Here is a 48,844-nt window from a genome sequence, read left to right on the forward strand (position 1 = left end):
CGATGCATCGGGCGCTGCATCGTGGTGTGCCGATGCGGCGGCGGTGGCACCGCCACCAATGACATATGGGTATAACAATAGATCTTAAATGTCCAGACATTTGAACTGGAATTTCACATTTCCCGCCCCCGCGTCCGGCTGGCGCGGAAATACGCTGCTGCGCGAAGCGCCGGCGTCCGCAAAGTGATGCGATGCACAACCGCCGTGCGCGTGCGGACGCCGCCGCGCACGGCACTTTGCGGCGCCTATTTCTTCGCCGCGAACGTCTGGTCCAGGCTGCGCTCGAACGCGTGGTAGCCGATGCGCTCGTACAGCTCCTCGCGGGTCTGCATGGTGTCCACCACGTTGCGCTGGTGGCCGTCGCGGCGGATCGCGGTGTAGACGTTCTCGGCGGCCTTGTTCATCGCGCGGAACGCCGACAGCGGGTAGATGCACATCGCCACGCCGGCCGAGGCCAGTTCCTCGGTCGAGAACAGCGGCGTCTGCCCGAACTCGGTGAGGTTGGACAGCAGCGGCACGTCGCCGACCGCCGCGGCGAAGCGCCGGTAGGTGTCCAGATCGTACGAGGCTTCGGCGAACACGCCGTCGGCGCCGGCCTCGACGCAGGCGATGGCGCGCTCGATGGCCGCGTCCACGCCTTCCATCTGGATCGCGTCGGTGCGCGCGATCAGGAAGAAGTCCGGATCGGTCTTGGCATCGGCGGCGGCCTTCACCCGGTCGACCATCTCGGCCTTGGAGACGATCTCCTTGTTCGGGCGGTGGCCGCAGCGCTTGGCGCCGACCTGGTCCTCGATGTGGCAGGCGGCGGCGCCGGCCTTGATCAGCGACTTGACCGTGCGCGCGATGTTGAACGAACTGGGGCCGAAGCCGGTGTCGATGTCCGACAGCAGCGGCAGGTCGCAGACGTCGGTGATGCGGCGGATGTCGGTGAGCACGTCGTCCAGGGTGGCGATGCCCAGGTCCGGCAGGCCCAGCGAGCCGGCCGCGACGCCGCCGCCGGACAGGTAGATGGCGCGGAAGCCGGCGCGTTTGGCCAGCAGCGCGTGGTTGGCGTTGATCGTGCCGGGAATCTGCAGCGGCCGTTCCTGCTTCAATGCGGCGCGGAAACGGGCGCCGGGACTGGCAATGCTCATCGGTGTTCCTCTGTGGTTGGGCGATGTCCGAGGGACCTCACATCGCCGGGTAGTTGGGCCCGCCGCCACCCTGCGGGGTGACCCACACGATGTTCTGGGTCGGGTCCTTGATGTCGCAGGTCTTGCAGTGCACGCAGTTCTGCGCGTTGATCTGCAGCCGGGTGTCGCTGCCCTGGCCGACGAACTCGTACACGCCTGCCGGGCAGTAGCGCGCCTCCGGCCCGGCGTATTCGGCCAGGTTGATGCGCACCGGCACCGTCGGGTCCTTCAGCGTCAGGTGGCTGGGCTGGTCTTCCTCGTGGTTGGTCGAGGACAGGAACACCGAGCTGAGCCGATCGAAGGTCAGCACGTTGTCCGGCTTGGGGTAGTCGATCTTCGTGTGCCTGCTCGCCGGTTCCAGGCATTCGTGGTCGGCCTTGGCGCGGTGGAGCGTCCACGGCGCGGTGCGCAGGCCCAGCTTGGGCAGCAACCACTGCTCGATGCCGGTCATCAGCGTGGCCAGGGTGCGGCCCTTCTTGAACCACTGCTTGAAGTTCTTGGACTGCAGCAGCTCGGCCTTCAGCCAGCTGGCCTCGAAGGCTTCCGGGTAAGCACTCAGTTCATCGCGCGAGCGCCCGGCCGCCAATGCCTCGAACGCCGCCTCGGCGGCCAGCATGCCGGTCTTGATCGCCGCATGGCTGCCCTTGATGCGGCTGACGTTGAGGTAGCCGGCCTCGCAGCCGACCAGCGCGCCGCCCGGGAACACCGTCTTGGGCAGCGACAGGATGCCGCCGGCGGTGATCGCGCGTGCGCCATAGGCGATGCGCTTGCCGCCTTCCAGGTGCCTGCGGATCGCCGGGTGGGTCTTGAAGCGCTGGAACTCCTCGAACGGGCTCAGCCACGGGTTCTTGTAGTCCAGCCCGACCACATAGCCGATGGAGACCTTGCCGCCGTCGGCGTGGTACAGGAACGCGCCACCGTAGGTGTCGTCGTCCAGCGGCCAGCCGGCGGCGTGCACCACCAGGCCCGGCTCGTGCCTGGCCGGGTCGATCTGCCACAGCTCCTTGATGCCGATGCCGTAGGACTGCGGGTCCTTGCCTTCGTCGAGCCTGAAGCGGGAGATCAGCTGGCGGCCGAGGTGGCCGCGCGAGCCTTCGGCGAAGATCGTGTACCTGGCGTGCAGCTCCATGCCGCGCTCGTAGTTCGGGCCGGGGGTGCCGTCCTTGTGGATGCCCATGTCGCCGGTGGCCACGCCCATCACCGCGCCGGCGTCGTCGTACAGCACCTCGGCGGCGGCAAAGCCGGGGAAGATGGCCACTTCCAGCGCCTCGGCCTGCTGCGCCAGCCAGCGCGTGACCTCGCCCAGGTTGACGATGTAGTTGCCGTGGTTCTGGAAGCACCCGGGCAGCAGCCAGTTGGGGGTGGCCTTGGCGCCGGTGGCGTCCAGGAACAGGAATTCGTCGCGGGTGACGGCCTGCTTCAGCGGCGCGCCCTTTTCCTGCCAGTCGGGGAACAGCTCGCTCAATGCGCGCGGGTCCATCACCGCGCCGGAGAGGATGTGCGCGCCCGGCTCGGAGCCCTTCTCCAGCACGCACACCGACAGTTCTTGCCCCTTCTCCATCGCCAGCTGGCGCAGGCGGATGGCCGTAGCCAGGCCGGCCGGGCCGGCGCCCACGATCACCACGTCGAACTCCATCGCTTCGCGCGGCGGAAGGGCTGGGGAAACGTCGGTGGTCATGCGGATCTCCTGGGTGGGCCACCGCCGGCAGGCGATGGCTGCCTGAAGGCGTCGATCAACGGGCGGCGGCGACGATCTGCGAAGGCGCGGCGTTCCACAGCAGCGCGGCGCGCCCGGCCAGGTGCGCGAACACCCGCTCCAGGTGCCCGATGCGATGCGGCTGGCCCATCACCCACGGATGGAGGCTCAAGACCAGCAGCCGGCCCTGGCCGCTGCGCTGCGCTTCTTCCAGCAGGAACTCGCAGGCGTCGATGACCTGGTCGGCATATTCGGACTCGGCGTGCAGGTTCTCGCCGACGATGAAGCGGTCCTCCAGCTCCATCGACAACGGCAGCGCGGTCAGCGGCCCGTGCGCGGTGCTGAACGCATACGGCAGCTCGTCGTTGATCCAGTCGCCGAACCATTCGATGCCGGCCTGGCGCAGCAGTTCGGGTGTGTTTTCCGACTGCGAGCGCGCCGGCGACAGCCAGCCGCGGATCGGCGCGTCCGACCATGGCGCCAGCGCTTCCAGCGTGCGCGCGATGCATTCGGCCTCGCGCTCGGGCGCCAGCCCGCCATGGTGCACGCTGTCCATGTTCCAGCCATGGGCGACCAGTTCGGCAGCGCGCGCCTTGAGCCTGCGCAGCAGCGCCGGATGGCGCTGCGCCAGTTCGCCGTTGACCGCGACGCTGGCCTGCAGGCCGTGCCGTTCCAGCGCGTCGAGCACGCGGAACACGCCGACCCGGTTGCCGTAGTCGCGCAGGGTGTAGTGGCGCAGGTCCGGGTACGGCATCACCATCGAGCCGTGCGGCTTGAAACCCTCGCCCTTCGGGTCGAGCGGGAAGTGCTCCAGCGACAGGTTGATCCACAGCGCCAGCGGCTTGTCGCCGGGCCAGCGTACGGCCGGGCGCTGCGCCAGCATCGACCAGTCGTAGCGCTCGTGGTCCATGCCGTGGCGCATGCGCGGGTATTCGAGATGGCTGCGGTCCAGGCTCATGCGGCGTCCTCCGCGGCGACCGCCGCCATCGAGGCCAGCGCGTCGTCGTAGTGGTGGTCCAGGTAGTGCCGGGCGATCTCGCGGCCGGTGGCCTTCCACACGCCGTCGTGGCCGCAGATGTAGTCCATCGCCTCCTCGAAGGCCGCCAGCCGGTGCGGGTGGCTGACCTGGTAGGCGTGCAGCGGCACGCACATCACCGTGCCCGAGCGCTCGCCCTCGGCATACAGCCGGTCGAAGGCGTCCTTGATCATCTGCCCGTAGCGGCGCGGCTCGATCTTGTTGGTGACGTAGACGATGGTGTCGTTGAGCTCCAGCGAATACGGCACCGAGACGAAGCGCCTGCCGGAACGGGTCTTCACCGGCGTCGGCTGGTCGTCGTGGAACAGGTCGCAGGTGTACAGGCCGCCGGCCTCGGCGAACAGGTCGATGGTGGCGTTGGAGTGCGACAACGCCGGCGCCAGGTAGCCGTCGCAGTGCTGGCCGGTGTGGCGCGCGATCAGCTCCATCGAATGCCGGATCATCTCCCGCTCCTGCGCCTCGTCCAGGCCGTAGGTGTAGCGGGTGTTGTAGATGCCGTGGCTGAAGAACTCCCAGCCGCGCTCGGCGGCCATCGCGATCACTTCCGGATGGTGCTCGAGCATGGCGGTGGACAGCGACACCGAGCCGCGCAGGCCGAAGCGGTCCATCACCCGCATCATGCGCTGGTGGCCGACGCGGTTGCCGTAGTCGCGGGTGCCGTAGCCAAGCACGTCCGGCAGCGGCCGCGGCCAGGCCTTGCGCTGCGGGTTGGGCGGCGGCGCGTACTCGTAGAACTCGATGTTGGGCGCGATCCACAGCGCCACCCGGGCATTGCCGGGCCAGGTGATCTTCGGGCGGCTGTCCCAGGGCCAGTAGTCGTACAGGCCCGGATCGGAGCGGGTGGCGGCGTTCATGCGCGCAGCGCCTGCAGCTGCGCGGCCACCGCGTCCACGTCCTCGACGTCGCCGTACTTGAGCATGATGTCGCACAGGTTGGCGAAGTGCGGGATCTCGTGCTTGTCGGCCACGCACTGCTCCGGGACGATGGTGCGGTAGCCGCGCGAGAGGCTGTCGATCACGCAGGCGCGCACGCAACCGGAGGTGGAGCCGCCGGTGACGATCAGCGTGTCGATGCGGTGGAAGGTCAGCAGCGACCACAGGTTGGTCTCGAAGAACGGGCTGGCCATGCGCTTGTGCATGACGATGTCGCCCGGCCGCACCTCGGCGCGCTGGTCGAACTGGGCGCGCTCGGAACCGTGCTTGATGTTCTGCAGCGAGTCCGGGGTATCGGTGCGCGTGCCCCAGACGCCGGCGTCCTCGCCCGATTCCAGGTAGGCCACGTAGGTCCACACCACCGGCAGGCCGAGTGCGCGCACCTGCGCCGACAGCGCGTTGATGTGCTCGATCTGGCGCGGGTCGGTTTCGTAGGCGGTCCTGAACGCGGCCAGGTCGGTGTAGGCGCGCTGCACGTCGATGTTGACGATGGCCGGGCGTCGGCCGAAGCCGAACCTGGCGCGGTTGGGGTTGGCCTTGACCTGCTCCCAGTACTGGCGGGCGGTGAGCGAAGAGGTTTCCATCGCGGGCATGGGAAGGTTCTCCGTTGCGGCGGGGTCAGGCGCGGACCAGGCGCGCGCGTTCGTCGCGCACCAGGGTGGCGGCCAGCAGGGCGAGCGCGACCAGCACGCAGATCAGCACGAAGGCCGGCTGGTAGCTGTGGGTCACGTCGAAGATCTTGGCGGTGAGCCAGATGCCCAGGCCGGCGGTGGTGGCGTCGAGCAGGGTGATGGTGCCGAGGATGCGGCCGGCCGCGGCCAGGCCGAAGGCGTTGACCGCCAGCAGCTGGATCATGGTGTACAGCCCGCCCCAGCCCAGGCCGAACAGCACCAGCGAATACCACACCAGGTCCGCGCGCAGGGTCGCCAGCACCACCGCGCCGGCGGCCATGATCGCCAGGTTGAGCAGGAACACGCGCTTGGCCGGGAACAGGTCCGAGAGCATGCCGAACAGGAACTTGCCGACCATCGCCAGGCCGAACATCAGCCCCAGCGCGTTGCCGGCCTGCTGCGGCGCGAAGCCGAGGTCGCGCATGTGCAGGAACAGGTTGGCCGACACCGCCATGATCGAGAAGAAAGTGGTCATGGCCACGAACGCCAGCACCCAGAAGGTGCGCGTGCGCAGCGCCTGCCGGTAGCCCAGGTCGGGCAGGCCCGAGGCGGTCCTGCCGGCGCCGGCGCCCACCTTGTCCGCTCCCCACGGCGCGATGCCGCCCGGGCGCGGGCTGCGCACCAGCAGCAGCGCCAGCAGCAGGCAGGCCAGCGGTACCCCCGCCTCCCACAGGAAGGCGCCGCGCCAGTCCATGCCCTGCAGCAGGTGCACGCCGAGCTTGGGGAACACCATGCCGCCCAGGCTGGTGCCGACCAGGGCGATGCCGATGGCGGTGCCGCGCTGGGTCACGAACCACTGCGACACATAGATCACCGCCACGTTCAGGCCGGCGGCGACCAGGACCAGCGCGAAGCCGAGGTGGATCAGGTACAGGTGCGTGAGCGAGTGCACGTGCGCATAGGCGGCATACAGCGCCGCCAGCAGCGCCAGTCCCGCCAGGATCAGCTTGCGCGGCCCGACCTTGTCGATCACCACGCCCAGGAACGGCGCCGTCCAGCCAGCCAGGACCAGGGTGATCAGGTCGCGCAGCTTCAGCTCGCTGCGGCTCCAGCCGAACTCGCGCAGCAGCGATTCGTCGAACGCGGTCAGTCCGGTGATGACCAGTCCGTTCGACACGAGCAGTACCAGCATCCCCATTACCGCCATCAGCCACGGGTAATAACGCTTCATCTGAACACCTCTGCAGGTTGGGTCATGGCAGGTAGATACGCCGGCGGGGGGTTTCCGCCGCCGGCGTTGACCGGGAGCGGATGGCATGCCTACACTTTGTCCGGACAAAGTGTGCCACAGTCTTTCGCCCGGGAGGAAGCCATGCAAACCATCGTCGTGCTGTTCAACCTCAAGCCCGGCGTCAGCCGCGAGGAATACGAGGCCTGGGCGCGCGACAGCGACCTGCCGGTGGTCAACGGGCTGGCGTCGGTGGACAGGTTCGAGGTGCTCAAGGCCAGCGGCCTGCTGATCGGCGACGGCCCCTCGCCCTACGAATACGTCGAGCTGATCCGGGTACCAGACATGGCCGCCTTCGCCGCCGACCTGGCCGATCCGGCGGCGCAGGCCGGCGCGGCGCAGTTCCAGCAGAAGTACGCCGACAACCCGCTGTTCATCCTCGCCAGCGCCCTGTAAGCCCCAAGGAGCCCGCAACCCATGGCCCGTTATCCCGAACTGCAGGGCAAGGTCGCCCTGATCACCGGCGCCGGCCGCCACGCCGGCCTCGGCGAAGGCATCGCCCGGCGCCTGCTCGAGGAAGGCTGCAAGGTGGTGCTGACCGACATCGGCAAGGGCCGCGGCGCGGAAATGCCGGTGACCGCGGTCGGCACCGACGAGGAAATGGCGCAGGTCGCCGCCGCGCTGGCCGCCGCCACCGGCGGCGAGTGCGTGGCGATGGCGCTGGACGTGCTGGAGGAGGCGCAGGTCGAAGCGGTGGTCGCCGCCACCGTGGCGCGCTTCGGCCGCCTCGACATCCTGGTCAACAACGCCGGCATCGGCTACCTGATGAAACCGCTGCTGGAGATGGACGCCGGCGAATGGGACGCGGTGCTCGGGGTCAACCTGCGCGGCGCGTTCCTGTGCAGCAAGCACGCTGCGCGGCAGATGGTCGCCCAGGGCGACGGGCGCATCGTCAACATCGCCTCGCAGGCGGCCAAGTCGCCGTTCCCGCATGCCGCGGCCTATTGCGCCTCCAAGCACGGGCTGGTCGGCCTGACCCGGGTGGCGGCGCTGGAGCTGGGCGCGCACGGCATCACCGTCAACGCGGTCTGCCCCAACCATGTCACCACCGGGCTGGGCGCGTGGCAGAACGAATACTTCGCCGAAAAAACCGGCCGCAGCGTGGAGCAGTACCTGGCCGACATGCGTGCGCGCATCCCGCTGGGACGTCCCGGCCTGGCCGCGGACACCGCCGCGGCCACCGCCTTCCTGTGTTCGGACGATGCGGTCTACGTCACCGGCGAGGCGCTCAACGTCTCCGGCGGCGAAGAAGTGCACTGAGCCGGCCCCACCCCGAGAACCCCCATGACCCAAGCAAGCTACAAGTGGCCCAACGACGCGCGCCTGGCGCTGTCGGTCGTGGTCAACGTCGAGGAACTGTCCGAGTACAACGTCGGCCAGGGCGACAGGATCACCGAACCGGTGGACGAGCTGCACGTCACCCTGTCCAAGCCGGTGCGCAACTACGGCAACGAGTCCAACTACCGCTACGGCATCAACGAGGGCCACGCGCGCGTGGCCGCGCTGCTGGACAGGTACGGCGTGACCGGTACGTACACCGCCGCGGCGGTCTCGCTGGAGCGCGCCCCGGAGGTCGCCGCCTACCTGCGCGGCAGCCGCCACGAGGTGTGTTCGCACGGCCACCGCTGGATCCACCAGTTCCGCTTCGACGAGGCGCAGGAACGGCAGTTCATCCGCGACGCCGCCGACAGCATCGAGAAGACCGTGGGCGTGCGCCCGGCCGGCTGGCTGTCGCGCTACCTGCATACCGGCGCCACCCGGCGCCTGCTGCAGGAGGAAGGCTTCCTGTACCACATGGACGACTACTCGGCCGACGCGCCGTTCTGGGGCGAGGTCGAGGGCAGCGACCGGCCGATGGTGGTGGTGCCCTACCAGCTGGACACCAACGACATGAAGATGTGGGTCGCCCCGTCCTACCTGCCGAAGGACTGGCTCGACTACGCCATCGACAGCTTCGACACGCTGTACGCCGAAGGCGCGCACGCGCCCAAGGTAATGTCGCTGGGCCTGCACCTGCGCATCATCGGCCGCCCCGGCCGCATCGGCGCGTTCGAGAAATTCCTGCAGTACGTCGCGCGCAAGCCCGGCACCTGGTACGCCACCCGCCGCCAGATCGCCGAACACTTCGCCGCGCAGGTACCGGCGCCATGACCGCCGCGCCCAACCCCCGCCGCTGCCTGCTGTTCGTCCCGGGCTCGCGCCCGGAACGCTATGCCAAGGCCATCGCCACCGGCGCCGACCAGGTCTGCATCGACCTGGAGGACGCGGTCGCCCCGGCCGACAAGGAAAGCGCGCGCGCGGCGCTGTTCGCCTTCCTCGCCGGCGCGCCGACCAGCCACGGCGAGATCGGCCTGCGCATCAATCCGCTGTCCACCGCGCTGGGCCAGGCCGACCTGGCGGCGCTGGCCGCGTCCAGGTTGAAACCGGCGTTCGTGATGCTGCCCAAGGTCGAAACCGTGGCCGAACTGCGGCAGGCGGATGCGGCGCTGGCCGCCATCGATACCGCCTTCATTGCCCAGATCGAAACGCCGCGCGGGCTGCTCGACGCGCGCGCGCTGGCGGCGGCCATCCCGCGCCTGCAGGCGCTGATGTTCGGCGGCTTCGACTACATCGTCGCGCTGCGCGGCCGCGCCGGCTGGGACAGCTTCTTCCATCCGCGCGTGCAGCTGGCCACCGTCGCCGCCGAGGCCGGCATCGGCTGCCTGGACGTGCCCTACCTGGACATCAAGGACGAGGCCGGCCTCATCGCCGAGACCGACCGCGTGATCGAACTGGGCTTCACCGCCAAGGCGGCGATCCATCCTGCCCAGGTCGAGCCGATCCAGAGCCGCTACCTGCCCACCGCCGCCGAGTACGAACGCGCGCAGCACGTGATCGCCGCGCTGGCCGCCAGCGGCGGCGAGGCCATACAGCTCGACGGCAAGCTGGTGGACCGCCCCATCGAGATCGCCGCCGAACGCGCCATCGCGCTCGGCGCGCACGGCGTCCGCGCCGGCTGACCGCTCCCGCCGCCGCCCCGCTTTCCTTCCCTCTTTGACCGGGCTGCGCCCAGCGCAAGCCCACCGCCCCGCGAAAAGGACACCACCATGGTTCAGAACGTCAAGCAGATCGCCGAAAACCGCTTCCGCGAAACCTTCGGCCGCTACTACGAAGACTTCAACGTCGGCGACATCTACGAGCACCGTCCCGGCCGCACGATCACCGAGACCGACAACACCTGGTTCACCCTGCTGACCATGAACACCCACCCGATGCACTTCGACAAGGAGTACGCCAAGGCCTCCGAGTTCGGCAAGGTGATCGTGTGCTCGCCGCTGACGGTGGCGCTGATGGTCGGCATGAGCGTGACCGACGTCAGCCAGAAGGCGGTGGCCAACCTCGGCTGGACCGACATCCGCATGACCCACCCGCTGTTCGTCGGTGACACCCTGATCGCCGAGTCGGAGGTGCTGGAGAAGCGCGAGTCCAAGTCGCGCCCCGGCGCCGGCATCGTCACCTGCCGCAGCGACGGCTACAACCAGGACGGCAAGCTGGTGTGCACCTTCAACCGCACCATGCTGATCGCCCGGCGCGGCCATTCGGTCGAAGACAAGGTCAACTACTGAAGGACGCCGCCATGAGCACCGACACCGACCCGCTCTGGGGCCCCGAGGAAGAACAGGCGCTGATGGACTCGATCGACCACTGGATCGAGAAGTCCGTCGCGCCCATCGCCCGCGAATACGACCTGGAGGACAAGTACCCGCACCAGCTGGTGGAGGAGATGAAGGACCTCGGCCTGTTCGGCGCGACCATCTCGCCCGAGTACGGCGGCCTTGGCCTGCCGGCGCGCATCTACGCCCGGATCGTCATCAAGGTCTCGTCGGTGTGGATGGCGCCGACCGGCATCTTCAACTCGCACCTGATCGTGGCTTCGGCGATCGAACGCTGCGGCACCGAGGCGCAGAAGCGCAAGTACCTGCCGCGCATGGCAACGGGTGAACTGCGTGCCGCGCTGGGGCTCACCGAGCCCAACGCCGGCACCGACCTGCAGGCGATCCGCACCGTCGCGCGGCGCGAAGGCGACCATTACGTCATCAACGGCGCCAAGACCTGGATCACCAACTCCCTGCACGGCAACATGGCCCTGCTGCTGACCAAAACCGACCCCGGCGCGCAGCCGCGGCACAAGGGCATGTCGATGTTCATCGCCGAGAAGGGCGAAGGCTTCGTGGTCGCCAAGAAACTGCAGAAGAGCGGCTACAAGGCCATCGACACCTGCGAGCTGGTGTTCCAGGACTACCGCGTGCCGGCCGACTGCCTGCTCGGCGGCGAGGAAGGCAAGGGCTTCCACCATGCCATCGGCGGGCTGGAGCTGGGCCGCATCAACGTCGCCGCGCGCGGCTGCGGCATCGCCGAGGGCGCGCTGCGCCTGTCGGTGCGCTACGCCCAGGAACGCACCACCTTCGGCAAGCCGATCGCCGAGCACCAGGCCATCCAGCTCAAGCTGGGCGAGATGGCCGCGCGCGTGGAGGCCTCCAAGCTGCTGATCGAGAGCGCCGCCAACGCCTACGACAAGGGCGAACGCTGCGACATGGAAGCGGGCATGGCCAAGTACTTCGCCACCGAGACCGGCGCGTTCTGCGCGCAGGAAGGCATGCGCATCTTCGGCGGCTACAGCTACTCGGTGGAGTACGACATCGAGCGCTTCCACCGCGACGCGATGCTGATGTGCATCGGCGAGGGCACCAACGAGATGCAGCGCATCATCATTTCCAAGCAGCTGGTGGCGCGCAATCCAATCTGAAGCTTGAAGCCCCTCTCCCGTTGGGGTGAGGGGGGCGGTTTGCGAACCACCGGTCCGCTGCCCCTCGAACGCCCTTGCGCCAGCGCAAGGGCCGGGGCGCGAAGCGAGGGTTGGGACGCCGCAAGGAAGCACCCGCTGCCAGCCCTGTGGAACGCGTCGCCACGCGCCAGCCAGGGTGAACCGCCAAAGCAACACCGGATGTCCACCACTTTGACGCGTGGCGACGCGTTCCACAGGGCGACGACCGCAGGCGCTGCGCGGCGCCCCTCATCCGCCCCTTCGGGGCACCTGCATTCGGCACATCCCTGTGCCTCACCCTTCGGGCGGCTTCGCCGTGCAGCCTGGCAATCCTGCCAAGCCGTCTCCCGGAGGGAAAAGGAACTCGCCACCACCGTCCGTCCACGAGGCCCCCATGAAAGACCTGCCCCTGAAAGGCCTGCGCATCCTCGCCGTCGAGCAGTACGGCGCCGGCCCCTATGGCTCGATGCACCTGGCCGACCTCGGCGCCGAGGTCGTCAAGATCGAGTCCCCGCCCGGCGGCGACGTCGCGCGCGCCACCGGCCCGCATTTCCTGGGCGACGGCGACAGCCTGTTCTTCCAGACCTTCAACCTCAACAAGCGCTCGCTGCGGCTGGACCTGAAGTCCGCCGAGGGCCGCGCCGCATTCGAGCGCCTGGTCGCCGACGCCGACGCGGTGCTCAACAACCTGCGCGGCGACCAGCCGGCCAAGCTGGGCCTGGACTACGCCACGCTGTCGGCGATCAACCCGAAGATCGTCTGCGCGCACCTGTCCGCCTACGGCCGCGACAACCCGCGCGCGGCGTGGCCCGGCTACGACTACCTGATGCAGGCCGAAGCCGGCTTCATGGCACTGACCGGCGAGCCGGACGCGCCGCCGGCGCGCTTCGGCCTGTCGATGGTGGACTACATGACCGGCACCACGATGGCGATGGGCCTGCTGGCGGCGGTGATCGGCGCCATGCGCAGCGGCGTCGGCCGCGACGTCGACGTGAGCCTGTTCGACGTGGCACTGCACCAGCTCAGCTATCCGGCCACCTGGTACCTCAATGCCGGCCATCGCACCGGGCGCCTGCCGCGCAGCGCGCATCCGTCCACCGTGCCGTGCCAGGTGTTCCGCACCGCCGACGGCTGGGTGATGGTGATGTGCATGCTGGAGAAGTTCTGGCAGATCTTCGTCGAGGGCATCGGCAGCCCGGCGTGGGCGGCCGAGCCGCGCTTCGCCGACTTCGCCGCGCGCCGCCAGGTGCGCGAGGAACTGACCGTGCTGATCGACGAGGTGCTGGGCACCCAACCCACCGCGCACTGGACGCAGCTGTTCGCCGGGCGCATCCCGATCGCACCGGTGCTGGACATCGCCCAGGCGCTGGACAACCCCTACGTGCGCGAGGTGGACATGCTGCAGGAGGTCGCGCACCCGCAGGGCACCCAGCGCATGCTGCGCAACCCCATCAAGCTCGACGGCCGGCGCCTGTCCGGTCGCGCCGCACCGGCGCTGGATGCCGATGCCGACGCGCTGCTGCGCGATCATGACGACTGAAGCCCCACGGAGCCGGCGATGAAACTGCAAGGCGTGCGCGTGCTGGACCTGTCGCTGTTCCTGCCGGGGCCGCACCTGACGATGATGATGGCCGACCATGGCGCCGAGGTGATCAAGCTCGAGCCGCCCGGCGGCGAGCCGGTGCGCGAGGTCGGGCTCAAGCAGGCCGGGCACAGCACCTGGTTCCGCAACACCCACCGCGGCAAGCGCTGCATCGTGCTCGACCTGAAGAGCGATGCCGGCAAGGCCGCGTTCGCGCGGCTGGTGGCCTGGGCCGACGTGGTGGTGGAGGCGTTCCGCCCCGGCGTGGCCGCGCGGCTGGGCATCGACTACGCCAGCTGCAAGGCGATCAACCCGAGGATCGTCTACTGCGCGATCAGCGCCTACGGCCAGACCGGCCCGAAGGCGCTGCGCCCGGCGCACGACCTGGCGATGCAGGCCGACAGCGGCGTGGTCAGCCTCAACCGCGCACCGGACAGCACCCCGGCCGCGCCGCACATGCCGGTGGCCGACATGGCCGGCTCGCTGATGGCGCTGGCCGGCATCCTGATGGCGCTGCTGCGCCGCGAACGCAGCGGCGAAGGCGACTTCATCGACCTGTCGATGCAGGACGCGCTGATGGCATGGCTGCCCAATGTGCTCGGCCCGCCGTTCGCGCTGGGCCGCGACCCGGTGGTGCACGAGGAGCGCAGCTGGGGCGGCAATGCCCTGTACAAGCTCTACCGCTGCGCCGACGACCGCTGGCTGGCGCTGGGCGGTACCGAGCACAAGTTCGCGGCGAACCTGCTGCGCGCATTGGGGCGACCGGACCTGGTCGCGCTATGCGAACTGCCGCCCGGCCCCGGCCAGGACCCGGTCAAGGCCTTCCTCGCCGACACCTTCGCCACCCGCCCGCTGTCCGAGTGGAGCGCATTCCTGCAGGACGTGGACGTGTGCTGGGCGCCGGTGAAGACCCTGACCGAAGCCTTCGCCGACCCGCATACCCGCGCCCGCGGCATGGTCTGGACCGACGACACAGGCGGCACCCACCTGGGCATCCCGATCCGTTTCGCCAACGAGCCGGGACGCATCAACCCGCACCTGGACGGCATCGGCGAATCCACCGCCGCGGTACTGGCCGAGCTGGGGCTGTAAAGACTGTTCCGCCCGCGGCCCGTAGGGGCGACCTGTAGGAGCGGCTTCAGCCGCGATGGAGCCTTGCCGGTAAAGCGTCATCGCGACAGCGAATCCACCGCCGCGGTGCTGACCGAGCTGGGCCGTAAGGACTGTTCCGCCCGCAGCCCCGTAGCGGTGGCCTGTAGGAGCGGCTTCAGCCGCGATAGGGCCTTACCGGTAAAGCCCCATCGCGACAGCGAATCCATCGCCGCGGTGCTGGCCGAGCTGAGGTTGTAAGGGCTGTTCCGCCCGCGGCCCCGTAACGGTGGCCTGTAGGAGCGGCTTCAGCCGCGATGGGGCTTTACCGGTAAAGCCCCATCGCGACTGAAGTCGCTCCTACCGAGGATCGCGGCTGCCAAAGGCAATACCTGATGGTTCGCCCACAGGGAAGAGGAACAACATCCGCCGGCCTGAAGATCACAGGAGAAGGACCGGCGCTACTTCCAGCGCGATTTGTCGCGCACGTAGCGCGCGGCGTCCTCCAGCGACTCGGGCAGGTACTGCGACCACAGGTTGGGCGCATATTTGCTGTGGTAGCCGTCGTAGATGTCGCGGTAGAGCTCCATGTGCACCACCGGCTGGCGCTTGCGCGCGCGCAGTTCGGCGATCGGGATGCGGCCCACCACCAGTTGCTCGTGCAGGCTGCTCGCCGTGGCGATGGCCTCGCCGTTCGGCCCGTAGAGCGCGGTGCCGCCGCTGCCGGGATCGTCGAAGAACGGGCCGTTGTCCGGCGAGATCGAGTTGTTGACGATCGAGCTGTAGACGCCGTTGTACAGCGCGCAGGCCTGCACATCGAGCGGCATGAAGCCGCCGGAGGCGGTGCGCAGGAACACCTCGGCGCCCTTCATCGCCATCGCCCGGAACAGTTCCGGCTCGCGCTGCGCCGAGCTGGTGGCCAGGTTGCCCAATGGCGTGCGCGTCACCGGTATCACCGCGTCGCGGCCGTACATCTCCACGTAGCGGTCGAGCACGTCGTAGATGGTGGTGGTGAACAGCTCGAAGCCGGGGAACACGCCCTTGATGTTGCGCGCCTTCCAGTGCTTGTCGACGATGCGGCCGGTGTTGTCCATCACCGTGGTGATCGACAGCACGTGCCCGGGCCAGTCCGGATCGCGCACGTAGGCGCCGAACACGATCCAGGTGTCGTACTGGCGGCACTTGGCCGCGATTGCCTCGCTCTCCACGCCGGGCAGTTCGATCGCCAGCTGGTAGGCCTCCTTGCGCGTCCAGCGGCGCCAGCCCTGCAGCGGGAATTCGTGGAACTGCAGCAGGTCCGGCCGCGCGCCGAAATAGAAGGCGCGGTCGATGGTCTCCAGCATGTGTTCGAGATTGCGCTTGAGCGCGGTGCGGGTTTCGCGCGGCTCGAAGCTGTGCACGCGGGTCTGCGCCAGGCCCAGGGTCCACGCCGGCTTGGCCAGCTCGACCGTCTCGTAGGTGCCGTCGTCGCGCAGGTTGGGCGCGTCGGCGCCCTTGCCCATGGCCGCGTGCGCGCTGGCGGGCGCGCCCAGCAGGCCGCCGCCGACGCTGCCCAGCGCGGCCAGTCCGGCGGCGCCGGCGAGGAACGAACGTCGGGAACTGCTCATCAATCACCTCCGCGGGTATGGCAGCAGGCCGCCATCGCCCGGTGTGCGGCCGCCACGCCGCGCGCGTGGCGCAGGCGGCGGCCGGTACCGGTGGAACCGCTCAGATCGGATCGCCGGCGAAGCTGGGGCCGTTGAGCTTGCGCCAGTCGCGGCTGACGAACTTCTCGTCGATCATGGTGCGCTGGACCAGCACGCCGTTCCGGTACCAGTGCCAGATGCGGTTGCGCAGCGTGCCGCAGTCCGAAAGCTGGATCATCTCGTACAGCTCGATGCCTTCCTCGCCCTTGCGCTGCCAGTGCAGCATCAGCGTGCGGTGGTGGTCGTCCTCGGGAATCTCGGTGCACCAGCCGTAGATCAGCTCGTTGTCGAAGATGATGCGGCCGAAGCTGTAGGTGGTGGGGAAATCGCGGATCTCGGTCCTGCCGTCGGCCCAGCTGTAGTGGTTGGTCTGGTGGTAGGGAACCGCGTCGTCGCCGGTGATGCGGCAGACCAGGCGCGAGCGGTGCTCGTCGGTCTTGTTGCCCTCGGCGTCGTAGTAGCGGTACACGCCGTCCCACACGCCGTCGTGCTTGGCCAGGTAGGGCATGTGCTTCTGCAGGTCGATCATGTGCGTTCCTTGTGACGGTTGCGGTTGTGCGGCGCGCGGCGCCTGGTTCATTGGTCGCGAAGCTCGTCCATGACCTGTTCCATCGGCACGTCCATGCCGGTGTCCTGCAGCGCCTCGGTCTCCTGCTGCACGATGCGCAGCACCCGGGCGATGTATTCCTGCATCCACAGCGTGCGCTGCGCCTCGGCCTCGCGGTCGGGACGGAACTGGTCCAGCTCGGCGCGGCTGAGCAGGCCCTTCTGCTCGATCAGCCGTTCCAGCGCGTCCAGCCGCTGGTGGGTGACCGCGTTCTCCATGGCGATGGCCATGGCGATGGAGAGCACGCGCTCCACGTCCGGGTCCTTGAAGAAGTAGGGACGCTTGCCGCGGGCGCGGGTGCCGGCCAGGGCGATGGGGTCGATGTCGCTCATGCCTTCCACGCTCCGAACATGGTCCACAGCGCGGCGCGGCCGTGGTCCTCGCCCTGCGCGCTGGCCACCGGGAAGATGTCCCGGTCCACCACGCCGCGCACCCTGGTCTCGAAATAGCGTTCGGGGTCGAAGCCGGCCGCGGCCATCATCCGCCGCAGGTCGTACTCGTGCATCACGCCCCAGAACGGCTCGTTGTTGTTGTAGGTGTCCCAGTCGCGCACGAACTGCTCGTACACGTCCATGCCGTGGTACTGCGGCTGCTCCAGGTGCGCGGTGAGGCCGCCGGGCGCCAGCAGGCGGTTGATCTCGCGCAGCTTGCGCGGCATCGCCGTAGCCGAGCTCTCGTGCCAGAACATGGCGGTGGTGATCAGGTCGAAGTGAGCGTCCGGGTAGTCCAGCGCCTCGCCGTTGGCCTGGCGGAACACGATGTTGTTCACGCCCAGCGCGCGGGCGCGGGCATGGCCGTAGCGCAGCATCGGCGCGGCCACGTCCACCGCGATCACTTCCGCCTCGGGGAAGGCCTGTGCCAGCGGCACCACGTTGTGGCCGCAGGTGCAGCCGATGTCGAGGATGCGGCGCGGCCTGAACTGCGGGTGTTGCTCCTTCAGCCACTGCGCCAGCGCCTGGCCGCCGCCGTCGTTGTAGCGGCCGAGCATGCCGCCGGTGGTGGCGAAGATGCCGCAGTCGTAGTTGGCCGCCGCCGACACGTCGTCGGCCACCAGCTCGGTGTGGTAGCCGCCGGGCATGCAGTGGATGTCCACCGCGCTGGCGTAGCGCGGCACCTGCACGGCCGGGTCCAGCTGCAGGCCGTCGTCGCCGGCGTTGAGCGCGCGCGCCTTCTCGACCAGCGCGTCGAGCTGCCGGAGCACCAGCCCGCGCCCGGCCTGCTGGCGCATCTCCATGGTGTTGCGGCGCAGGGCGCTCCAGGTCTGGTAGACCGGGTCGCCCGCCATCGCCTTGCGTACCTCGTGGCGGCTCTGCGGCGCGTGGCCCTTCTCCTTCTCGAAGGCCGGCCTGACCCGCTGCTCGTAGGCCAGCTTGACCTTCGGGCCAAGCCGCGTGGCCAGATAGCCGTTCATGTTGGCCAGGAAGTCGAAGCGGGTGGTGTCGTCGAGCGTGCTTTCGGGAAACAGCGCGTGGCGGCCGACATGCTGCCAACTCGGGGGAAGGGCTTGCTGGCTCATCGCGAAGTCTCCTGTCACCGACCAAATGTATTAATGACATACCTATATGTCATATGGATCGGTGCGGTCAAGCACCCGCAGGTATGCAAGCACACAGACGCCTGCAAGCCGGCAGGAGCGCCTGCCTGCCCGGCCAAACACTTCGCCCCTGACCACCCGCAGGCAGGCGCAGGCCGGGAGGACGGGCGCTTGCTTCGGCCACTCGACAGCAGGCCGGAAGGCATTCTTTACCGGCTCACGCCCCGGTGCCGCACGTGCCGGGAGTACGGCCCGCCTGCACAGGGTGGCGCGCAGGCCACTCTCTCCCCACCCGTGCATGCCGCGTGGCAAGCACCGGCCGGCCCTGACGCCTGAAAGCACGGCCGTTCACCGGCACATGCTCCGCCCGCGACCGCCGGCATCACGCCATCCCCGGCCCTGCGATCCACTTCGCTGCGATCACTCCGCCGCCGGGAACCACCACGGCGAGGCCACACCGGTGTTGACCAGCAGCGCGCGCGCACGCACGAAGCGGCGGATCGAGCTGCTGCCCATGCGCGAGCCGCCCATGCCGGAATGGCCGAAGCTCTGCTTCTCGGCGGTCTGCACCATGGCGGTGAGGCTGGCGTCGTTGATCGAGACGGCGCCGGCGTGCAGCTGGCGGGCCACGCGCTGCGCGCGCTCCGGGTCGCCCGAGAACACCGCCGCCGACAGCCCGAACTCGCTGGCGTTGGCGCAGGCGACGGCCTCGTTTTCGTCGGCCACCACCTTCACCGGCAGCACGGTGGCGAAGCTTTCCTCGCGCATGACCGCCATGTCGTCGTCCACGCCCACCAGCACCGTCGGCGGGCACCAGGTGCCGCCGTGCTCGACCAGCTCGCCACCGGTCAGCGCGCGCGCGCCGCCGGCCAGCGCCTCGGCCAGCTGCCGGCGCACCAGTTCCACCTGCGAGGCGGCGATGATCGGCCCGATCCGGCCCTGCTTCGGGTCCGGCCACGCCAGATCCAGCGCGGCGGCCTCCTTCACCAGCGCGGCGATGAAGGCCTCGGCCACCGGCGCCTCGACATAGACGCGCTCGATCGACATGCAGCTCTGGCCGCCGTTGACGAAGCTGCCCCAGGCCAGCGCGCGCGCCGCCTGCGCGACGTCGGCATCGGACAGCACCAGCGCCGGGTCCTTGCCGCCCAGCTCCAGCGAGGCCGGAATGAACCGGCGCGCGCAGGCCTCGGCCACCTTGCGCCCGGTCGCCACCGAGCCGGTGAAGCAGACATGGTCGCAGGCCTCGATCACCGCCTGGCCGGTGTCGCCGGCGCCGGTGACCAGCGCGAACACCTCGCCCAGCCCGGCCGCGGCCAGCGCCTCGCGCAGCAGCGGCACGAAGCGCGAGGTCACCTCGCTGGGCTTGGCCAGTACGGTGCAGCCGGCGGCCAGCGCCGGCACCGCGTCGATCAGGGTCAGCATCAGCGGGAAATTCCAGGGGCTGATGACGCCGACCACCGGGTACGGCACCCAGGTCTGCTGCGCCTGGATGAAGGGAATGGCGTCCTGGCGCGGCGCCGGCTCGGCCAGGCAGGCCGGCGCCTGCGCCGCCCAGCGGCGGATCGCCGCCAGCGTGCCGTCGACCTCGATCACCGATTCGTGCCAGCGCCCGGTATCGGCCAGCAGCATCTCGATCATGGCGTCGCGGCGCGCGGCCAGCGCCTCGGCCAGCGCCGCCAGCCGTTCGCAGCGGCGCTCGATGCCCTGCCGCTCCCACTGCGGCTGCGCGGCGCGCAGCGCGGCCGCGGCGGCGGCCACTTCGGCGGCCGGCGTGACCGCCAGCTCACCCTCGATCTGGCCGCTGCGCGGGTTGCGCAGCGGCAGCGTGCTCGTTTCAGTCATGACCCAGGACTCCGGCGCCCAGCAGCGCCTCGATGGTGGCTTTCTGGCGGGCGGCGAAATCGGCCCGCTGCGGGATCTTCAGGGTGTCGCCGTCGAGCAGCGCGTTGGGTTTGAGCGCGGTGGCGCCGAGGCCAGCATTGATCGCCGCCTGCGGCAGCCGCGACAGCACGTGGCCCATGCCCGGGCGCAGGCGCCGCCGGCGCAGGCAGGCGATGTCCAGGTCGGCATAGGCGGCCATCGATTCGCCGGCCGCGGCCGCGGCCAGCACCCGGCCCTGGTCGTCGACGATCTTGCTCATGCCGTCGGCGCTGCCCAGCGGGATGTCCACGCCGCTGATGCCGGCGGTGTTGGCCGACACCACATAGGCCATGTTCTCGATGGCGCGGGCGCGCTTGGCGATGTCCTTGGGCGTCAGCTCGGGGCTGCCGACCTCGCTGGTCGAATGCAGGATCACCTCGGCCCCGCGCAGGCCCAGCGCGCGCGCGATCTCCGGATAGAGGATCTCCTCCGAGGCGATGCAGGCCAGCCGCCCCAGCGGCGTGCGCGCCACCGGGAATACGCCGTCGATGCCGTACACGTCCAGGTATCGGTCCCAGACGTCGTGCGGGCTGGGCGCGTACAGCGAGATCAGCCGGCGGTAGCGCAGGATCTGGTTGCCGCTGTCGTCCAGGATCACCGACGACTGGAAGTACAGCCCGGGGAAATGCGGGTCGCGCTCGTAGGCGTTGCTGCACAGGTAGACGCCGTTGTCCTGGGCGATGCGGCCCAGCCGCTCGTACTCGGCGCCGTGCATGTCGAAGCAGCCCTTGGCCGCCCAGCCGGGGATGGTGTCGCCCAGCGGGTAGCTGGTGGCGAAGTACTCGGGCAGCACCACCAGTTTCAGGTCGGCGCCGATGAAGGCCTTGGAGGCGCGGATCTGGCGGCCGACGCGGTCGATGTTGTCGGCCACCGCGGCGGCGGCGTCCGCGGGCGTGGAGCAGGCGTTGATCGCGCGGCAGGTGGTCTGCAGCGCCAGCGCGCGGTAGGCATCGGTCATGGGGTGGAATCTCCGGTTGCGGATTCGGGAAGCGGCTGCGCCTGCACGCCGTCGGCCAGCAGCACGCGGAACATGCCGGTGCCGGCGCGCAGCGGCTTGATCGCCGCGTATTCGGGCGAGTGCCAGAACGCCAGCGCAGCGGCGCGGTCGGGCCAGCACGAGATCACCGTGCGCGCCGGCGCGTGCTCGCCTTCCAGGCTGTCCTGGGCGCCGCCCATCACCAGGTAGCGGCCGCCGTAGTGGGCCACCACCGCCGGCGTGGCGCGCGCATAGGCGGCAAAGCCCTGCGGGTCGCTGATGCGGGCTTCGATGATCAGGTAGGCGGGCATGGGCAACTCAGCCGAAGCGCGGCGCGCGCTTTTCGAGGAAGGCGGCCGCGCCCTCGGCGAAATCGCTGCTGGCGAAGGCGTCGTCGAACGCGGCCTGCGCCTGCGCCAGGCCAATGCCGGCATCGCCGCCGAGATGGCCGAGCACGGTCTTGATGCCGCGCCGCGCCTGTCCCGAACTCGCCAGCAGCTGCTGCAGCTGCGCCTGTTCCAGCGCTTCCAGTCCGTCGTCGCCGGCCAGCTGGTTGACCAGCCCCCAGTCCAGCGCGGTGGCGGCATCGAGCAGGCGGCCGGTCAGCAGCATTTCGCGCGCGCGCGCCAGGCCCACGGCAGTGACCAGCCGGCGGCTGTCGTCCGGGCTGTAGACTAGGCCGAGCTTGGCGGGGGTGATGGCGAAGCGGGCGCGCGGACTGGCAAGGCGCAGGTCGCAGGCCAGCGCCAGGCCGAGGCCGCCGCCGGCGCAGGCGCCGTCGATCACCGCCAGCGTGGTCTGCGGCAGGCGCTGCAGCTTCAGCTGGGTGCGCTGCACCTGGGCATTGCTGGCGGCGAAGGCGCCGGGGGTGGCCAGCAGCTGGCCCAGTTCGTCGATGTCGGCGCCGGCGCTGAACGCGCCGGGCACGCCGGACAGCACCACGATCTGGGCATCGCTGGCGGCGATGGCGTCCAGCGCGGCCTCGAGCGCGGCCCAGTGGCAGGTGGCCAGGGCGTTGCGCTTGTCCGGGCGGTGGATGCCGATGCGGGCGAGCGCACCGTCACGGTTCCAGGCAATCACGGTGTCTTCAGCGATCATGGTCGATCCTTTTGTCATATCGTTATAGCATTAAGCCAAAGGAGGGTGAAGCGACAATGTCACAGGACACGCTGGCCGCACTGCTGAGTTCCAACGCGCACAAGCTGCTGCGCAACGACCTGCCGACGCCGCTCTACCACCAGATGTTCAGCCTGCTGCGCGACCGCATCCTCAACGGCGAGATCCCGCGCGGCAGCCGCATCCCCACCGAGTTCGACCTGGCCGAGGGCTTCGGCGTCTCGCGCATCACCGCCAAGCGGGCGCTGGACGAGCTGGCCGCCGAGGGCCTGGTCGAGCGCCGCCGCGGCAAGGGCACGCACGTCATCCACCGTTCGCGGCCCAAGCCGATGCACAGCCCGCTCACCGGGCTGCTGGAAAGCCTGGAGGTGCTGGCCGAGCACACCCGCGTGCAGCTGCTGCAGTTCCGCCGCGCGGTGCCGCCGGAGCCGATCCGGGCGCTGTTCGACAGCGGTCCGCGCGACACCCTGGTGCACGCCATCCGCCTGCGCCTGCGCGGCGAGACCCCGTTCGGCTACTACAGCAGCTGGACCCGCACCGAGCATCCGGAATTCAACGAGGCGCGGCTGGCCAGCACCTCGCGGCTGAAGCTGTTCAAGACCGTGGGCATCCAGATCCGGCAGGTCGAGCAGGTGCTGTCGGCGGTCAACGCCGACGCCCTCAGCGCCATGCACCTGAAGGTCGAGCCGGGTACCGCCCTGCTTTCGCTCGAACGCCGCTCCTACGACGGCGACGGCCGCCTGGTCGACCTGCTGGCGGTGCAGTACCGCCCCGACCAGTTCACCTACCAGATGACCCTGGACGTGGACGACGCCACGGCCTGAGCGGCCGGGCCTTTCTCCTTAACTTCCGCGACACCTGCCCGGCGGCAAGTCCCGCCGGCATCGCCGTGCCCGCACTCCGCGCCCCCCATGGCGAAGCGATGCGACCTCGCATGCGGTGATGCCACATCGCATCAACGCGCATCGCGCCCGCTTCCCGGCGGCCATCGCCATGCCCCTTGCCACGGCCATTGTTTAGACATATAGATATATCATTAATATCATTTGGCCCGCCGGAGAACCGTGGACCCGTTCACCGCCCAATCGCTGAAAGGCGTGCTGCGCCGCGACCTGCGCGCGCCGCTGTACCACCAGCTCCAGGCCTTCCTGCGCGGACTCATCGAGCGCGGCGAGATCGCCGACGGCGAACGCCTGCCGCGGGAGGAGGAGCTGGCGCGCTGCATGGGCATCTCGCGGGTGACCGTGCGCCAGGCGCTGCAGCCGCTGGCCGACGAAGGCCTGCTGGTACGCCAGCGCGGCCGCGGCACCCGCGTGCGCGGCGGCCGCCCGGGCAGCGGCGGCCACGGCATCCCGATGCCGTTGAAGGTGCCGCTGGGCGAGCTGATGCACAGCCTGGACATCCTGGCCGACCACACCCGCGTGCGCCTGCTGGGCTGGGAGCGCGCGGTACCGCCGGCGCCGGTGCGCGCGGCATTCGGCAGCGGCGCGGACGAGGCGCTGGTGCGCTGCGTGCGCGTGCGCTACCGCCACGGCCATCCGTTCGGCTACTACGCCAGCTGGACCCGCACCGACCATCCCGATTTCGACGCCGACAACCTCGCCCGCGGCTCGCGCATCGCGCTGTTCCGCCGCTGCGGGATCGGCTTTTCCCAGGTCAGGCAGAGCGTATCGGCGCAGCGCGTCGGCGCGCTGCCGGCCATGCACCTGCAGATGGCGCCCGGCCAGGCCGTGCTGACCCTGGAGCGGCGTGCCTACGGCCGCGACCGGCAGCTGCTGGACCTGCTCGAAATCCAGTACCGCCCCGACCAGCTGCGCTACCAGATGCGGCTGGACCACGAACCCGACCTGCCGGAGACCAGCGCTTGAGCGCGACGCTTGCCGAAAAGATCCTCGCCCGCGCCTGCGGCCGCGCCGCCGTGCATCCCGGACAGATCCTCACCGCCCGCCTGGACCTGCTGATGATGCACGACTCCGGCGGACCGCGGCGGGTCGCCTCGCGGCTGGAAAAACTCGGCACGCGGGTGTGGGACGCGGACAAGGTGGTGGTGGTGTCCGACCACTTCGTGCCGGCGGTGGACCTGGAGAGCGCCGACATCCTCGCCCTCACCCGCCGCTGGGCGCAGGCGCAGGGCGTGACCCACTACGACATGCTCGGCATCTGCCACGTGGTGCTGCAGGAACACGGCCACGTGCAGCCGGGCATGTTCTGCGTCGGCGGCGACTCGCACTCGCCCAGCGGCGGCGCCTTCGGCGCCTTCATGGTCGGCATGGGCGCCACCGACATCACCGGCGCGCTGGTCACCGGCGAGGTGTGGCTGCGGGTGCCGCATACCACCCGGGTGCAATTGGACGGCGTCCTCGGCGCCGGCGTCAGCGCCAAGGACGTGATGCTGATGCTGTGCGGCGAGCACGGCATGGGCAACGAAGGCCAGGTGTTCGAGTTCGGCGGCGAGGCGGTGCGCGCGCTGCCGATGCACGAGCGCCTGACCCTGTGCAACATGGCCGCCGAGCTGGGTGCGGAAACCGGCATCGTCGAGCCGGACGCGACCACGCTGGCGGCGCTGGCGGCGGCCGGCAGGCCGTTCGCCGGCGACATCGCGCAATGGCGCAGCGACGCCGACGCCGCCTACCTGCACGTGCACCGCTACGATGCCGCGCGCATCGCCCCGCACGTGGCCGCGCCGCACAGCCCGGCCAACAGCCGCCCGGTCGGCGAGCACGGCAGGGTGCATGTGGACCAGGCCTACATCGGCGCCTGCACCGGCGCCAAGCTCGCCGACCTGCGCATGGCCGCGCAGGTGCTGAAGGGGCGCAAGGTCGCGCGCGGCACGCGCCTGCTGATCGCCCCAGCCTCGGTGGCGATGACCGCGCAGGCCGCCGCCGACGGCACCCTGGCCACGCTGACCGCGGCCGGCGCGATCCTGCTGCCGTCCGGCTGCGGCGCCTGCGCCGGCATGGGCGCGGGCATGCTCGGCGGCGGCGAGGTCTGCATCTCCACCACCGCGCGCAACTTCAAGGGCCGCATGGGTTCGGCCGATGCGCAGGTCTACCTGGGCTCCCCCTACAGCGTGGCCGCCGCCGCGGTGAAGGGCGAAATCTGCGATCCGCGCGAACTGCTGGGAGAAGACGCATGAACGTGCGCGGCAAGGCCTTCGTATTCGGCGACCGCATCGATACCGACGTGCTCGCCCCCGGCCCGTACATGCGCGAGCCGCTGGCGGTGCTCGCCAGCCACTGCCTGGAAGCGGTGGACCCGGATTTCGCGCGCGAAGTGCGGCACGGCGACATCGTGGTCGGCGGCGACTCGTTCGGCATCGGCTCCTCGCGCGAGCAGGCGGTGCAGGCGCTGGCCGAACTGGGCGTGGGCGCGATCGTCGCCCGCTCGTTCGCGCGCATCTTCTACCGCAACGCGCTCAACCTCGGCGTGCCGGCGCTGGTCTGCGCCGACCTGGAGGCGGCGCGCGGCGACGAACTGGAGGTGCGCCCGCTCGAAGGCCGCATCCTCAACCACAGCAGCGGACGCGGATTCGACTGCGAGAAGATCCCCCCGGAACTGATGGAGATCGTGATGGGCGGTGGACTGATGCCGTGGCTGGAAAAGCGGCTGGCCGCGGAGCGCCGCGCATGAGCGCGCCGCGACAGGGCATCGTGCACGCCACCATGCTCGCGCCGGACCTGGCCGCGTTCTGCGCGGCCTACACCACGCAGCTGGCGATGGCCGTGCAACGGCAGGGCACGCTCGACGCCGCCGACGCTGACACGCTCGACCTGCCGGACCTGGCCGGCGCACCGCTGGCCTGGCTGGCCAACAGCGCCGGGCAGCCGGTGCTGCGCGTGGTCGAAGACCGCGCGGCCGTGGTCGGCGAACCGATGTTCCGCCATGGCTGGCTGTCGCTGGAGGTGCTGGTCGGCGACATCGACACGCTCGCCGCCGGCCTGCACGCACCGTTCCGCGTGCTCGGCGCGCCGGCCAATCTGGAACTGAGCGACGCCATCCGCGCCGCGCAGGTACTCGGCCCGGCCGGCGAGCTGCTCTACCTCACCCAGGTCAAGGCCGCGGTGCCGCCGTTCGACCTGCCGATGACCCGGGACGCCGTCGCGGTGCCTTTCATCGGCGTCACCAGCACGCCCGACCGCGGTGCCTCGCATACCGCGTGGACGGCCCTGCTCGGTGCCACCGGCTGGGCGTTCGAGACGAAGATCACCGTGCTCAACCGTGCCCACGGCCGGCCGCTGGAAGGCCGCTACCCGGTAGCGGTGGTGCCGATGCCGGGGCAATGCCTGGTCGAGATCGACCAGGTCGAACTGCCCTCCACGCCCGCGCAGCGCGCGGCCGGCCTGCACAGCCTGTGCCTGCGCCTGCCCGCACCGGACGCCGCGGCGCTGCACGACGCCGGCTGGCAGGTACGGCCGCAGCCGGACGGGCGCCACAGCCTGCGCGGCGCCGCCGGCGAGCATGTCGAGTTGATCGTGGCGGTGGACGCCTGAGACCGGAGCCTTCTTGTCCGACGGGCGGGGACTTTCCCGGTCGTACGCCGCGGCGCTGCGCGACGCCGGCTGGCAGGTACGGCCGCAGCCGGACGGGCGCCACAGCCTGCGCGGTGTCGCCGGCGAGCATGTCGAGCTGCTTGTAGCGTCGGACGCCTGAGATCGGGGCCTTCTTGTCCGACGGGCGGGGAGTTTTCCCGGTCGTACGCCACGGCGCTGCGCGACGCCAGCTGGCAGGTGCGGCCGCAGCCGGATGGGCGCCACAGCCTGCGCGATGCCGCCGGCGAGCATGTCGAGCTGCTTGTGGCGTCGGACACCTGAGACCGGAGCCTTCTTGTCCGACGGGCGGGGAGTTTTCCCGGTCGCACTTCGGGAGCCAAAGCCCCTCCCCCGCGACGGCCGAAGTCCAGTGCGAGAGAGTGAGTGGGGTGAGGGTACGCGCGGAGCCTCGTGCGTTCTAAACATCCCTTGGCTTCGCCCTTATCCTCGTCCGCTCCTTGCGTACCGCTCCTGCGGCACGCCCTTCGGGCCGGTTTCGCCGTCCGCTTCGGCATCCTGCCTCGCGAGTGGGGCACCTGCATTCGGCACATCCCTGTGCCTCACCCTTCGGGCGGCTTCGCCGTGCAGCTTGGCAATCCTGCCAGGCTGTCTCCCGGAGGGAGAAGGGAAACAGCCGACGCGTCAGCGGCCGGCAACGGTCGGGACCATCGGGAAGGATCCGGTGGCTGCGACAACGGCCCGCAGCCATAGCGATCCCGCCGGCATGGATGTCTTCCCGGCCACACTGCGGCAAACCCGAGCCCATCTCCAATGGAAGTCAGGTGAGGTGAGGGTGCACGCCAAGCCTCGTGCAGTCGCAAATTTCGGGCTTCGCTCGCCCCCTCCTCCCAGCGCAGGCCACGCCACCTCGGCATGGCCTCCAGGCCCGCTCCGTCGTCCGCTTGGGCTCCCTGCCCCACACGCGACACCCCCGCGTCCGCCCCATCTTCATGCCCCTCCGGGACCGCTGCGCCATGCAGCGCGCGGCACTCCTTTCAGGCCGCCTCCCGATCGAGAAAGCAAGCATCCCCACCCACGGATTGCTGCAAGCGCACGCAACGCCCAACCAACGGAACAGGCACGCGCGGCGGCCGACGCGGTATGGTGTCGCCCTTTCCGCCACCGCGAAGCCGCCGATGCCCGCCAACCCGCCCGCTGCCACCCCGTCGCAGAAACTGGAACGCGCGCTCAAGCCGCGGCAGCTGATCATGATGGGCCTGGGCAGCGCGATCGGCGCCGGCCTGTTCCTCGGTTCGGGCGTGGGCATCCAGGCCGCCGGCCCGGCGGTGCTGCTGTCCTATCTGGTCGCCGGCACGCTGGTGATCATCATGATGCACGCCATGGGCGAGATGGCCGCGGCGCGGCCGGCCAGCGGCGCATTCTCGGTGTATGCCGCCGACGCGCTGGGCGCCACCGCCGGCGCCACCATCGGCTGGCTGTGGTGGGTGCAGCTGGTGATCGTGATCGCCGCCGAATCGGTGGGCGCGGCCGGGCTGCTGGCGACGCTGTGGCCGCAGTTGTCGGTGCCGCTGACCTCGCTGGCGTTCATGGTGGTGTTCACCGTCATCAACCTGATGGGCGTGCGCAACTACGGCGAGTTCGAGTTCTGGTTCGCCATCCTCAAGGTCGCCGCGATCGTCGCCTTCATCCTGGTCGGCATCGCGCTGCTGTGCGGGCTGCTGCCGGGCGTGGCCTCGCCGGGCCTGTCCAACGTGTTCGGCCACGGCGGCTTCGCGCCCAAGGGCCTGGCCGGCGTCGGCGCGGCGTTGCTGGTGGTGGTGTTCGCCTTCGGCGGCACCGAGATCGTGGCGGTGGCCGCGGCCGAGACCCAGGACCCCGAGCGCAGCCTGGCGCGCGCGATCCGCACCGTGGCCTGGCGCATCCTGGTGTTCTACATCGGCTCGATCGGCGTGATCATCGCGGTGGTGCCGTGGACCAGCGAATCGCTGAAGTCGCCGTTCGCCGCGGTGCTGCAGGTCGCCAACATCCCCGGCGCCGCCACGGGCATCACCCTGATCGCGGTGATCGCGCTGCTGTCGGCGCTCAACGCCAACCTCTACGGCGCCTCGCGCATGATCCATTCGCTGGCCGCGCGCGGCGAGGCGCCGCGCGGGCTGGCGCGCGTCAGCCGCAGCCAGGTGCCGGTGATGGCGGTGCTGGCCAGCGTGCTGTTCGGCTTCGCCGCCACCGTGCTGGAGCTGCTGTATCCGGACCGCGTGCTGCCGGTGCTGCTGAACGTGGTCGGTTCGACCTGCCTGCTGGTGTGGACCATCACCCTGGTCTCGCAGCTGGTCCTGCGCCGCCGCGCCGAGCGCCTGGGCACGCCGCTGCCGTTCCGCATGGCCGGCTTCCCGTACCTGACGGTGCTGGCGCTGGCGATCCTGGTGCTGATCTTCGCGCTGCTGCTGTCCGCGCCGGAGACCCGCCTGCAGTTCCTGTCGATGGCCGCGCTGACCGCCGCCATCGCCGTGGTGAGCGGCCTGGCGCGACGCTTCCGCGGCGGCTGAGGACGCCATCGGGCCCGGCAACGCCGGGTCCGCCCCGCAACGGGCTTGTATTGGCGTGCGGGTGACGGCAGGCTCCGCCCATCCGAGGCCCGCCATGCCTACTCCCGATCCCCGCGTCGATGCCTACATCGCCAGCGCCGCCACTTTCGCGCAGCCGATCCTGCGCGCGATCCGCCAGCGCGTGCACGCGGCCTGCCCGGAAGCGGAAGAAGCGATCAAATGGGGTATGCCTGCCTTCCTGCATCGCGGCAGGCTGCTGTGCGGCATGGCCGCCTTCAAGGCGCATGCCGCGCTGAACCTGTGGTCGCGCGATGGTCAGAAAAGCGGCGCTGGCCAGAGCATGGGCCAGTACGGCCGGCTGCTGTCGGTCGCCGACCTGCCCGGCAAGCGCGAATTCGCCGCCCAGCTGCGCCGGGCCATGCAACGCATCGAGGACGGCGCGCCGGCCCTCAAGCGCACGCCGCGGCCGCCGCTACCCATGCTGCCGGCGTTCGCGCAGGCGCTGGCCGCAGCACCGCGGGCCAGGGCCACGTTCGACGGCTTCGCAGCCGGCGCCCGACGCGACTATCTGGAATGGATCGGCGAGGCCAGACGCGAAACCACCCGCCAGCAGCGCATCGCCCAGGCCGTCCAATGGCTGGAACAGGGCAGGCGCCGGCACTGGAAGCATGAAAGGCATTGACGCCGGCCCCGCCAACGATTCCACTTGCCCCCGAAATACGACCCCGACGCCTCCCGCAACGCCATGACCGACCTCGAAGACCTCATCCAGCGCGCCATCGACCCTTCATCCGTCAAGCTGGAAGGCACCCTCACCAATCCCCCCTCCTTCGGCGTCTACCTGATCGAGGACACCGACGACGGCAGCCAGCACTACCGTTTCGGCAGCCACCCGGTGCGCATGCAGGAGCTGGAGGACAAGTTCGGCGGCTGCGAGCTGGAATACCTGTTCCTGTCGCGCGAGGACGCCGCCGCGGCGACGTCGGCGCTGAACAAACGCGAGGAATGACGCCGGCACGGGTAGGAGCGGCTTCAGCCGCGAAAGGGCCGTCCCCACCAACCCCTCGGTTGCAGGAACCAAGAGAGGCGATTTCCCGGGAACGCCCCCTTCGCGGCTGAAGCCGCTCCTACAAGCTCCACCGCGCTACCCGATCACCCGCCGGAAGGGCGGCAGCGCGTCGATGATGCGCTTGCCGTAGCGGCGCGTGAGCAGCCGCGAGTCGAGGATGATCACGCGGCCGGTATCGGTGGAGGTGCGGATCAGGCGACCGGCGAACTGGGTCAGCGTGCGCAGCGCGTGCGGGACCGCGATCAGGTTGAAGGAATTCAGCCCGCGGCTCTCGAACCACTCGCCCAGCGTCGAGGTCTGCGGATCGGTCGGCACCGCGAACGGCACCTGGGTGATGACCACCGTGGTGCAGGCCTCGCCCGGCAGGTCCAGGCCCTCGCCGAACGAGTTGAGCCCGAACAGCACCGAGCCCTCGCCCGCCGCGGTGCGGCGCAGGTGCTCGTCGATCATCTTCTGCTTGGCGCCCTCGCCCTGCACCAGCACTTTTTTGCGCAGGGTCGCCGGCATCAGCTCGGCCACCTTCTCCATCTTCCAGCGCGAGGTGAACAGCACGATGCTGCCCTTGTCCCAGTCCAGTTCGGCGGCCAGGTACTTCGCCACTTCCTTGGGGTGGCGCTCGCGGTCGTCCGGCGTCACCGGGAACGGCGGCACCACCAGCTGCGCCTGGTTGGCCAGGTCGAACGGCGAGGCCAGCGACACCATCTCCGCTTCTTCGGGGATGCCGTTGTCGATGGACAGCGCCTGGAAATCGCCGCCGCCGGTGAGCGTGGCCGAGGTCATCACCACCGAATCCACTTCGTCCCACAGCAGCTTGCGCAGCACCATCGCCGCCGATACCGGCGAGCAGTGCAGCACGTGCTCGCCGTCGCGGGTCAGGGTGATCCAGCGCGCCATCGGCGGCTGGCCTTCCTTGTCCTCGCGCCGCCAGCCGGCCCACAGGTCGTGCTGCTGCTGGATCATCTCCAGCGCCATGCCCAGGCTGCGCTGCAGGCGCTCGTGGCCGGCGTCCTCGGGCTTGCCCTTGGCGACCTGCGCGGCGGCGGCCGTGGCCCAGTTGAGCAGGGTGCGGGTCTCGTCGGCCAGTTCCTCGATCGGCTGCTTCCACGCTTCGGGCAGGCGGCCGTTGGCGGCGCGCCACAGCGGCTCGCGCTCGTCCGGCGCCGGCGTCCACACCTGCGCGATGCCGTCGGCGAACACCTTGAGCAGCTTGCTCACGCGCGCGGCGGCGTCGATGGCCTCGTTCGGCAGCAGGTTGCCGATCTTGTCCTTGTCCACCGCGCGGTAGGCGCCGGCGATGATGATCTGCAGGCGCCCGGTGCGCCGCGCCATGTCGTCCAGCGGCAGGCTGGCCGCGCCCTGGTCGATGGCGACGTTGCCGATGTGGTGGCCTTCGTCCAGCACCAGCAGCATGTCGCCGGGCGGGGCGATCAGCGGCTGGCCGTTGTCGGATTCGCCGATGGACAGCGCCGACAGCAGCAGCGCGTGGTTGGTGACCACGATCTGCGCCTCGCGCACCTCGTTGCGCGCGCGCAGCACCGGGCATTGCGTCGAATAGGCGCAGCGGCGCCCGGCGCAGCCCGAGGCCGGCGTGGTGATGCGCAGGCGCAGGCCGGGCGTGACCGCTTCGGGCGCGTTGTCCAGGTCGCCGTTCCAGCGCCCTTCGGTGAAGGCGCGCATCAGCTTGCCGGCCACGTCCATCTCGATCGGCGCCAGCGGCCGGTCGTAGAGCTGCACCTCGTCGCCGAACATGCCCTCCTGCGCGCCCTCGCCCTGCGCCTCGGCGGCGTTGCGCGTGCACAGGTAGCGGGTGCGGCCCTTGGCCAGCGCCACCGTGGCCTGCAGGCCGGTGGCCTTGAGGAAATTGGGGATATCGCGCTCGACCAGCTGCGACTGCAGCGCCACCGTGCCGGTGCTGACCACCAGCTTCTTCTTCGACGCCAGCGCGATCGGCACGCCGGCGGTGAGATAACCCAGGCTCTTGCCGACGCCGGTCGGCGCCTCGACCACGCCCACCCCACCGGTGGCCAGCGCGCGCGAGACCACGCCGATCATCTGGCTCTGCGAGCGGCGCGTGCTGAAGCCGGGCGTATTGGCCTGCAGCTTCGCGTAGGCGTCGCGGATGGCCGTCTTCACTTCCTCGGTCAACGCCCGCGGCGCTTCCACTTTCTCCGTCACGCCGTTCTGCCGCCTGCTCCGTTCATGGCCGGCATTTTCCCATACCGGCGCGCGGGCGCCGACCCGCCTCGTTCAGCGTGGCGCGGCCGGGTTCGCGCGCAGTGCCCGGGCCAGCGCCCAGGCCAGCAGCACGAAACCGGCCGCCTCCAGCAGCGACAACACGAAGTGGCCGATGCCCAGCGCGGTGTTGAGCGCGGCGATGCCGTCGAAGTTGCCGGCGGCGATCAGCAGCAGCGGCAGCACCGCCAGCAGCGCGCCCAGCAGCGTCGTGGCCATCAGGATCGCCAGCGCCCACAGCGCCGCGCTGCGCGCCGCCGCCTTCGGCGCGCCGAGCAGCAGCACCAGCGCCACGCCCAGCGCGATCATCACCGGCAGGCGGTAGCCGACCGATACCAGCAGCGAGCCCAGCAGTTGCGCCTGGTCCATGCCGCTCAGTCCGCGGTGACCAGGGTGGCGGCGCGTTCGCGCAGCCCCGCATACACCGCGTCGGTTTCCGGACGCACGCCATGCCATTGCTGGAAGCTCTCGGCGGCCTGCTCGACCAGCATGCCCAGCCCGTCGAAGTAGTTGCGGCAGCCGGCCGCGCGCGCCCAGGCCAGGAACGGGATCGCCGCCTCGCCGTAGTTCAGGTCCACCGCGGTGGTCAGGCTGTTGACCAGCGACAGCGGCAGGCTGAAGGCCCCACCGTCGCCGCGGCCGGCGGAGGTGGCGTTGACGATCAGCTCGAAGTCGCCCTGCTCGCGCAGCGCCTCCCAGTACGCCGAGATGGCGCGCCCCGGCTCGCTCATCGCGTCGACCAGGGCGTCGGCGCGCTCGGGCGTGCGGTTGACCACGACCAGTTCGAGGATGCTGGCATCGAGCAGCGCCGGCGCCACCCCGCGCGCGGCGCCGCCGGCGCCGAGCAGCAGCACCCGGCGGCCGCGCAGGTCCAGGCCGTGGCGGCCGGTCAGGTCGCGCACCAGGCCGATGCCGTCGGTGTTGTCGCCATGCCAGCGATCGCCCTTGCGCAGCAGGGTGTTGACCGCGCCGGCGCGCTGCGCGCGCGAGGTGGTGGTGGCGCACAGCGCGAACGCCGCTTCCTTGTGCGGCAGGGTCACGTTGGCGCCCACGCCGCCGTCGGCGGCGAAGGCCTCCAGCGCCGCGGCGAAATCCTGCGGCGCGGCCTCGATGGCGCGGTAGTCGATCTCGATCCCCTGCGCCCGGCCGAAGGCGGCCTGGATGCGCGGCGACTGCGAGTGGGCGATGGGCTGGCCAAAGACGGCGTAGCGGGCAGCGCTCATGGTGATCCTCTGCATGACCTAGACTTGCGCGATCCCTGGCTTGCGGAACCTCCATGCGGACCCGATCGCTGCTGCTCGCGCTGTCCGCGAGTCTACTCTTTGCGCCGCGGGTGACGGCACTGGCTGAGTTCGGCATCGAAGGCATCGGCGTGGTTTCCACCCGCGCCGACGAGCTGCGCGCCACCCGTTCGGCCGACGGCCGGCGCCTGGTCTGGGCCAGCAACCGCGACGGCGGCGCCGGCGGCTGGGACCTGTGGCAGGCCACCTGGCAGGACGCGCGCTGGACCGACCCGCGCCCGCTGCCGCTCGATACCGCGGCCGACGAGGTCGACCCGTTCCTCGCCGCCGACGGCCGCTGGCTGTACTTCGCCTCCAACCGCGACGGCGGCCACGGCGGTTTCGACCTGTACCGCGCACCGCTGCTGGACGATGGTGGCTTCGGCCCCGCGCAGAACCTGGGCGCGCCGATCAACGGCGCCGACGACGAACGCTCGCCGGCCCTGCGCGAGGACGACGGCACCCTGCTGCTGGCCAGCAACCGCGCCGGTGGGGCCGGCGGCTGGGACCTGTGGAGCGCGCGCCGCGACGGCGACAGATTCGCCGCGCCGCGGCCGATGGCCGGCATCAACGGCGCGGGCGACGAACTGGATGGCGCCTGGCTGGCCGGCGGGCGCGCGCTGGTGTTCGCACGCGGCAACGCCGGCGGCGGCGCGCAGCTGCAGCTGGCGCATTGCCGCCACGGCCGCTGGAGCGATGCCGGGCCGCTGGCGCTGTCGTTCAACACCGCCGATGGCGACACCCGCGCGGCGCTGCCCGATGCCAGCACGCCGGGCGAACTGCTGGTCAGCGGCCACGCGCGCGCGCCGCGCGCCGGCGGCTTCGACCTGTATCGGATGCGCGCGCCGGCCAGCGACGGTGCCGGCGACTGCCGGTAGGTGATGCCCTCGCCGCCGTGTGCATGGCGCGGCGGTGAGATCGGTCAAGGCTTCATGCGGGGCCAAGCCCCGCACCTACGGAGTGCGCGGGCTACGGCAGCGTGCCTTAGGCACCGGGCTCGCCCGGCACGGGCTTCACCGGGAAGGTTTCATGCGGGGCAAGCCCCGCATCCACGGAGTGCGCGGGCTGCGGCAACGCACCCGCAGGTGCCGGGCTCGCCCGGTACGGGCTTCACCGGGAAGATTTCATGCGGGGCAAGCCCCGCATCCACGGAGTGCACGGGCTGCGGCAACGCACCCGCAGGTGCCGGGCTCGCCCGGCACGGGCTTCACCGGGAAGGTTGCATGCGGGGCAAGCCCCGCATCTACGGTTGGCTATCGCCGTTACCGGGAGCCGTCTTGCCGGCGAGCACCTCGGCGCGCCGCCGCTCGTATTCGACCTCGCCGATCCGGCCGCTCTGCTGCAGCCCGGCCAGTTCGCGCAGCCGTGCCTCGATCTCCGGCGGCTGCGGCGCCTGCCGCTGCAGCCGCTGCGCGGCCGAAGGCAGTTCCGGCGGGCGCCGCGCGGCGCGGACCACGGCGGCGATCACCAGGCCGATCACCACCGCGAACGCGGTCACGCCGACCACCCACACCACCCATTGCCAGGGCTGCATGCCAGGCGCGTCCATCTCAGCCTTCCCGCAGCCAGCGCGCGATCTGCGGCGCGTAGTAGGTCAGCACGCCGTCGGCGCCGGCGCGCTTGAAGCCGACCATGGTCTCCATCACGCAGCGGCGCTCGTCCAGCCAGCCGTTGGCGGCGGCCGCCTTGAGCATCGCGTACTCGCCGCTGACGTGGTAGGCGAAGGTCGGCACGCCGAATTCCTGCTTCACCCGGTACACCACGTCCAGGTACGGCATGCCCGGCTTGACCATCACCATGTCCGCGCCTTCGTCCAGGTCCAGCGCGATCTCGCGCAGCGCCTCGTCGCCGTTGGCCGGGTCCATCTGGTAGGTCTTCTTGTCGGCCTTGCCGAGGTTGCCGGCGCTGCCTACCGCATCGCGGAACGGGCCGTAGAACGCCGAGGCGTATTTCGCCGAATACGCCATGATGCGGGCGTGGATGTGGCCGGCTTCGTCCAGCGCATCGCGGATCGCGCCGATGCGGCCATCCATCATGTCCGATGGCGAAACGATGTCCACGCCGGCCTCGGCATGCGACAGCGACTGCTTCACCAGCGCCTCGACGGTGACGTCGTTGAGCACATAGCCGCCCGCGTCGATCAGCCCGTCCTGGCCATGCGTGGTGTACGGGTCCAGCGCCACGTCGGTCATCACTCCCAGCTCGGGAAAGCGCTGCTTCAACGCGCGCACCGCACGCTGCGCCAGGCCGTCCGGGTTCCAGGCCTCGGCCGCGTCCAGCGACTTGCGCGACGGGTCGATCACCGGGAACAGGTCGATCACCGGCACGCCCAGTTCCAGCGCCTGCTCGGCCTCGCGCAGCAGTTCGTCGATCGACAGCCGCTCCACGCCCGGCATCGACGCCACCGGCGTGCGGCCGGCCAGCTCGTGCACGAACACCGGCCAGATCAGGTCGTCGGCGGTGAACGTGTTCTCGCGCATCAGCCGGCGCGAGAACGCGTCGTGGCGCATGCGGCGCGGGCGGTAGCGGGGATGGAACATGGTGGTACTCCGGAGGCGGGGGAATGGCTTATTGCAGCAGGTAGCCCTGCGGTTGCAGCGGTTCGGGCAGCGGGCGTTCGCCCAGCGCGTCGAGCACGTCGATTTCCACGGTGCGCACCATCGCGTCCAGCGGCAGGTCGTTGGGCTCCAGGCCGAAGGGCTCCTCGAGCTCCTCGCCCAGCTGGTCCAGGCCGAAGAACGCGTAGGCCAGCAGCATCGACACCACCGGCGTGGCCCAGCCCAGCGCGCCGGCCAGGCCGAACGGCAGCAGCACGCAGAACAGCCACGCGCAGCGGTGCAGCAGCAGGGTGTAGGCGAACGGCAGCGGCGTGCCGGCGATGCGCTCGCAGGCGGCCTGCACCGTGGACAGCGCATGCAGGCGTTGCTCGAAGCGGCCGTACAGATAGGGGTCGAGCCTGCCGGCGCGCAGCGGCGCGGCCAGTTCGTCAGCGACCAGCGCCAGCAGGCCGTCGGGAATGTTCTGCCGCCGCAGCGCTGCCTGCTGGTCCGGCTCAAGCCAGGGCGCGGCCGCGGCGGCCTCGTCGCGGCCGCGCAGGCGGGCGGCCAGCGCGTGCGCGAAACCGATCAACGGCCGCGACACGCGCCGGCGCAGCGGCGCGTCGTCGGCCAGCAGCGCGTTGCCCTGGCGCACGAAGCTGCGCGCCTCGATCAGCAGCTGGCCCCACAGCTTGCGCCCTTCCCACCAGCGCTCATGGCAGGCGTTGTTGCGGAAGCTCAGGAAGATCGACAGCACCAGGCCCAGCAGGGTGAACGGCGCCACCGCCAGGCCATCGGCGGCGAACGGGTGATGGAGCTTGGCGAACAGCGCCACGGCCACCGCCAGCGCGCCGATCGCCAGCACCCGCGGGGCGATGGCCGGCACGATCGAACCGCGCAGGATGTACAGCAGCTGCCAGCCACGGGGGCGGGGTCGGATGATCATCGGTGGGGGTCGCGCCGGCTGTGGGCCCTGTGCGCCGGGCCAGGCTGCCGGCAGGGCCCGCCATTCTACGCCTTGCCGGTCAGACGAAGCCGCCGCCCAGGCCCAGGCGGATCACGCCGACCACGATCACGGCCACGTTGAGCAGCAGCCCGGCCTTGGCGCGGCCGCGGTTGCCGGCGCGGGTGAGCAGCAGGCCGATGGCGGCGACGACCGCGCCGACCGCGGCGAACGGGATCAGGAACCAGTTGCCCCAGCCCAGCAGCGGGATGAAGGCCAACACCATTCACAGCAGCGCCGCGATGCCCCAGACCAGGCTGATCAGTCCCATGTCGTTTCTCCAGCGGATAGTCCGCGCACGATAGCCCGGAATGCCGGCGATCAACCATCCGGCCCGGTTCGCGGCCGATTCACGCACGGGCGCCGATCATCCCTGCACCACCATCCGGGGGAGCAACGCCATGAAATTCCCGCTCGCCATCGCATTGGGCATCGTCCTGGCCGCCGGCGGCTGCGCCAGCACCTCGCGGGTCATGCTGGGCCAGGCGCGCGCGCCGGTCGATCCGGCCAGCGTGCAGATCTACTCCACACCGCCGGCCGGCTCGGTGGAGATCGCCCAGCTCGAGGCCTCCAGCGCGGTCGGCTTCGGCACCCAGGGCCAGACCGACGCGGCCATCGCCCGGCTCAAGCGCGAAGCCGCCGCGCTCGGCGCCAACGGCGTGATCCTGATGGGCGTGGGCGCCGGCGGCTCGCCGGTGGGCATGTCGGTCGGCGCAGGCAGCTACGGCCGGCACAGCGGCGGCGGCCTGAGCGTGGGCATCCCCACCCAGCAGAAACGCGCCGCGGGCGTGGCGATCTGGGTACCGCCCGAAGCGCGCAGGTAACCCGTAGGAGCGGCTTCAGCCGCGAGACCGGCAATGACAAACGCCTCAGATGGCTTCGCCATGCGTGGCTTCGCGGCTGAAGCCGCTCCTACGTAGACAGAAAGGGCGCCGCCAGGCGCCCTTCCTGTCATTTCCGGCGCTGGGCCGGGATGAAGACCTCATCGACCGCGGTGGCCAGCTGGTCCGGCGGCAGCAGGCCCTGGTCGAGCAGGAAGTTGTTGAAGGCCAGGCGGTCGAACCTGTCGCCCAGCGCCAGTTCGGTGCGCATGCGCAGTTCCATGATCCGGGTGTAGCCGTAGAAGTAGCTGCAGGCCTGGCCGGGCGAGCGCACGGTGTAGCGGTCCAGTTCCTGCGTGGCCATCGCCTCGGACAGGCCGACGCCTTCCACCAGCACCTTGCGCGCCTGTTCGCGGTCGGTCAGGCCGAGGTTGAGCATCGGGTCGAGCATGGCGCGCGCGGCGCGCAGCAGGCGGAACTGCAGGGCGATCATCTGCCCGTCCAGCGGTTCGAACGGCACCAGTTCGGCCTCGGCGTACAGCGCCCAGCCCTCGACGTTGACCGAGTTGAACGCAAACAGGGTGCGCGCCAGCGAGATGCCGCGCTCGACCATCGCCGCGAACTGCAGGTCGTGGCCCGGCCGGCCCTCGTGCGCGCTCAGCGTCCATGCCGCCGAGGCGAAGTTGAAGTCGTCGTACTGCGCCTTGCCGCCCGAGGCCGGGTTGCCCAGCGGCAGCACGAAGGTGCCCTGCTGGCCGGTGTTGCCGACCAGCGGCGGCGGCAGGTAGTGCGGCGCCGGCGATGCCGCGCTCTCGGCCTCGCTGCCCAGGCGCATCTGCAGCAGGCGCCGCGGCACGTCGACGATGCCGTGCCGACGGATGATCGGGTCGATGGCGTCGATGACGCCGCGGTAGTGCGCCTCGAGCCGGTCGTTGCCGATCGTGTCCTGCTTCAGCGCGCGGATCACCGCGGCATGGTCGTTCGCGTCCTCGACCTTCAGGCCCTTGGCCTGCACCACCAGCGGCGCCAGCTGGCGCATCATCGCGCGGGTTTCCATGTACTCCAGCTGCGCGCGCTGCATCAGCAGCGCCGGGTCGACGTCCACGCCCACGTCCTTGAGCTGGAAGGCGTACAGCTCCGGCGGCAGGCGCGTGTCGGTGCGCGCCTGCGGCAGCACGTCCTGCCGCGTCCAGGCGATGTAGTCCTTCATCTGCGTGGACAGCGTGGCCAGCGCCGCGTCGGCGCCCTTGATGTCGTATTTCGCGAACAGCTTGCCGATGCCGTCGATGTAGGTATCGACGTTGGCCAGCGCCTGCTCGACCTCGATCCTGGTCGGTTGCAGCAGGTCCGGCACGCCGCTCTTCTCTTCATAGCGCTGCCGCGCCAGCGTGGCCAGCGGCTGCGTGCCCGGCGCCTGGCCGATGTAGGCCTTGAGCCGGTCCAGCGCCCTGGCCCGGCGTTCGGGCGCGACCTGCTCGGAAAGCAGGCCGTTGAGCCCGCCGAACACGCTCTGCGGCACGTCCACCCACGGCATCAGGTGCTGCTCCTCGAGCTGGCTGCCCTCGATGCTGCGCCCGGCCGCGGCGATCATGATCTCCAGGTCCTGGCGTACGTTGGGGTCGCGTTCGAGCTGGAGTTTCCCGCGCAGCTGCGCGCGCGCCTGGTCCAGCGCGGCGCGGTAGCGCGCGGCGTTGTCCGGGCCGAGATCGACCACCTTGTCGTCGTAGCCCGGCACGCCGAAGAAACTGGCCATCTCCGGCCGGAACGGCGCCTGCGCGCGCAGCAGGATCTGCGCCAGTTCGTTGCTGTGCGCCACCCAGGCCGGCGCCGCCGGAGCGGCCTTGGACGGCGGCGCGGCGGCGGCGGCCGCGGCCAGCGGCAGCGGCGCGACCAGGGCGAGGGCGACGGCGAGGACGATGGGCTTCATGCGCGCGGCTCCGGAGCAGGAGCCGTGACCCTACGCAGTCAGCGGCAACGCGGCAAGACCGTGCAGTCGCGGTCGCGCGCGTCGCGCAGGTCCACCGGCGCATGCCGGCCCGGCAGCTCGGCCTGCAGGCGCGTATAGAACCAGCGCCCGTCGCTGCGCTGTGCGCGCACGCCGAGCTTGCCGCTGCCATGCGGGCCGGCGACGCGGATCGTCATGTCGGCGCTGCCGCCGTCGCCGAACTGGCTGATGCTGCCGAACGGGAACGGCTTGGCGCGCAGCGGCCGGCCGAGCGCGGCGCCCACTTCCGGGTCGCGCCCGGCGCGCGCCAGCGCTTCGCGGTAGGGCTCGCTGCTTTCCAGCGGCGCGGCCATCTGCCGCAGTCCCATCCAGTAGGTCAGCGACCAGCCGCCGACGATCAGCAGCGCGACCAGCGGCAGCGCCCAGCGCAGATTGCGCTGCAGCCAGTTGCGCGGCGGCCGCTGGCCGGGCGCGCGCGCGCCCGGCAGGGGAGGTGGCAGCGACGACATCCGTGTCCTCCTTGCCCGATCAGGGCGTAAGGCAGCGCGCGAGGAAATTCTCGGCGATGCGGTAGCGGTGCAGCGCGTTGCTACCGGACAGGCCGTGCTTGGCGCCGGGATAGGTCATCAGCTCGAACGGCTGGCCGCGCTTCTGCAGCGCGCTCATCAGGCTGGTCGAGTTGGAGAACAACACGTTGTCGTCGGCCATGCCGTGGATCAGCAGCAGCGGCGAGGTCAGCCCGTCGATGTGGCTGAGGATGCGCGCCTCGCGGTAGCCATCGGGGTTGGCCGCCGGCAGGTTCATGTAGCGCTCGGTGTAGTGCGTGTCGTACAGGCCCCAGTCGGTGACCGGCGCGCCGGCCACGCCGCAGGCATACCTGTCCGACGCCTTGGCCAGCAGCATCAGCGTCATGTAGCCGCCGTTGGACCAGCCCTGCACGCCGATGCGCGCGCCGTCCACCCACGGCTGCTGCTTCAACCATTTGATGCCTTCGAGCTGGTCGGCCACTTCCACCGTGCCCTGCACGCCGTACAGCGCGCCGCCGAAGTCGCGGCCGCGGCGCGGGGTGCCGCGGTTGTCCAGCGAGAACACCACGTAGCCGCGCTGCGCCAGGTACTGGTTGAACAGGTGGTCGCCGCGGCCGGGCCAGCTGTCGGTGACGGTCTGCGACGCCGGGCCGCCGTAGACGTACACCGCCACCGGGTACCGCTTCGCCGGGTCGAAGCCGGCCGGCTTGATCAGGCTGTAGTGCAGCGGCGTTCTGCCGTCGGCAGCGGTGAGCGTGCCGAACTCGACCGGCAGCTGCGCGTCGCGGTACTTCGCGTAGGGATGCGACGGATCGGCCAGGTCGTTGTCCAGCAGCGTGGCGATCTTCTCGCCGTTGGCGCGGTACAGCTCGATCTGCGGCGGCGTGCTGCTGTTGGACCAGCTGTCCACGTAGACGCTGGCGTTGTTGGCGAACGCGGCGCCGTGCATGCCCGGCGCGCGCGAAAGTTTGACCGGCGCGCCGCCGGCCAGCGGCACGGCGTAGATCTCGCTGCGCAGCGCCGATTCGACGCCGGCGCGGAAGTAGGCCTTGCCGGCGTCCTCGTCCACGGCCAGCAGCTCGTCCACCGGCCAGTCGCCCGCGGTCAGCGGGGTAAGCGTGGCGCCGTCCTCGCTGGCCAGGTACAGGTGCTCGAAGCCGCTGCGCTCGGACGACCACAGGAAGCGGCCGTCCTTGAGGAAGCGCAGGTCGTTGTGCAGCGGCACCCAGGTCCGGCTGGTCTCGGTGACCAGGGTGCGCTGGCGGCCGTCGGCCAGCGTGGTCTCGATCAGCTCCAGCGTCTTCTGATCGCGGCTCTGGCGCTGGAAGGTCAGGCGCTGCGGATCGCGCCAGGTGACGCGGGCGAGATAGATGTCCTGCTCCTTGCCCAGGTCGACCCACTTCGGCGCGGCGCCGGCGCGCGGCGCGACCACGCCGAGCGTGACCCGCACGTTGCGGTCGCCGGCCGCCGGGTAGCGCTGCTCGACCATCTCCACGCGGTCGGCATACATCTCATAGCGCTTCTGCACCGGCACCGGCGATTCGTCGATGCGGGCAAAGGCGATCGCCGAGTCGTCCGGCGCCCACCAGTAGCCGGTATGGCGGTCCATTTCCTCGTCGGCGACGAATTCGGCCACGCCGTTGCCGATGGTGGCGCTGCCGTCGCGGGTCAGTTGCAGTTGTTTGCCGCTGGCCAGGTCGATCACCCACAGGTTGCGCTCGCGCACGAAGCTGACGAAACCGCCCTTGGGCGAGATCTTCGGGTCGGTGGCGAAGCCCTCGCCATGGGTGAGCTGGCGCACCGCGTCGCGGCCCTGCTTGCCCAGGTCGTACAGGTAGAGTTCGCCGCCGAGCGGGAACAGCAGCGTCTTCGCGTCGGGCGACCACTGGTAATCGACGATGCCGGTCATCGCGGCGATGCGCTGGCGCTCGCGCCGCGCCTTCTCCTCGTCGCTGAGCGTCTCGGCGCCGGGCAGCACCACCTTCGAATCCACCAGCAGCCGGGTCTGGCCGCTGGCGATGTCGTATTCCCACAGGTCCAGCTGGTTGCGGTCGCTGTCCTTGCCGCGCAGGAAGGTCACCCGCGAGCCGTCCGGCGCCACCTTGGGCTTCATCAGCGTCGGCCCGGACAGCGGTGCGCTGCCGGTGATGGCTTCCAGGGTGAGTTTTTCGGCGTGGACGGCGGGCGCGGCGAGCATCATGGCAAGGGCGAGGAACAAGGGACGCATGGGCTTCCTGTCAGGGACAGAACGGATCGCGCCATCCTAGCCGAGCCGGCCCGCGCCTGCCCCTGTCGTCGGTCCCGCCCCGCCGCTCAGCGCCGGCCGCGCTGCTCCTCGCGCATCCGGCGGCGGATGAAGAACACCGTGAACAGCGGAATCCCCAGGATGATCAGGGCCCCGCAGATCGTCAGCCAGCCCACCGGTTGCGTCAGCATGTCGCGCAAGATCGGATGCATCGTCGTCCCCTCCCGTGCCGTGTCGATGGAGGCAGCGTAGGGGTACCGGCCGCGAGCGGCCTTGCGCAGGATCAATCGTCGGCGATGGCGGATGCTTGGTCTCCCCGATCAGCGTCCGCCACGACGCCACCGGAGTGCGGCCCGGAAACGTGCTGGAAGCGCAGGCCCAATTGCTCGTGGCGCCGCCACAGCAGCTTTCTGTCTGGTTGTGCATACCTAGTTCAGGCGATACGGACCTTGCGCTTTAGGGGGCATAAAGATCGATTCCGCCCCCTGCTTTCCAATATTTAAACTACTTATTATTTATACAAGATGGAATTCCATCCACATCCCCTTCAATTAATTTCAGGTCAGCATCTATCACCGCTCTGATGGCAGAGTCGCGCTCAGTCGTCAGCTCTCTAGCCTTATGCAAAAGAGATGCTGCATGCGCACAATCTTGCCTGCCGCCACTCTTCGAAATATAGGCAGCCAATCGCTGCATAGCCGCAGGATCGTTTTTTTGAGCACCCCTTTCAAGCCACTCCTCATAGCGACTCCAATCCCTAATGTTTAGGTAATAGGTCTCCACTAAGGCCTGAGCATGCCGATCCCCCTTTGCTGCCGCTCGCTCCATCGCACCCAACTTTTCCTTGCCGAAATTTTCACTTGCACTGCCAGCAATCTCGGAAGTGATCTTGGTGCCGCGCTTATCTTCATTGCTACAGGACACAATAGCTATGCACATTAAAATGCACAACAGAGGCTCAATGCGATCCATGATCACTTCGTCCTGGTTATTCTTTCTGTCACAGGGACTCGACTCCCCAGCTGACTGCCTGAGCATTTAACGGTAGCAGATCCATCGGAATTTATTCGAATTACCTTTATGGACATTCCTGTGGACCCAGAGCCGCCTGGACTAAATCGACGCCATATACCAAGGGCTCCCTTGCTATCTCCTTGCATATTCACGCGCAGCGTCATGGCGTCGCCAGTGTAATTCTTCGGACACACAACGAATCCATTGGGAACGTAGACATCTGATTCAACTACTTGGAAAATCGACTCCTATGTTTTTTCCTTCAGACGGCTCCGTCACCGACCCGCAGCATTCCCAGTACAAACGGCTGACGGCAGGGCTAGTTCCTTCCGGCATCGCGGCAGCATGCGGGTCGGCGCCCCCTCCGGCCATGGACCGGCACGATTATTAAGGAGTAGGGATTTAATTCAGCCTCCAAGTTTCGGGAAAAGAGGCAATACCGCTGGTCCGGCAATAACTGACTGGTCCAGCGACAGCTCGTGATTAGCCTTCTGCCCAGCAGCTGGCGAGCTCGAATCTTGGGTGAGAACGTTTCAAGTCACACTGCCGTCCAACAAGCCCCCCAGGACCTCCATTCCCCAAGCGCAATGAAAATCCACTCCACCCAGCAGGAGTACATGCTTACTACAAGATTTTCGACAAAACCACTATCGCAATAATAGATAGAATGACAGCCAATGGAAGCAGCACACGAACAGAAATTAGTATGTTTAGATTCCCTTTCCCAATTTCCTTCCCCATGCGCCTTGTATACAAATTATTCAAAACTGAAGATACATCACGCCCAGAAAAGCTCCTTGGGCGACCGATCTCCATCCAATAGACCGGAGCAGATTTTTCAATAACATCCATAAGCACATAAAAGAGTGAAAGATATGCCACATTAGCCAAAAATGCTGCGACAAGCAGAATGAAAACCATCACTCTTTATCCTTATTAACTTCGTAGTTTACTGCGGGCGCATATTTGATATGCCCCCCCGCCCAGGCCAAAGCTGATAGTGGCATCTACTTGACCAGCCGGGTTTATCGACAGGGAGCCGCCAATGCTACCAATAGCGCCGAAATCACCCCCTATGTCAAAATTAAATGGCGAATTCCCGCTGAACAATTGGACGCTAAAAATCTTCACATCTACTGTCAGGCCAGCATATGCCCCCTCACCAACCGGAACCCAGCCCACAGTATCTGCCCCATTACCACCAAGGTTTTTATTTGCCTGAATTCCTGTACCAGCCGATGCGGCAAACTTTGCATTCACCGAAACCCTTTCTTCCAGCACCCTTCCTGCTGCCTGACGCCCAATTTCGTACTGACCAGCTGCCTGCCTTAGGCCTTGTGTTTCTTTGCCAATTATCTCGGACGCCGCATCATCAATTGGACGACTCTGCTCACTGGATTCAACTGGACGGCCAAGCATCATATCAACCACCTTTGACCAACTCCGCCGCCCATCCGGATCAGTAAACCGATACGGATTGTTGTTGGCATACCAGTACCGGTTGAACGCCCCCACCGGATTGCTGTAGGCGGTAATGGGGTCCACGCTCAGGAAGCGCGGGATCAGCGGGTCGTAATAGCGCTGCTGCATGTAGACCAGGCCGGTGGCCTTGTCCATCATGTGCCCGGTGTAGCCCGGACGGTTGTCGTTGGTTCGGTTGAGCATCTTCCCGTACGGCTCATGCTCGGTCGTCTGCAGCGTGTTGCCCAGTTCATCCGTCGCCGCGATCGGGCTGCCCAGCGCATCGGTATGCCGGTAGATCGTCCCATATACCGTCTCCCCGATCGGCATCCGCCGCGACGCCACCAGGCTGCCGCCCAGGTAGATGTGCTGGAAACGCAGGCCCAGCTGCTCGTCGCGTTGCCACAGCAGTTTCCCGTCCAGGCTGTACACCTCGTACAGCAGCCCGTCCGCGCCGGCCGTGCGTACCCGGCGTCCCTGTGCATCGTAGCGGTACGTATCCGTACCCTGTGCCGTGCGCAGCCGGTTGCCGTGGTCGAACACGAACAGGTTGCCGTTCTTGTTGATCACGTTGCCGCGCACGTCGTAGCCCAGCCCGATGATGCTCGCACCGCCCGGGCCGTTGAGCACGTTGGTCAGCCGGTCGCGCGCGTCGTAGCCCATGCTCCGGCTCTGCCGCCCTGCCACCGTGAAGTCGGTGATCGCCGACACGTTGCCGTTGCGGTCATACGCATAGCCCAGGTCTAGCACCCCGCCGCTGTCGGTGCTGGGCTCGGGCAGCTGCCGTGCGTTCTGCGACATCGTGTGCACTAGGCCGTTGCCGTAGGTGAACCGTTTGATCGCTCCGTTCGAGTAGTACTGCACCCCCGCGAAAGTGCCCGTCTGGGTCGGCTGGCCCAGCGTGTTGGGCAGCTAGTCCACCGTCAGGCTCTGCGGATACACCAAGCTGGTCATTGCCGTGGCCGTTGTAGCCGTAACCAATGTGCGGATTAATTGCCTCCGTCCCCTTTAGATCCCAAATGCCGATCAGCGCGATCTTACATGCCCCAGCCAAGCTGCCTACGGAACGCAACGGCAACGATCCATAAAATATAAAATGTCAGCAGTACCACAAGATATATGCGCAGGCGCAATGCGCGCCCCCTCTGATCAAGTGACATTGAATCAAGGTAGCGGAATCTACCAAGCAAGAGCGGGATCACAATTTCACGGGTTGCTCGACCTAACACCGGCCTCCCTAACTCAATCCATAGATCCTCACAATCACCTTTCAAAATATTAATGAATTTTGACAACTCAAAAATATACAAAAAACTCATGATAATGGCAAAAGGCGTTGCTATGACTAGAAGATCAATTATCATTATTACTCCACAAAGTAGTGCCAATTGATAGCGACTTATTAATCGCCACCTTTCCACCTCCGCCCACCCCGCCGAAGCCCTTTAACGTAACAGTGCCGCCGGGGTTGAATTGAAATTTCAGGCCAGCAGCAACAACGTCACCCACTTTCAAGTCACCACTATTAAATATGATTGGCGTATTCCTTGCTCCCGGAATGCTAAAATTTAAAATATCAACTTCAGCGCCAGCAAATAAACCAACCCCTTCGCCGATTACACCCATGAGATCCAATTTTTGCTCCCCTGTTCTCAGGTTGTCTGAATAAGAAAGGGTGCCTCCGAGGCCAGCTGCGCCGGACACTTCACCGTAGAGAGTCATGTTTGTCGCGTCTACTACTGCGCCTCCGATGTGTCGCGCGAGTTCGCCCATGCTTCCAGCAGGGGAACGCCTAGAGCCCTGGTCACCCGAATGCCCCGTAGAGCTCACACCACCCATTGTAGCTACTGACCCTCGCAGACTAGGATGGGCGCTCATTGATCGACGATCCTCTGCCAACCCTTTTCGTGTCTCCTTATCCATTCGCCCATCGGGATCAGTAAACCGATACGGATTGTTGTTGGCATACCAGTACCGATTAAACGCCCCCACCGGATTGCTGTAGGCGGTAATGGGGTCCACGCTCAGGAAGCGCGGGATAAGCGGGTCGTAATAGCGCTGCTGCATGTAGACCAGGCCGGTGGCCTTGTCCATCATGTGTCCGGTGTAGCCCGGACGGTTGTCGTTGGTTCGGTTGAGCATCTTCCCGTACGGCTCATGCTCGGTCGTCTGCAGCGTGTTGCCCAGTTCATCCGTCGCCGCGATCGGGCTGCCCAGCGCATCGGTATGCCGGTAGATCGTTCCGTATACCGCCTCCCCGATCGGCATCCGCCGCGACGCCACCAGGCTGCCGCCCAGGTAGATGTGCTGGAAACGCAGGCCCAGCTGCTCGTCGCGCTGCCACAGCAGCTTCCCGTCCAGGCTGTACATCTCGTACAGCAACCCGTCCGCACCGGCCGTGCGTACCCGGCGTCCCTGGGCGTCGTAGCTGTATGTTTAATTGCCTCCGTTCCCTTTAAGTCATCGGCTGCCGTTTACCGACAGCCTCGAAGATCGCTGCAAATAGCAGCAGCGCCAATACAAAGACGACAACAAAGGTCACGATTGGGAGACTTTGCAGATCAAAGCCATGGAAGAAGTGCAAGTACTGCCCACGGCTTTCATCCCAATTGGTCCAATAGGGATATGGGGGTACTGCAATCACCAAAGCCGCAATAGCCGCGCCGACCCATCTCAGCCTAGTTAGCCACCTAGCCACCATGATGGAGATAAGCGTTACCGCAAAAGCAACCTCCAGATTCAAGGTGCCTCCCCACGCATAAGCCATCACCAACCCGGGCACAAGTAGAAGGAAACCTGCCGCGGCAACAACGAGAGATCGAAGCGTTTTACTTTGCATCGTCGATGTTCTTTTGGTTGTGACCGACCCAGACATTGTTGATGTACTCACTCAGTCCAGGGATAACTTGCGGAACTGCCCAGCCTTCGCCTATCGAAACAGCGACTCCATTCACTGAGCCGCGCAATACGTAGCCAAAATGCAATCCATGCCCGGGCTGAGTGACATTAATAGTCCAAGTGTTGCCGTTGCGATCCGTCGCGGTATAGCTTTTAACCGGACTACCCGGATCGTCACCCCATGCAGCGCCACTCCTCGCCATGAGCCCACGTGCACCGCGAGGCGTCGCATTGTTAGGTGTTCCTGTCGGTGTAGCCGGCTTGTCCTGGCCCGGCGTAGGATCATTCGCTATCGCCTTCTGGACAGAATGATCTGACTTATTGTGAGAAGTCGCAACAGCGTAGCGATGATAGGCCGGACTCGCGCGATCTTGACTTCCGGAAACTCCGGCCGGAGTTGGGAATGAAATCTTCGTCGGAATGCGGCTACCTGTGACCGGAATCGTGCACGTCGTCGTGCCGTCCTTTGACTTGCAATCGCGACCGTCGGGATCGGTGAAGCGATACGGGTTGTTCGCGGCGTAGGCGTATCGATTGAAGTTCGGGCCAAGACTTGCCGCTATCGGATCCACACTAAGGAACCGCCCGAGCTGCGAGTCGTAGTAGCGCTGCTGCATGTAGACCAGGCCGGTGGCCTTGTCCATCATGTGTCCGGTGTAGCCCGGACGGTTGTCGTTGCTCCGGTTGAGCATCTTCCCGTACGGCTCATGCTCGGTCGTCTGCAGCGT

At 68.6% G+C, this 48,844-nt stretch carries 52 protein-coding genes; 19 read left to right on the plus strand and 33 right to left on the minus strand.

The window, feature by feature from the left end; translation table 11 throughout:
- Positions 1 to 245: 245 nt before the first annotated feature.
- The 6 genes from prpB to CQ393_RS11920 are packed head-to-tail and all read right to left on the minus strand — an operon-like array spanning position 246 to position 6,678.
- A complete protein-coding gene (gene prpB, locus CQ393_RS11895) occupies positions 246 to 1,133 on the minus strand; it encodes a methylisocitrate lyase (protein ID WP_153191765.1) in 888 nt (295 codons plus the stop codon).
- A gap of 37 nt (positions 1,134 to 1,170) precedes the next feature.
- The gene (locus tag CQ393_RS11900; protein ID WP_153191766.1) at positions 1,171 to 2,850 is read right to left on the minus strand and encodes an electron transfer flavoprotein-ubiquinone oxidoreductase; all 1,680 of its coding nucleotides are present in this window, start codon (positions 2,848 to 2,850) and stop codon (positions 1,171 to 1,173) included.
- A 55-nt stretch (positions 2,851 to 2,905) separates the two neighbouring features.
- Positions 2,906 to 3,826 carry a polysaccharide deacetylase family protein gene (locus CQ393_RS11905; protein WP_153191767.1) on the minus strand — a complete coding sequence of 307 codons (921 nt, stop codon included), beginning with the start codon at positions 3,824 to 3,826 and terminating at the stop codon, positions 2,906 to 2,908.
- Complete coding sequence (locus tag CQ393_RS11910) at positions 3,823 to 4,758, minus strand: polysaccharide deacetylase family protein (RefSeq protein ID WP_153191768.1); 936 nt, start codon at positions 4,756 to 4,758, stop codon at positions 3,823 to 3,825. The genes CQ393_RS11905 and CQ393_RS11910 overlap by 4 nt, the downstream gene beginning before the upstream one ends.
- On the minus strand, positions 4,755 to 5,429 hold the full coding sequence (locus tag CQ393_RS11915) for an isochorismatase family protein (RefSeq protein WP_228114503.1): 675 nt from the start codon (positions 5,427 to 5,429) through the stop codon (positions 4,755 to 4,757). The genes CQ393_RS11910 and CQ393_RS11915 overlap by 4 nt, the downstream gene beginning before the upstream one ends.
- A 25-nt stretch (positions 5,430 to 5,454) precedes the next feature.
- Positions 5,455 to 6,678, minus strand: a complete 1,224-nt coding sequence (locus CQ393_RS11920; protein WP_194269662.1) for an MFS transporter — start codon at positions 6,676 to 6,678, stop codon at positions 5,455 to 5,457.
- Positions 6,679 to 6,819: 141 nt separating this feature from the next.
- Between CQ393_RS11920 and CQ393_RS11925 the strand changes: the two genes are divergently transcribed.
- The 8 genes from CQ393_RS11925 to CQ393_RS11960 all read left to right on the plus strand — a co-directional run bounded on the left by CQ393_RS11925 (position 6,820) and on the right by CQ393_RS11960 (position 14,213).
- Complete coding sequence (locus CQ393_RS11925) at positions 6,820 to 7,131, plus strand: REDY-like protein HapK (RefSeq protein ID WP_153191770.1); 312 nt, start codon at positions 6,820 to 6,822, stop codon at positions 7,129 to 7,131.
- Positions 7,132 to 7,152: 21 nt separating this feature from the next.
- A complete protein-coding gene (locus tag CQ393_RS11930; protein WP_153191771.1) occupies positions 7,153 to 7,995 on the plus strand; it encodes an SDR family NAD(P)-dependent oxidoreductase in 843 nt (280 codons plus the stop codon).
- Positions 7,996 to 8,019: 24 nt separating this feature from the next.
- Positions 8,020 to 8,886: a polysaccharide deacetylase family protein gene (locus CQ393_RS11935; protein ID WP_153191772.1), complete on the plus strand. Its 867-nt coding sequence runs from the start codon at positions 8,020 to 8,022 to the stop codon at positions 8,884 to 8,886.
- A complete protein-coding gene (locus CQ393_RS11940; RefSeq protein WP_153191773.1) occupies positions 8,883 to 9,734 on the plus strand; it encodes a CoA ester lyase in 852 nt (283 codons plus the stop codon). Before CQ393_RS11935 ends, CQ393_RS11940 begins: the two co-directional genes overlap by 4 nt.
- Positions 9,735 to 9,821: 87 nt before the next feature.
- A complete protein-coding gene (locus CQ393_RS11945) occupies positions 9,822 to 10,340 on the plus strand; it encodes a MaoC family dehydratase (protein WP_153191774.1) in 519 nt (172 codons plus the stop codon).
- An 11-nt stretch (positions 10,341 to 10,351) separates the two neighbouring features.
- On the plus strand, positions 10,352 to 11,521 hold the full coding sequence (locus CQ393_RS11950; protein WP_153191775.1) for an acyl-CoA dehydrogenase family protein: 1,170 nt from the start codon (positions 10,352 to 10,354) through the stop codon (positions 11,519 to 11,521).
- Between the two features lie 412 nt (positions 11,522 to 11,933).
- Positions 11,934 to 13,079, plus strand: a complete 1,146-nt coding sequence (locus CQ393_RS11955; protein WP_153191776.1) for a CoA transferase — start codon at positions 11,934 to 11,936, stop codon at positions 13,077 to 13,079.
- Between the two features lie 18 nt (positions 13,080 to 13,097).
- On the plus strand, positions 13,098 to 14,213 hold the full coding sequence (locus CQ393_RS11960; protein ID WP_153191777.1) for a CoA transferase: 1,116 nt from the start codon (positions 13,098 to 13,100) through the stop codon (positions 14,211 to 14,213).
- Between the two features lie 458 nt (positions 14,214 to 14,671).
- Here CQ393_RS11960 and CQ393_RS11965 read toward each other — a convergent pair whose 3' ends face one another.
- The 8 genes from CQ393_RS11965 to CQ393_RS12000 all read right to left on the minus strand — a co-directional run bounded on the left by CQ393_RS11965 (position 14,672) and on the right by CQ393_RS12000 (position 22,030).
- The gene (locus tag CQ393_RS11965; RefSeq protein WP_153191778.1) at positions 14,672 to 15,817 is read right to left on the minus strand and encodes a nitrilase-related carbon-nitrogen hydrolase; all 1,146 of its coding nucleotides are present in this window, start codon (positions 15,815 to 15,817) and stop codon (positions 14,672 to 14,674) included.
- 100 nt (positions 15,818 to 15,917) lie between these two features.
- Positions 15,918 to 16,424, minus strand: coding sequence for a DUF3598 domain-containing protein (locus tag CQ393_RS11970; RefSeq protein ID WP_153191779.1), 507 nt, complete (start codon positions 16,422 to 16,424; stop codon positions 15,918 to 15,920).
- A 47-nt stretch (positions 16,425 to 16,471) separates the two neighbouring features.
- Complete coding sequence (locus CQ393_RS11975) at positions 16,472 to 16,834, minus strand: hypothetical protein (protein WP_153191780.1); 363 nt, start codon at positions 16,832 to 16,834, stop codon at positions 16,472 to 16,474.
- Entirely contained in the window at positions 16,831 to 18,018 is a 1,188-nt protein-coding gene (locus CQ393_RS11980; RefSeq protein WP_153191781.1) for a class I SAM-dependent methyltransferase, read from the minus strand. The genes CQ393_RS11975 and CQ393_RS11980 overlap by 4 nt, the downstream gene beginning before the upstream one ends.
- 438 nt (positions 18,019 to 18,456) lie before the next feature.
- On the minus strand, positions 18,457 to 19,878 hold the full coding sequence (locus CQ393_RS11985; RefSeq protein ID WP_153191782.1) for an aldehyde dehydrogenase family protein: 1,422 nt from the start codon (positions 19,876 to 19,878) through the stop codon (positions 18,457 to 18,459).
- The gene (locus CQ393_RS11990) at positions 19,871 to 20,914 is read right to left on the minus strand and encodes a nitrilase-related carbon-nitrogen hydrolase (protein ID WP_153191783.1); all 1,044 of its coding nucleotides are present in this window, start codon (positions 20,912 to 20,914) and stop codon (positions 19,871 to 19,873) included. The genes CQ393_RS11985 and CQ393_RS11990 overlap by 8 nt, the downstream gene beginning before the upstream one ends.
- Entirely contained in the window at positions 20,911 to 21,243 is a 333-nt protein-coding gene (locus tag CQ393_RS11995) for a DUF1330 domain-containing protein (RefSeq protein WP_153191784.1), read from the minus strand. Before CQ393_RS11995 ends, CQ393_RS11990 begins: the two co-directional genes overlap by 4 nt.
- Positions 21,244 to 21,250: 7 nt before the next feature.
- Positions 21,251 to 22,030, minus strand: a complete 780-nt coding sequence (locus tag CQ393_RS12000) for an enoyl-CoA hydratase/isomerase family protein (protein ID WP_194269663.1) — start codon at positions 22,028 to 22,030, stop codon at positions 21,251 to 21,253.
- A gap of 56 nt (positions 22,031 to 22,086) precedes the next feature.
- Here CQ393_RS12000 and CQ393_RS12005 point away from each other — a divergent pair, with 56 nt between their 5' ends.
- The 9 genes from CQ393_RS12005 to CQ393_RS12045 all read left to right on the plus strand — a co-directional run bounded on the left by CQ393_RS12005 (position 22,087) and on the right by CQ393_RS12045 (position 30,093).
- The gene (locus CQ393_RS12005) at positions 22,087 to 22,872 is read left to right on the plus strand and encodes a GntR family transcriptional regulator (protein WP_153191786.1); all 786 of its coding nucleotides are present in this window, start codon (positions 22,087 to 22,089) and stop codon (positions 22,870 to 22,872) included.
- 240 nt (positions 22,873 to 23,112) lie between these two features.
- The gene (locus CQ393_RS18245; RefSeq protein WP_343199947.1) at positions 23,113 to 23,916 is read left to right on the plus strand and encodes a GntR family transcriptional regulator; all 804 of its coding nucleotides are present in this window, start codon (positions 23,113 to 23,115) and stop codon (positions 23,914 to 23,916) included.
- Complete coding sequence (locus CQ393_RS12015; RefSeq protein ID WP_228114504.1) at positions 23,913 to 25,184, plus strand: aconitase/3-isopropylmalate dehydratase large subunit family protein; 1,272 nt, start codon at positions 23,913 to 23,915, stop codon at positions 25,182 to 25,184. The genes CQ393_RS18245 and CQ393_RS12015 overlap by 4 nt, the downstream gene beginning before the upstream one ends.
- Entirely contained in the window at positions 25,181 to 25,678 is a 498-nt protein-coding gene (locus CQ393_RS12020; RefSeq protein WP_153191788.1) for a 3-isopropylmalate dehydratase, read from the plus strand. The genes CQ393_RS12015 and CQ393_RS12020 overlap by 4 nt, the downstream gene beginning before the upstream one ends.
- A complete protein-coding gene (locus tag CQ393_RS12025) occupies positions 25,675 to 26,538 on the plus strand; it encodes a hypothetical protein (RefSeq protein ID WP_153191789.1) in 864 nt (287 codons plus the stop codon). Before CQ393_RS12020 ends, CQ393_RS12025 begins: the two co-directional genes overlap by 4 nt.
- A gap of 13 nt (positions 26,539 to 26,551) precedes the next feature.
- Positions 26,552 to 26,698, plus strand: a complete 147-nt coding sequence (locus CQ393_RS12030) for a hypothetical protein (RefSeq protein ID WP_153191790.1) — start codon at positions 26,552 to 26,554, stop codon at positions 26,696 to 26,698.
- A 1,015-nt stretch (positions 26,699 to 27,713) separates the two neighbouring features.
- Positions 27,714 to 29,084 (plus strand): amino acid permease, encoded by a 1,371-nt coding sequence (locus CQ393_RS12035; protein ID WP_153191791.1) that lies wholly within the window; start codon positions 27,714 to 27,716, stop codon positions 29,082 to 29,084.
- A gap of 94 nt (positions 29,085 to 29,178) precedes the next feature.
- On the plus strand, positions 29,179 to 29,766 hold the full coding sequence (locus CQ393_RS12040) for a YdeI/OmpD-associated family protein (RefSeq protein WP_153191792.1): 588 nt from the start codon (positions 29,179 to 29,181) through the stop codon (positions 29,764 to 29,766).
- Between the two features lie 63 nt (positions 29,767 to 29,829).
- Positions 29,830 to 30,093 (plus strand): hypothetical protein, encoded by a 264-nt coding sequence (locus CQ393_RS12045; protein ID WP_153191793.1) that lies wholly within the window; start codon positions 29,830 to 29,832, stop codon positions 30,091 to 30,093.
- Positions 30,094 to 30,228: 135 nt separating this feature from the next.
- Here CQ393_RS12045 and dinG read toward each other — a convergent pair whose 3' ends face one another.
- From dinG to aroE, 3 genes are all read right to left on the minus strand, one after another.
- Positions 30,229 to 32,328, minus strand: coding sequence for an ATP-dependent DNA helicase DinG (gene dinG / locus CQ393_RS12050; protein ID WP_343199948.1), 2,100 nt, complete (start codon positions 32,326 to 32,328; stop codon positions 30,229 to 30,231).
- A 72-nt stretch (positions 32,329 to 32,400) separates the two neighbouring features.
- Positions 32,401 to 32,754, minus strand: a complete 354-nt coding sequence (locus CQ393_RS12055) for a hypothetical protein (protein ID WP_153191794.1) — start codon at positions 32,752 to 32,754, stop codon at positions 32,401 to 32,403.
- Positions 32,755 to 32,759: 5 nt separating this feature from the next.
- Positions 32,760 to 33,608, minus strand: a complete 849-nt coding sequence (aroE, locus tag CQ393_RS12060; protein WP_153191795.1) for a shikimate dehydrogenase — start codon at positions 33,606 to 33,608, stop codon at positions 32,760 to 32,762.
- Between the two features lie 53 nt (positions 33,609 to 33,661).
- On the opposite strand from aroE, the gene CQ393_RS12065 reads away from it, so the two are divergent.
- Positions 33,662 to 34,543, plus strand: coding sequence for a PD40 domain-containing protein (locus tag CQ393_RS12065; RefSeq protein WP_153191796.1), 882 nt, complete (start codon positions 33,662 to 33,664; stop codon positions 34,541 to 34,543).
- A gap of 365 nt (positions 34,544 to 34,908) precedes the next feature.
- Here CQ393_RS12065 and CQ393_RS12070 read toward each other — a convergent pair whose 3' ends face one another.
- The 5 genes from CQ393_RS12070 to CQ393_RS18365 form a co-directional block, all read right to left on the minus strand.
- Entirely contained in the window at positions 34,909 to 35,214 is a 306-nt protein-coding gene (locus CQ393_RS12070; protein WP_228114506.1) for an SHOCT domain-containing protein, read from the minus strand.
- Position 35,215: 1 nt separating this feature from the next.
- Complete coding sequence (gene hemB, locus CQ393_RS12075; protein ID WP_153191797.1) at positions 35,216 to 36,205, minus strand: porphobilinogen synthase; 990 nt, start codon at positions 36,203 to 36,205, stop codon at positions 35,216 to 35,218.
- Between the two features lie 28 nt (positions 36,206 to 36,233).
- Complete coding sequence (locus CQ393_RS12080; protein WP_153191798.1) at positions 36,234 to 37,148, minus strand: bestrophin family protein; 915 nt, start codon at positions 37,146 to 37,148, stop codon at positions 36,234 to 36,236.
- Between the two features lie 79 nt (positions 37,149 to 37,227).
- Positions 37,228 to 37,431 carry a hypothetical protein gene (locus CQ393_RS12085; RefSeq protein ID WP_194269664.1) on the minus strand — a complete coding sequence of 68 codons (204 nt, stop codon included), beginning with the start codon at positions 37,429 to 37,431 and terminating at the stop codon, positions 37,228 to 37,230.
- Positions 37,432 to 37,563 (minus strand): hypothetical protein, encoded by a 132-nt coding sequence (locus CQ393_RS18365; RefSeq protein ID WP_265588098.1) that lies wholly within the window; start codon positions 37,561 to 37,563, stop codon positions 37,432 to 37,434.
- Between the two features lie 43 nt (positions 37,564 to 37,606).
- Here CQ393_RS18365 and CQ393_RS12090 point away from each other — a divergent pair, with 43 nt between their 5' ends.
- The gene (locus tag CQ393_RS12090) at positions 37,607 to 38,029 is read left to right on the plus strand and encodes a hypothetical protein (protein WP_153191799.1); all 423 of its coding nucleotides are present in this window, start codon (positions 37,607 to 37,609) and stop codon (positions 38,027 to 38,029) included.
- A 127-nt stretch (positions 38,030 to 38,156) separates the two neighbouring features.
- Here the strand turns inward: CQ393_RS12090 and CQ393_RS12095 are convergent, their stop codons facing one another.
- The 11 genes from CQ393_RS12095 to CQ393_RS12145 all read right to left on the minus strand — a co-directional run.
- On the minus strand, positions 38,157 to 39,953 hold the full coding sequence (locus tag CQ393_RS12095) for a DUF885 domain-containing protein (protein WP_153191800.1): 1,797 nt from the start codon (positions 39,951 to 39,953) through the stop codon (positions 38,157 to 38,159).
- Between the two features lie 38 nt (positions 39,954 to 39,991).
- Positions 39,992 to 40,480 (minus strand): cytochrome c oxidase assembly factor Coa1 family protein, encoded by a 489-nt coding sequence (locus tag CQ393_RS12100; protein WP_153191801.1) that lies wholly within the window; start codon positions 40,478 to 40,480, stop codon positions 39,992 to 39,994.
- A gap of 19 nt (positions 40,481 to 40,499) precedes the next feature.
- Positions 40,500 to 42,725 (minus strand): S9 family peptidase, encoded by a 2,226-nt coding sequence (locus CQ393_RS12105; protein ID WP_153191802.1) that lies wholly within the window; start codon positions 42,723 to 42,725, stop codon positions 40,500 to 40,502.
- An 86-nt stretch (positions 42,726 to 42,811) separates the two neighbouring features.
- Positions 42,812 to 42,955: a hypothetical protein gene (locus CQ393_RS12110; RefSeq protein ID WP_153191803.1), complete on the minus strand. Its 144-nt coding sequence runs from the start codon at positions 42,953 to 42,955 to the stop codon at positions 42,812 to 42,814.
- 292 nt (positions 42,956 to 43,247) lie between these two features.
- A complete protein-coding gene (locus CQ393_RS12115; RefSeq protein ID WP_153191804.1) occupies positions 43,248 to 43,715 on the minus strand; it encodes a hypothetical protein in 468 nt (155 codons plus the stop codon).
- A 666-nt stretch (positions 43,716 to 44,381) separates the two neighbouring features.
- Positions 44,382 to 44,678, minus strand: a complete 297-nt coding sequence (locus CQ393_RS12120) for a hypothetical protein (RefSeq protein ID WP_153191805.1) — start codon at positions 44,676 to 44,678, stop codon at positions 44,382 to 44,384.
- Between the two features lie 15 nt (positions 44,679 to 44,693).
- Complete coding sequence (locus CQ393_RS12125) at positions 44,694 to 46,019, minus strand: RHS repeat-associated core domain-containing protein (RefSeq protein WP_153191806.1); 1,326 nt, start codon at positions 46,017 to 46,019, stop codon at positions 44,694 to 44,696.
- A gap of 236 nt (positions 46,020 to 46,255) precedes the next feature.
- A complete protein-coding gene (locus CQ393_RS12130; RefSeq protein ID WP_153191807.1) occupies positions 46,256 to 46,582 on the minus strand; it encodes a hypothetical protein in 327 nt (108 codons plus the stop codon).
- Positions 46,572 to 47,588, minus strand: a complete 1,017-nt coding sequence (locus CQ393_RS12135) for an RHS repeat-associated core domain-containing protein (RefSeq protein WP_153191808.1) — start codon at positions 47,586 to 47,588, stop codon at positions 46,572 to 46,574. Before CQ393_RS12135 ends, CQ393_RS12130 begins: the two co-directional genes overlap by 11 nt.
- A gap of 85 nt (positions 47,589 to 47,673) precedes the next feature.
- Positions 47,674 to 48,057, minus strand: coding sequence for a hypothetical protein (locus CQ393_RS12140; protein WP_153191809.1), 384 nt, complete (start codon positions 48,055 to 48,057; stop codon positions 47,674 to 47,676).
- Positions 48,047 to 48,844, minus strand: a 798-nt coding sequence (locus CQ393_RS12145; protein ID WP_153191810.1) for an RHS repeat-associated core domain-containing protein, incomplete at its 5' end; no start/stop codon positions are given. The genes CQ393_RS12145 and CQ393_RS12140, both read right to left, overlap by 11 nt.

The sequence above is a fragment of the Stenotrophomonas sp. MYb238 genome (assembly GCF_009496535.1).
GTDB lineage: Bacteria > Pseudomonadota > Gammaproteobacteria > Xanthomonadales > Xanthomonadaceae > Stenotrophomonas.

What these genes read in the sequence shown, in the direction of transcription:
- prpB (WP_153191765.1), bottom strand. Translation starts at nt 1,133, where the DNA reads ATGAGCATTGCCAGTCCCGGCGCCCGTTTCCGCGCCGCATTGAAGCAG.
- CQ393_RS11900 (WP_153191766.1), bottom strand. Translation starts at nt 2,850, where the DNA reads ATGACCACCGACGTTTCCCCAGCCCTTCCGCCGCGCGAAGCGATGGAG.
- CQ393_RS11905 (WP_153191767.1), bottom strand. Translation starts at nt 3,826, where the DNA reads ATGAGCCTGGACCGCAGCCATCTCGAATACCCGCGCATGCGCCACGGC.
- CQ393_RS11910 (WP_153191768.1), bottom strand. Translation starts at nt 4,758, where the DNA reads ATGAACGCCGCCACCCGCTCCGATCCGGGCCTGTACGACTACTGGCCC.
- CQ393_RS11915 (WP_228114503.1), bottom strand. Translation starts at nt 5,429, where the DNA reads ATGCCCGCGATGGAAACCTCTTCGCTCACCGCCCGCCAGTACTGGGAG.
- CQ393_RS11920 (WP_194269662.1), bottom strand. Translation starts at nt 6,678, where the DNA reads ATGAAGCGTTATTACCCGTGGCTGATGGCGGTAATGGGGATGCTGGTA.
- CQ393_RS11925 (WP_153191770.1), top strand. Translation starts at nt 6,820, where the DNA reads ATGCAAACCATCGTCGTGCTGTTCAACCTCAAGCCCGGCGTCAGCCGC.
- CQ393_RS11930 (WP_153191771.1), top strand. Translation starts at nt 7,153, where the DNA reads ATGGCCCGTTATCCCGAACTGCAGGGCAAGGTCGCCCTGATCACCGGC.
- CQ393_RS11935 (WP_153191772.1), top strand. Translation starts at nt 8,020, where the DNA reads ATGACCCAAGCAAGCTACAAGTGGCCCAACGACGCGCGCCTGGCGCTG.
- CQ393_RS11940 (WP_153191773.1), top strand. Translation starts at nt 8,883, where the DNA reads ATGACCGCCGCGCCCAACCCCCGCCGCTGCCTGCTGTTCGTCCCGGGC.
- CQ393_RS11945 (WP_153191774.1), top strand. Translation starts at nt 9,822, where the DNA reads ATGGTTCAGAACGTCAAGCAGATCGCCGAAAACCGCTTCCGCGAAACC.
- CQ393_RS11950 (WP_153191775.1), top strand. Translation starts at nt 10,352, where the DNA reads ATGAGCACCGACACCGACCCGCTCTGGGGCCCCGAGGAAGAACAGGCG.
- CQ393_RS11955 (WP_153191776.1), top strand. Translation starts at nt 11,934, where the DNA reads ATGAAAGACCTGCCCCTGAAAGGCCTGCGCATCCTCGCCGTCGAGCAG.
- CQ393_RS11960 (WP_153191777.1), top strand. Translation starts at nt 13,098, where the DNA reads ATGAAACTGCAAGGCGTGCGCGTGCTGGACCTGTCGCTGTTCCTGCCG.
- CQ393_RS11965 (WP_153191778.1), bottom strand. Translation starts at nt 15,817, where the DNA reads ATGAGCAGTTCCCGACGTTCGTTCCTCGCCGGCGCCGCCGGACTGGCC.
- CQ393_RS11970 (WP_153191779.1), bottom strand. Translation starts at nt 16,424, where the DNA reads ATGATCGACCTGCAGAAGCACATGCCCTACCTGGCCAAGCACGACGGC.
- CQ393_RS11975 (WP_153191780.1), bottom strand. Translation starts at nt 16,834, where the DNA reads ATGAGCGACATCGACCCCATCGCCCTGGCCGGCACCCGCGCCCGCGGC.
- CQ393_RS11980 (WP_153191781.1), bottom strand. Translation starts at nt 18,018, where the DNA reads ATGAGCCAGCAAGCCCTTCCCCCGAGTTGGCAGCATGTCGGCCGCCAC.
- CQ393_RS11985 (WP_153191782.1), bottom strand. Translation starts at nt 19,878, where the DNA reads ATGACTGAAACGAGCACGCTGCCGCTGCGCAACCCGCGCAGCGGCCAG.
- CQ393_RS11990 (WP_153191783.1), bottom strand. Translation starts at nt 20,914, where the DNA reads ATGACCGATGCCTACCGCGCGCTGGCGCTGCAGACCACCTGCCGCGCG.
- CQ393_RS11995 (WP_153191784.1), bottom strand. Translation starts at nt 21,243, where the DNA reads ATGCCCGCCTACCTGATCATCGAAGCCCGCATCAGCGACCCGCAGGGC.
- CQ393_RS12000 (WP_194269663.1), bottom strand. Translation starts at nt 22,030, where the DNA reads ATGATCGCTGAAGACACCGTGATTGCCTGGAACCGTGACGGTGCGCTC.
- CQ393_RS12005 (WP_153191786.1), top strand. Translation starts at nt 22,087, where the DNA reads ATGTCACAGGACACGCTGGCCGCACTGCTGAGTTCCAACGCGCACAAG.
- CQ393_RS12020 (WP_153191788.1), top strand. Translation starts at nt 25,181, where the DNA reads ATGAACGTGCGCGGCAAGGCCTTCGTATTCGGCGACCGCATCGATACC.
- CQ393_RS12025 (WP_153191789.1), top strand. Translation starts at nt 25,675, where the DNA reads ATGAGCGCGCCGCGACAGGGCATCGTGCACGCCACCATGCTCGCGCCG.
- CQ393_RS12035 (WP_153191791.1), top strand. Translation starts at nt 27,714, where the DNA reads ATGCCCGCCAACCCGCCCGCTGCCACCCCGTCGCAGAAACTGGAACGC.
- CQ393_RS12040 (WP_153191792.1), top strand. Translation starts at nt 29,179, where the DNA reads ATGCCTACTCCCGATCCCCGCGTCGATGCCTACATCGCCAGCGCCGCC.
- CQ393_RS12045 (WP_153191793.1), top strand. Translation starts at nt 29,830, where the DNA reads ATGACCGACCTCGAAGACCTCATCCAGCGCGCCATCGACCCTTCATCC.
- CQ393_RS12055 (WP_153191794.1), bottom strand. Translation starts at nt 32,754, where the DNA reads ATGGACCAGGCGCAACTGCTGGGCTCGCTGCTGGTATCGGTCGGCTAC.
- aroE (WP_153191795.1), bottom strand. Translation starts at nt 33,608, where the DNA reads ATGAGCGCTGCCCGCTACGCCGTCTTTGGCCAGCCCATCGCCCACTCG.
- CQ393_RS12065 (WP_153191796.1), top strand. Translation starts at nt 33,662, where the DNA reads ATGCGGACCCGATCGCTGCTGCTCGCGCTGTCCGCGAGTCTACTCTTT.
- CQ393_RS12070 (WP_228114506.1), bottom strand. Translation starts at nt 35,214, where the DNA reads ATGGACGCGCCTGGCATGCAGCCCTGGCAATGGGTGGTGTGGGTGGTC.
- hemB (WP_153191797.1), bottom strand. Translation starts at nt 36,205, where the DNA reads ATGTTCCATCCCCGCTACCGCCCGCGCCGCATGCGCCACGACGCGTTC.
- CQ393_RS12080 (WP_153191798.1), bottom strand. Translation starts at nt 37,148, where the DNA reads ATGATCATCCGACCCCGCCCCCGTGGCTGGCAGCTGCTGTACATCCTG.
- CQ393_RS12085 (WP_194269664.1), bottom strand. Translation starts at nt 37,431, where the DNA reads ATGGTGTTGGCCTTCATCCCGCTGCTGGGCTGGGGCAACTGGTTCCTG.
- CQ393_RS12090 (WP_153191799.1), top strand. Translation starts at nt 37,607, where the DNA reads ATGAAATTCCCGCTCGCCATCGCATTGGGCATCGTCCTGGCCGCCGGC.
- CQ393_RS12095 (WP_153191800.1), bottom strand. Translation starts at nt 39,953, where the DNA reads ATGAAGCCCATCGTCCTCGCCGTCGCCCTCGCCCTGGTCGCGCCGCTG.
- CQ393_RS12100 (WP_153191801.1), bottom strand. Translation starts at nt 40,480, where the DNA reads ATGTCGTCGCTGCCACCTCCCCTGCCGGGCGCGCGCGCGCCCGGCCAG.
- CQ393_RS12105 (WP_153191802.1), bottom strand. Translation starts at nt 42,725, where the DNA reads ATGCGTCCCTTGTTCCTCGCCCTTGCCATGATGCTCGCCGCGCCCGCC.
- CQ393_RS12110 (WP_153191803.1), bottom strand. Translation starts at nt 42,955, where the DNA reads ATGCATCCGATCTTGCGCGACATGCTGACGCAACCGGTGGGCTGGCTG.
- CQ393_RS12115 (WP_153191804.1), bottom strand. Translation starts at nt 43,715, where the DNA reads ATGGATCGCATTGAGCCTCTGTTGTGCATTTTAATGTGCATAGCTATT.
- CQ393_RS12120 (WP_153191805.1), bottom strand. Translation starts at nt 44,678, where the DNA reads ATGGTTTTCATTCTGCTTGTCGCAGCATTTTTGGCTAATGTGGCATAT.
- CQ393_RS12125 (WP_153191806.1), bottom strand. Translation starts at nt 46,019, where the DNA reads ATGTCGCAGAACGCACGGCAGCTGCCCGAGCCCAGCACCGACAGCGGC.
- CQ393_RS12130 (WP_153191807.1), bottom strand. Translation starts at nt 46,582, where the DNA reads ATGATAATTGATCTTCTAGTCATAGCAACGCCTTTTGCCATTATCATG.
- CQ393_RS12135 (WP_153191808.1), bottom strand. Translation starts at nt 47,588, where the DNA reads ATGTACAGCCTGGACGGGAAGCTGCTGTGGCAGCGCGACGAGCAGCTG.
- CQ393_RS12140 (WP_153191809.1), bottom strand. Translation starts at nt 48,057, where the DNA reads ATGCAAAGTAAAACGCTTCGATCTCTCGTTGTTGCCGCGGCAGGTTTC.